The sequence below is a fragment of the Marinobacter sp. F3R08 genome, assembly GCF_018860425.1.
Classification (GTDB): domain Bacteria; phylum Pseudomonadota; class Gammaproteobacteria; order Pseudomonadales; family Oleiphilaceae; genus Marinobacter.
This window is the reverse complement of sequence record NZ_JAHKPI010000014.1, coordinates 518,685-575,696: the sequence shown is the minus strand read 5'-3', so window position 1 is coordinate 575,696 and position 57,012 is coordinate 518,685. Positions and strand designations below refer to the sequence as shown.

56 protein-coding genes (2 of these 56 running past the window's edge) are annotated in these 57,012 nt (G+C 56.7%); 32 read left to right on the top strand and 24 right to left on the bottom strand.

Features of this window, described 5'->3' with window-relative positions:
* Positions 1-78, top strand: partial view of an N-acetylmuramate alpha-1-phosphate uridylyltransferase MurU gene (gene murU / locus KO499_RS05685; protein WP_215982729.1) — the end only. It extends 621 nt beyond the left edge of the window; 78 of the gene's 699 nt are visible here — the last part of the coding sequence; its start codon lies beyond the left edge, outside the window; its stop codon occupies positions 76-78.
* The gene (locus KO499_RS05680; protein ID WP_228339763.1) at positions 65-829 is read left to right on the top strand and encodes a DnaJ domain-containing protein; all 765 of its coding nucleotides are present in this window, start codon (positions 65-67) and stop codon (positions 827-829) included. Before murU ends, KO499_RS05680 begins: the two co-directional genes overlap by 14 nt.
* Here the strand turns inward: KO499_RS05680 and KO499_RS05675 are convergent.
* Positions 826-1,776 (bottom strand): DUF3530 family protein, encoded by a 951-nt coding sequence (locus KO499_RS05675; protein ID WP_215982728.1) that lies wholly within the window; start codon positions 1,774-1,776, stop codon positions 826-828. The two genes, KO499_RS05680 and KO499_RS05675, sit on opposite strands and share 4 nt — an antisense overlap.
* A 117-nt stretch (positions 1,777-1,893) precedes the next feature.
* Here KO499_RS05675 and rpe point away from each other — a divergent pair, with 117 nt between their 5' ends.
* From rpe to KO499_RS05655, 4 genes are all read left to right on the top strand, one after another.
* Positions 1,894-2,580 (top strand): ribulose-phosphate 3-epimerase, encoded by a 687-nt coding sequence (rpe, locus tag KO499_RS05670; protein WP_215982727.1) that lies wholly within the window; start codon positions 1,894-1,896, stop codon positions 2,578-2,580.
* Positions 2,577-3,266 carry a phosphoglycolate phosphatase gene (locus tag KO499_RS05665; protein ID WP_215982726.1) on the top strand — a complete coding sequence of 230 codons (690 nt, stop codon included), beginning with the start codon at positions 2,577-2,579 and terminating at the stop codon, positions 3,264-3,266. The genes rpe and KO499_RS05665 overlap by 4 nt, the downstream gene beginning before the upstream one ends.
* Before the next feature lie 231 nt (positions 3,267-3,497).
* Positions 3,498-4,985: an anthranilate synthase component I gene (gene trpE, locus KO499_RS05660; RefSeq protein WP_215982725.1), complete on the top strand. Its 1,488-nt coding sequence runs from the start codon at positions 3,498-3,500 to the stop codon at positions 4,983-4,985.
* Between the two features lie 113 nt (positions 4,986-5,098).
* Positions 5,099-6,205, top strand: coding sequence for an endonuclease/exonuclease/phosphatase family protein (locus tag KO499_RS05655; protein WP_228339762.1), 1,107 nt, complete (start codon positions 5,099-5,101; stop codon positions 6,203-6,205).
* 58 nt (positions 6,206-6,263) lie between these two features.
* On the opposite strand, the gene KO499_RS05650 is transcribed toward KO499_RS05655, so the two are convergent.
* On the bottom strand, positions 6,264-7,430 hold the full coding sequence (locus KO499_RS05650) for an AI-2E family transporter (RefSeq protein WP_215982724.1): 1,167 nt from the start codon (positions 7,428-7,430) through the stop codon (positions 6,264-6,266).
* Positions 7,431-7,580: 150 nt separating this feature from the next.
* Here KO499_RS05650 and KO499_RS19965 point away from each other — a divergent pair, with 150 nt between their 5' ends.
* From KO499_RS19965 to trpC, 4 genes are all read left to right on the top strand, one after another.
* Positions 7,581-7,730 (top strand): AlpA family phage regulatory protein, encoded by a 150-nt coding sequence (locus KO499_RS19965; RefSeq protein WP_416240383.1) that lies wholly within the window; start codon positions 7,581-7,583, stop codon positions 7,728-7,730.
* Positions 7,731-7,799: 69 nt separating this feature from the next.
* The gene (locus tag KO499_RS05640) at positions 7,800-8,381 is read left to right on the top strand and encodes an aminodeoxychorismate/anthranilate synthase component II (protein ID WP_215982722.1); all 582 of its coding nucleotides are present in this window, start codon (positions 7,800-7,802) and stop codon (positions 8,379-8,381) included.
* A gap of 11 nt (positions 8,382-8,392) precedes the next feature.
* Entirely contained in the window at positions 8,393-9,421 is a 1,029-nt protein-coding gene (trpD, locus tag KO499_RS05635; protein WP_215982721.1) for an anthranilate phosphoribosyltransferase, read from the top strand.
* 171 nt (positions 9,422-9,592) lie between these two features.
* Positions 9,593-10,414, top strand: a complete 822-nt coding sequence (trpC, locus tag KO499_RS05630; protein ID WP_215982720.1) for an indole-3-glycerol phosphate synthase TrpC — start codon at positions 9,593-9,595, stop codon at positions 10,412-10,414.
* Between the two features lie 13 nt (positions 10,415-10,427).
* Here trpC and KO499_RS05625 read toward each other — a convergent pair whose 3' ends face one another.
* The 4 genes from KO499_RS05625 to KO499_RS05610 all read right to left on the bottom strand — a co-directional run bounded on the left by KO499_RS05625 (position 10,428) and on the right by KO499_RS05610 (position 13,664).
* Positions 10,428-11,045, bottom strand: a complete 618-nt coding sequence (locus KO499_RS05625) for a DUF4202 domain-containing protein (protein ID WP_215982719.1) — start codon at positions 11,043-11,045, stop codon at positions 10,428-10,430.
* Positions 11,046-11,081: 36 nt separating this feature from the next.
* Positions 11,082-11,699: a glutathione S-transferase family protein gene (locus KO499_RS05620; RefSeq protein WP_215982718.1), complete on the bottom strand. Its 618-nt coding sequence runs from the start codon at positions 11,697-11,699 to the stop codon at positions 11,082-11,084.
* Between the two features lie 89 nt (positions 11,700-11,788).
* Positions 11,789-12,523 (bottom strand): alpha/beta fold hydrolase, encoded by a 735-nt coding sequence (locus KO499_RS05615; RefSeq protein WP_215982717.1) that lies wholly within the window; start codon positions 12,521-12,523, stop codon positions 11,789-11,791.
* 40 nt (positions 12,524-12,563) lie between these two features.
* Entirely contained in the window at positions 12,564-13,664 is a 1,101-nt protein-coding gene (locus tag KO499_RS05610; protein WP_215982716.1) for a M14 family zinc carboxypeptidase, read from the bottom strand.
* Between the two features lie 283 nt (positions 13,665-13,947).
* Here KO499_RS05610 and KO499_RS05605 point away from each other — a divergent pair, with 283 nt between their 5' ends.
* From KO499_RS05605 to KO499_RS05590, 4 genes are all read left to right on the top strand, one after another.
* Positions 13,948-14,916 carry an ABC transporter substrate-binding protein gene (locus tag KO499_RS05605; RefSeq protein ID WP_215982715.1) on the top strand — a complete coding sequence of 323 codons (969 nt, stop codon included), beginning with the start codon at positions 13,948-13,950 and terminating at the stop codon, positions 14,914-14,916.
* Positions 14,917-15,022: 106 nt separating this feature from the next.
* A complete protein-coding gene (locus tag KO499_RS05600) occupies positions 15,023-16,057 on the top strand; it encodes an ABC transporter permease (RefSeq protein ID WP_215982714.1) in 1,035 nt (344 codons plus the stop codon).
* Positions 16,058-16,068: 11 nt separating this feature from the next.
* Positions 16,069-17,127: a betaine/proline/choline family ABC transporter ATP-binding protein gene (locus KO499_RS05595; protein WP_215982713.1), complete on the top strand. Its 1,059-nt coding sequence runs from the start codon at positions 16,069-16,071 to the stop codon at positions 17,125-17,127.
* A gap of 82 nt (positions 17,128-17,209) precedes the next feature.
* Positions 17,210-18,040, top strand: a complete 831-nt coding sequence (locus tag KO499_RS05590) for a substrate-binding periplasmic protein (RefSeq protein ID WP_215982712.1) — start codon at positions 17,210-17,212, stop codon at positions 18,038-18,040.
* Here the strand turns inward: KO499_RS05590 and KO499_RS05585 are convergent.
* The gene (locus KO499_RS05585; protein WP_228339761.1) at positions 18,016-18,990 is read right to left on the bottom strand and encodes an META domain-containing protein; all 975 of its coding nucleotides are present in this window, start codon (positions 18,988-18,990) and stop codon (positions 18,016-18,018) included. The two genes, KO499_RS05590 and KO499_RS05585, sit on opposite strands and share 25 nt — an antisense overlap.
* Positions 18,991-19,129: 139 nt before the next feature.
* On the opposite strand from KO499_RS05585, the gene KO499_RS05580 reads away from it, so the two are divergent.
* The 6 genes from KO499_RS05580 to modC all read left to right on the top strand — a co-directional run bounded on the left by KO499_RS05580 (position 19,130) and on the right by modC (position 24,446).
* Entirely contained in the window at positions 19,130-19,876 is a 747-nt protein-coding gene (locus KO499_RS05580) for a glutathione S-transferase family protein (RefSeq protein WP_215982711.1), read from the top strand.
* Positions 19,877-19,984: 108 nt separating this feature from the next.
* Positions 19,985-20,971: a sterol desaturase family protein gene (locus KO499_RS05575; RefSeq protein ID WP_215982710.1), complete on the top strand. Its 987-nt coding sequence runs from the start codon at positions 19,985-19,987 to the stop codon at positions 20,969-20,971.
* Positions 20,937-21,899, top strand: a complete 963-nt coding sequence (locus KO499_RS05570) for an alpha/beta hydrolase (protein WP_215982709.1) — start codon at positions 20,937-20,939, stop codon at positions 21,897-21,899. Before KO499_RS05575 ends, KO499_RS05570 begins: the two co-directional genes overlap by 35 nt.
* A 17-nt stretch (positions 21,900-21,916) precedes the next feature.
* Positions 21,917-22,687 carry a molybdate ABC transporter substrate-binding protein gene (gene modA, locus KO499_RS05565; RefSeq protein ID WP_215982708.1) on the top strand — a complete coding sequence of 257 codons (771 nt, stop codon included), beginning with the start codon at positions 21,917-21,919 and terminating at the stop codon, positions 22,685-22,687.
* Entirely contained in the window at positions 22,687-23,367 is a 681-nt protein-coding gene (gene modB, locus KO499_RS05560) for a molybdate ABC transporter permease subunit (protein WP_215982707.1), read from the top strand. Before modA ends, modB begins: the two co-directional genes overlap by 1 nt.
* Entirely contained in the window at positions 23,364-24,446 is a 1,083-nt protein-coding gene (modC, locus tag KO499_RS05555; RefSeq protein WP_215982706.1) for a molybdenum ABC transporter ATP-binding protein, read from the top strand. The genes modB and modC overlap by 4 nt, the downstream gene beginning before the upstream one ends.
* Before the next feature lie 115 nt (positions 24,447-24,561).
* Here the strand turns inward: modC and crp are convergent, their stop codons facing one another.
* Entirely contained in the window at positions 24,562-25,203 is a 642-nt protein-coding gene (gene crp, locus KO499_RS05550) for a cAMP-activated global transcriptional regulator CRP (RefSeq protein WP_215982705.1), read from the bottom strand.
* Positions 25,204-25,468: 265 nt separating this feature from the next.
* Here crp and KO499_RS05545 point away from each other — a divergent pair, with 265 nt between their 5' ends.
* The 3 genes from KO499_RS05545 (at position 25,469) to KO499_RS05535 (ending at position 27,918) form a co-directional block, all read left to right on the top strand.
* On the top strand, positions 25,469-25,888 hold the full coding sequence (locus KO499_RS05545) for an OsmC family protein (protein ID WP_215982704.1): 420 nt from the start codon (positions 25,469-25,471) through the stop codon (positions 25,886-25,888).
* A 251-nt stretch (positions 25,889-26,139) separates the two neighbouring features.
* Complete coding sequence (gene speD, locus KO499_RS05540) at positions 26,140-26,934, top strand: adenosylmethionine decarboxylase (RefSeq protein WP_215982703.1); 795 nt, start codon at positions 26,140-26,142, stop codon at positions 26,932-26,934.
* A gap of 135 nt (positions 26,935-27,069) precedes the next feature.
* Positions 27,070-27,918, top strand: a complete 849-nt coding sequence (locus KO499_RS05535) for a pirin family protein (RefSeq protein WP_215982702.1) — start codon at positions 27,070-27,072, stop codon at positions 27,916-27,918.
* 13 nt (positions 27,919-27,931) lie between these two features.
* Here the strand turns inward: KO499_RS05535 and KO499_RS05530 are convergent, their stop codons facing one another.
* Positions 27,932-28,798, bottom strand: a complete 867-nt coding sequence (locus KO499_RS05530; protein WP_215982701.1) for a phosphoribulokinase — start codon at positions 28,796-28,798, stop codon at positions 27,932-27,934.
* Between the two features lie 18 nt (positions 28,799-28,816).
* Positions 28,817-32,614, bottom strand: a complete 3,798-nt coding sequence (locus tag KO499_RS05525) for a DUF1631 family protein (RefSeq protein ID WP_215982700.1) — start codon at positions 32,612-32,614, stop codon at positions 28,817-28,819.
* A 170-nt stretch (positions 32,615-32,784) separates the two neighbouring features.
* Here KO499_RS05525 and KO499_RS05520 point away from each other — a divergent pair, with 170 nt between their 5' ends.
* Complete coding sequence (locus tag KO499_RS05520) at positions 32,785-33,855, top strand: aminopeptidase (protein WP_215982699.1); 1,071 nt, start codon at positions 32,785-32,787, stop codon at positions 33,853-33,855.
* Here the strand turns inward: KO499_RS05520 and argA are convergent.
* The 7 genes from argA to coaBC all read right to left on the bottom strand — a co-directional run bounded on the left by argA (position 33,829) and on the right by coaBC (position 43,100).
* Positions 33,829-35,136, bottom strand: a complete 1,308-nt coding sequence (gene argA, locus KO499_RS05515; RefSeq protein ID WP_215982698.1) for an amino-acid N-acetyltransferase — start codon at positions 35,134-35,136, stop codon at positions 33,829-33,831. The two genes, KO499_RS05520 and argA, sit on opposite strands and share 27 nt — an antisense overlap.
* 90 nt (positions 35,137-35,226) lie before the next feature.
* Positions 35,227-36,396, bottom strand: a complete 1,170-nt coding sequence (gene argE / locus KO499_RS05510) for an acetylornithine deacetylase (RefSeq protein ID WP_215982697.1) — start codon at positions 36,394-36,396, stop codon at positions 35,227-35,229.
* A 26-nt stretch (positions 36,397-36,422) separates the two neighbouring features.
* A complete protein-coding gene (locus tag KO499_RS05505) occupies positions 36,423-37,673 on the bottom strand; it encodes an acetylornithine deacetylase (RefSeq protein WP_215982696.1) in 1,251 nt (416 codons plus the stop codon).
* 25 nt (positions 37,674-37,698) lie between these two features.
* The gene (argB, locus tag KO499_RS05500; RefSeq protein ID WP_215982695.1) at positions 37,699-38,595 is read right to left on the bottom strand and encodes an acetylglutamate kinase; all 897 of its coding nucleotides are present in this window, start codon (positions 38,593-38,595) and stop codon (positions 37,699-37,701) included.
* Between the two features lie 60 nt (positions 38,596-38,655).
* Positions 38,656-41,298 carry a phosphomannomutase/phosphoglucomutase gene (locus tag KO499_RS19895; RefSeq protein ID WP_323133322.1) on the bottom strand — a complete coding sequence of 881 codons (2,643 nt, stop codon included), beginning with the start codon at positions 41,296-41,298 and terminating at the stop codon, positions 38,656-38,658.
* A gap of 98 nt (positions 41,299-41,396) precedes the next feature.
* Entirely contained in the window at positions 41,397-41,858 is a 462-nt protein-coding gene (gene dut / locus KO499_RS05490; RefSeq protein ID WP_215982694.1) for a dUTP diphosphatase, read from the bottom strand.
* 42 nt (positions 41,859-41,900) lie between these two features.
* Complete coding sequence (gene coaBC / locus KO499_RS05485; protein WP_215982693.1) at positions 41,901-43,100, bottom strand: bifunctional phosphopantothenoylcysteine decarboxylase/phosphopantothenate--cysteine ligase CoaBC; 1,200 nt, start codon at positions 43,098-43,100, stop codon at positions 41,901-41,903.
* Between the two features lie 176 nt (positions 43,101-43,276).
* Between coaBC and radC the strand changes: the two genes are divergently transcribed.
* The 3 genes from radC (at position 43,277) to rpmG (ending at position 44,583) form a co-directional block, all read left to right on the top strand.
* Positions 43,277-43,951, top strand: a complete 675-nt coding sequence (radC, locus tag KO499_RS05480; protein ID WP_215982692.1) for a RadC family protein — start codon at positions 43,277-43,279, stop codon at positions 43,949-43,951.
* A gap of 228 nt (positions 43,952-44,179) precedes the next feature.
* Positions 44,180-44,416, top strand: a complete 237-nt coding sequence (gene rpmB, locus KO499_RS05475) for a 50S ribosomal protein L28 (RefSeq protein ID WP_008173462.1) — start codon at positions 44,180-44,182, stop codon at positions 44,414-44,416.
* 11 nt (positions 44,417-44,427) lie between these two features.
* Positions 44,428-44,583, top strand: coding sequence for a 50S ribosomal protein L33 (rpmG, locus tag KO499_RS05470; protein ID WP_007153739.1), 156 nt, complete (start codon positions 44,428-44,430; stop codon positions 44,581-44,583).
* Positions 44,584-44,648: 65 nt separating this feature from the next.
* On the opposite strand, the gene KO499_RS05465 is transcribed toward rpmG, so the two are convergent.
* The 3 genes from KO499_RS05465 to KO499_RS05455 all read right to left on the bottom strand — a co-directional run bounded on the left by KO499_RS05465 (position 44,649) and on the right by KO499_RS05455 (position 46,958).
* A complete protein-coding gene (locus KO499_RS05465; protein ID WP_215982691.1) occupies positions 44,649-45,509 on the bottom strand; it encodes an endonuclease/exonuclease/phosphatase family protein in 861 nt (286 codons plus the stop codon).
* Between the two features lie 60 nt (positions 45,510-45,569).
* Positions 45,570-46,205 (bottom strand): thiol:disulfide interchange protein DsbA/DsbL, encoded by a 636-nt coding sequence (locus KO499_RS05460; RefSeq protein WP_215982690.1) that lies wholly within the window; start codon positions 46,203-46,205, stop codon positions 45,570-45,572.
* Between the two features lie 144 nt (positions 46,206-46,349).
* On the bottom strand, positions 46,350-46,958 hold the full coding sequence (locus tag KO499_RS05455) for a c-type cytochrome (RefSeq protein WP_215982689.1): 609 nt from the start codon (positions 46,956-46,958) through the stop codon (positions 46,350-46,352).
* 176 nt (positions 46,959-47,134) lie between these two features.
* Here KO499_RS05455 and yihA point away from each other — a divergent pair, with 176 nt between their 5' ends.
* The gene (yihA, locus tag KO499_RS05450) at positions 47,135-47,782 is read left to right on the top strand and encodes a ribosome biogenesis GTP-binding protein YihA/YsxC (protein ID WP_215982688.1); all 648 of its coding nucleotides are present in this window, start codon (positions 47,135-47,137) and stop codon (positions 47,780-47,782) included.
* Positions 47,783-47,969: 187 nt separating this feature from the next.
* On the opposite strand, the gene KO499_RS05445 is transcribed toward yihA, so the two are convergent.
* Positions 47,970-48,650: a TetR/AcrR family transcriptional regulator gene (locus KO499_RS05445; RefSeq protein ID WP_215982687.1), complete on the bottom strand. Its 681-nt coding sequence runs from the start codon at positions 48,648-48,650 to the stop codon at positions 47,970-47,972.
* Between the two features lie 189 nt (positions 48,651-48,839).
* On the opposite strand from KO499_RS05445, the gene KO499_RS05440 reads away from it, so the two are divergent.
* The 4 genes from KO499_RS05440 (at position 48,840) to coaD (ending at position 53,306) form a co-directional block, all read left to right on the top strand.
* A complete protein-coding gene (locus tag KO499_RS05440) occupies positions 48,840-50,285 on the top strand; it encodes a coniferyl aldehyde dehydrogenase (RefSeq protein WP_215982686.1) in 1,446 nt (481 codons plus the stop codon).
* A gap of 141 nt (positions 50,286-50,426) precedes the next feature.
* Positions 50,427-51,065 carry a hypothetical protein gene (locus tag KO499_RS05435; protein ID WP_215982685.1) on the top strand — a complete coding sequence of 213 codons (639 nt, stop codon included), beginning with the start codon at positions 50,427-50,429 and terminating at the stop codon, positions 51,063-51,065.
* 27 nt (positions 51,066-51,092) lie between these two features.
* A complete protein-coding gene (locus KO499_RS05430) occupies positions 51,093-52,685 on the top strand; it encodes a GMC family oxidoreductase (RefSeq protein WP_215982684.1) in 1,593 nt (530 codons plus the stop codon).
* A 144-nt stretch (positions 52,686-52,829) separates the two neighbouring features.
* Positions 52,830-53,306, top strand: a complete 477-nt coding sequence (gene coaD, locus KO499_RS05425; protein WP_215982683.1) for a pantetheine-phosphate adenylyltransferase — start codon at positions 52,830-52,832, stop codon at positions 53,304-53,306.
* Between the two features lie 65 nt (positions 53,307-53,371).
* Here the strand turns inward: coaD and KO499_RS05420 are convergent, their stop codons facing one another.
* The 3 genes in view from KO499_RS05420 to hemB are tightly spaced (at most 51 nt apart) and all read right to left on the bottom strand, a layout consistent with a single transcriptional unit that may run on beyond the window.
* Positions 53,372-54,667: a DUF945 family protein gene (locus KO499_RS05420; protein ID WP_228339760.1), complete on the bottom strand. Its 1,296-nt coding sequence runs from the start codon at positions 54,665-54,667 to the stop codon at positions 53,372-53,374.
* 15 nt (positions 54,668-54,682) lie between these two features.
* On the bottom strand, positions 54,683-56,824 hold the full coding sequence (ppk1, locus tag KO499_RS05415) for a polyphosphate kinase 1 (RefSeq protein ID WP_215982681.1): 2,142 nt from the start codon (positions 56,822-56,824) through the stop codon (positions 54,683-54,685).
* 51 nt (positions 56,825-56,875) lie between these two features.
* Positions 56,876-57,012, bottom strand: the end of a protein-coding gene (gene hemB, locus KO499_RS05410; protein ID WP_215982680.1) for a porphobilinogen synthase. The gene runs 883 nt beyond the window's last position; only the last 137 of its 1,020 coding nucleotides appear in the window; its start codon lies off the right edge, out of view; the stop codon is at positions 56,876-56,878.

Sequence of the window (57,012 nt, the reverse complement as noted above, 5' to 3'; positions counted from 1 at the left end):
GTCGGCACCCCCGAGCGACTGCAGGCGCTGGACCAGAAACTTGCTCACGGGACATCCGGAAGCCATGGCAAGAACTGACAAACAAACGGCACTGCCGGCCCGGATGGACGCAGAACTCTCCAGCCTGATTCGGGAGCTCTCAGCCTGTGCTCATCAGGCCCCCGCCCTGATCGAACGCGCCCATCTGCCCCGTTGGTCCAGACGCCCCCTGTTCTTTTTCCTGGGTTACATTGCCAAAGCCGAAGGACGGGTGACTGAATCGGACATTCGCTATGCGGAGTCCCTGATCAAGGCGTTGAGACTGTCGAAACGTCATCGCCGGAATGCCATCAACTGGTTTCAGCAGGGGAAATCGGCCAGCCAACTGCCTTTCTTCTGCGGACTGACCATGCGCCTGTCCCAGCGCCTGTGGCCGGCCCCGGCCCTGAAAACGGCTATCTGCCTGTGCCATGCCAGTCAACTTAACGGGCCACCGGACAAGCCCAGGCGCTACCGTTGCGAAGACGCCATTGACCAGATTGGCCTGCCCGTGGGCGTTAGCGAAGACATTTTGGACAGCTATGCCAGCAAAGTCTGGCCCAGGCATAACGAGTCCCTCGCCAGACCCACCAGCTATCAACAGGCCTGCGAGTTACTGGGGGTGACCCGACAGGATTCGCTGGAGGTCATTAAACGGGCCTACCGAAAAAAGGTATCCGAGTGCCATCCGGACAAACTGTCTCAACGCCAGGTCAGTGCCCGCGACCAGAGCCTGGCCAAAGATCGCCTGCTGGCGTATCAACAGGCCTGGGAACTGATCAAACGCCACAACACCGCTCGTCATTCCTAGCGCCGGCGCGACTCCAGCCAGGCGGCAATGCGGCTGGCCACCACATCACCCGCAACCCCGGTCGCAGAACTGAACCAGGGCACGGGTTGGCGCTCAAACCCACTTATCCCGGCCCGACGCAACCGCATGCCCATACTCCAGCTGTCTTGACCTGTATCGGAGCCGGAAGGATAAAGTTCAAGCAGTGGCGTGCTTAACGACTCCAGACGCTCCGGAAGATCGGTTCGGTCCGTGGGGTAAAACCACGGAGCCACCCAGATAAGGGCGGAGGCATCCGCCCCTTCAAGCAGCCGGTTGGTCACGTGAATACTGGCTCGCCCCACGCCCACAACAGCAGGTGCCTCATAGCCCCGCTCAACCAGCAAGGCCTGCCCGGCCTGCAGGGTCTGCCCGATTCTGTTCCTGAAGCGGGCCTCGAGGTCATCGGTGTCTCCCGGAGACATAACGTCGATCATCACCGAGTCCGATGTTGACTGTTGTTCCGCATCCGTTGCAGCGGCTGAGCGCATCACTGCAGGTCGCATCAGCACCTGGTGAAGCATTGGTGCCGGCGACTCCAGGCCCAGCGTGAGTACCGCCCATCCCCTGGACGCCAGTCCTGCCGCCAGCGGCCCGGTCACCCCGGAGGCGGCCGTTTCGCCTTCGTCGGCCAGAACCAACACCGCCCCCCGGGCCTGCGGTCCGGCTTGCGGGTAAAACAGCCCCAATACCCGGTCGCCCTCATCAAGCGTTAACCACGCCGCCGCCTCGGGAAAAGTCTGGTTCAGGGAGCCTTCACCGGTGCCCGTCCAGACAAGGGACCGGCTGGGAGGCTCGGCCGCCGGGTCACCGGTGTTGCCAGCGGGCTCCCCCGGTTCCTGAGCGAAACCGGGGGAGGTCAGGATAAACATCAACACAAGGGCGAAAGCCGAATACAGGGCTGCCCGGTAAATCTCGAGTCTCGGCACAGAGATTGATCCTTTGACTGCGAAAAAGCGCAACTTAACTGTTAGACTAGCAGCCACTTTGAATTTGCGGCAGGGACCGCCGACCGCGCCATTATCCATTGTTGTGAGAGAGCCGTCATGAACCCTTACCTGATCGCCCCATCCATACTGTCTGCAGACTTTGCCCGCCTGGGTGAAGAAGTCGACAACGTCCTGGCCGCCGGCGCCGATGTTGTGCACTTCGATGTAATGGACAATCACTATGTGCCCAATCTCACCATAGGCCCCATGGTCTGCGAGGCGCTGCGCAAGCATGGAGTGACCGCACCGATCGATGTGCACCTGATGGTATCGCCGGTCGACGATCTGATTCGCATGTTTATCGAGGCAGGGGCCAGTTACATTACCTTCCATCCGGAAGCGTCCAACCACATTGACCGCTCGCTGCAGCTGATCCGCGATGGTGGCTGCAAGGCTGGCCTGGTGTTCAACCCGGCCACACCGCTGCATTACATGGACCATGTCATGGACAAGCTGGATATGGTTCTGCTGATGTCGGTCAACCCCGGATTCGGAGGACAGAAGTTCATTCCCGGCACCCTCGACAAGCTCCGTGAAGCCCGCAAGCGCATTGATGCAAGCAATTATAATATCCGGCTGGAAATCGACGGGGGCGTGAAAACCGAAAATATCCGGGCAATAGCCGAAGCTGGCGCGGATACGTTCGTGGCGGGCTCGGCCATCTTCAACACTGACGACTACAAAACCACCATTGATGCCATGCGCGAAGAGCTGGCGCAAGCCCGGAAGGTGATCAGCCAATGAGCCTGGCAGGGCTATTCAATCCGCGCTGGCCGGGCGTCGCTCTTTTTGATCTGGACGGCACTCTGGTGGACAGCGCACCGGATCTGGCCGCGGCGGTCGATCAGATGCTTGAGCATCTGGGCCGCTCACCGGCGGGCATTGATCGGGTGCGGGACTGGGTGGGTAACGGAGCCAGTATCCTGGTACGCCGGGCCCTTGCCGGCCAGGTAGACTGGGAGCCCGCCCGACCGAAGGACGAAGCTCTGTTCAAGGATGCCCTGGCGATTTTCTATCATGCCTACGGCACGATCAACGGCCGGCACTCGGTGGTTTATGCCGGCGTCGAAGCCTGCCTGACACAACTGAAGAACCAGGGCTGCCGACTGGGTATTGTTACCAACAAGCCCGAGCAGTTCGTGGCGCCACTACTGGAACAGATGGGACTGGACCACTGGTTTGAACTGACTGTGGGTGGCGACACCCTGGCAGTAAAGAAACCCGACCCGGCTCCCCTGCTGCACGCCATGGAGTTACTTGGCGGAACTCGCGGAACCACGGTTATGGTGGGCGACTCGGCAACGGACATTAACGCGGCCCTGGCAGCAGGCATTCCCTGTGTTGCGGTGCGTTACGGCTACAATTACGGGCCACCAGTCGAAACCCTCGGCGCTGACGCGGTTGTTGATTCGCTCGCCGAGCTTTTGTAATCTCACAAGGAACTGACATTGAGCACTTCTTTACGGGAGATTCCTGCCTTGCAGGGACTGAATCTGACTGCAGCGCGAGGCATCCTGACAACCCGCGCAACACGATGGTGGCGATGGCGCACCGGCTGAGCAGGCCCGGGGCTGAAGGACGCCTGTCCGTAAAGCCCTTAGCACCAGACGAAAGCGAACGCTTTCGCCCAAAACGCAGATCAGATTTCAGGAAACCGTACCATGACACCCGAGCAATTCGCAGAGCTCGCCAACGCTGGCTTTAACCGTATCCCCGTTTATCGCGAGGTTCTCGCCGACCTCGACACGCCTCTGAGCACCTATCTGAAACTCGCCAGCGGGCCCTATTCCTACCTGTTCGAATCTGTCCAGGGCGGCGAGAAATGGGGCCGTTATTCCATTATCGGCCTGCCCAGTCACGAAGTGCTGAAGGTGTTTGACCACCGGGTAGAGATCAGCCGCGGTGGGGAAATTGTCGAAACCGAAGAAGTGGACGATCCTCTGGCATTTGTAGAGGCCTACCAGAAACGCTTCCATGCTCCCGACCTGAGCGAACTGCCCCGTTTTAACGGTGGCCTGGTCGGTTACTTCGGTTACGACACCGTGCGCTACATCGAGAAGCGTCTGCGCAAGAGCTGTCCACCCGATCGCATCGGCACGCCGGACATCCTGCTGATGGTATCCAATGAAATCGTGGTGTTCGATAACCTGCGCGGCAAGCTGCACCTCATTGTGCATGCGGACCCGAACCTTGAGGGCGCCTTCGACCGGGCCCAGGCCCGCATTGACGAACTGGAGAACCGCTTGCACCGGCAAACCGCCGACGCACCGCGTACCCCGGAACATCTGCGGGGCAAGACCGTAGACGAGAGTGACTTTATTTCCGGCTTCACCCAGGACAAGTTCGAGGCGGCCGTCGACAAGATCAAGGGCTACGTGCTGGACGGCGATGTCATGCAGACTGTGATTTCCCAGCGCATGTCGATCCCGTTCGAGGCGCCCCCGTTGAACCTCTACCGATCCCTGCGGGTGCTGAATCCGTCGCCCTACATGTATTTCCTGGATCTTGAAGATTTCCACATTGTTGGTTCTTCCCCGGAGATTCTGGCCAGGGTGGAAGACGAGGAAGTCACCGTTCGCCCCATTGCCGGCACCCGAAAACGCGGCGCCACCGATGCCGAAGACAAGGCTCTGGAGGCCGAGTTGCTGGCTGATCCGAAAGAAATTGCCGAGCATCTGATGCTCATCGATCTCGGTCGGAACGATGCCGGTCGGGTCTCGGAAACCGGCACGGTTCGGCTGACCGACAAGATGATCGTTGAGCGCTACTCTCACGTGATGCACATTGTTTCCAACGTGACCGGTCGCCTGAAAGACAACACCAGCTGCCTGGATGTGCTCCGGGCCACGTTGCCCGCGGGCACTCTCAGTGGTGCGCCCAAGATCCGCGCCATGGAAATTATCGACGAGCTGGAGCCGGTCAAACGAGGCGTTTACGGCGGCGCCGTGGGCTACCTGTCGTTTAACGGCAATATGGATACTGCCATTGCAATCCGAACCGCCGTCATCAAGGACAACACCCTGCATATCCAGGCCGGTGCCGGCGTAGTAGCCGATTCGGTGCCCCGTCTTGAGTGGAAAGAAACCATGAACAAGGGGCGCGCCATTTTCCGCGCAGTGGCAATGACTTACTACGATTTTGATCACTAACCCGGGCAGCAGATAAAGCGTGCTGAGGGTGATACCTGACGGGGTTCGGACAGGCAGCTGATCGTATGAGCCGTTGCGCTTTTTCCTCGCACAGCTAACGAGAGTCCTGAGAAATGATGCTGGCCACGGAAGATGTGATGGTGTGGGTACTGGGAGCGTTGACGATCACTCTGGTGATAGCGACGCTCCTGCCGTTGTTACCTCATCCGCATTGGGCCGTTCGGGGATTTGATTTTCCTCGTCTGCAAATTGCCTGCCTCGCGCTTGTCCTGCTGCTCCTGCAGCTTGCTCTGCTGGAGATGGAGAGTGTCGCCACCTGGCTCATGGTTCTGGCGACCACGGCATCCCTGGCCGGGCAACTCTGGTGGATTGCCCCGTATACCGCCTTATGGCGCCGGCAAGTTAAAACCGCTCAAAAGCGTGACCCCGATTACGCTCTCACCATTCTGACCTCGAACGTCCTGACCCCCAATCGCAATGCTCAGGCCCTTATCCGACTTGTGCAGGAGCATACGCCGGATGTACTCGTTACCCTGGAATCGGATAAATGGTGGGAGGAACAGCTTGCGGTGCTTGAACCTGACATGCCATTCACCATCAAATGCCCATTGGACAACCTCTATGGCATGCATGTTTACTCACGCTTGCCGCTGCATGAAACAACGTGCCGGTTTCTGATCGAGGACGCCGTGCCGTCCATGCATGCATTGGTTGAGTTACCATCAGGTGATCAGGTACGAATACATTTCCTGCACCCGGCGCCGCCCAGCCCGACAGAGAACCCGGAATCCAAGGAGCGAGACGCGGAACTCGTGATAGTCGGCCGGAGCGTCGCCGGCAGCGAGGAGCCTACTGTCGTAACAGGAGACCTGAATGATGTAGCCTGGTCGCCAACCACTCGTCTGTTCCGGAAAGTCAGCGGGTTACTGGACCCACGCATAGGTCGCGGCCTGTACGCGACCTTTCACGCAGACTACTGGTTTTTGCGCTGGCCGCTGGACCACCTTTTCCACAGCAAGCATTTCACCCTCGATCTGATGGCACGACTGCCATCCATCGGTTCCGACCACTTTCCTTTGATCACGCGCATTATGCTGGCTCCAGACCGGGGCCGTGACCAGCAACCCCTGGCTGCCGAAGAAGGTGATCAGGAACAGGCAAAAAACCTGGCACGGGAACAGGGCGCCAGCAAAGATGATGTGCCCGAACCGGGCGAATAGGCAAAGGAACACAAAAAACTTTGCCCAAGCCTTGCCCCTGGGACGTTCGTGTTGCGATTCACTTACCCAACAGCTCACCAACTGGCCGCAGGTTAACGACGTGGTCACAGAGCGTTTTGACAATCATCAGTATCGGAGTTGCCACGATCAGCCCGACCGGGCCCCACATCCAGCCCCAAAACAACAGGCCGATAAATATCGCCACAGGGTTCAGGCTTGAGACATAGCTGGTGAGAAATGGGGTCAGCAGGTTGCCTTGAATGCTGGTAATCAGAAGTGACACTGAGGCAACAATGATGGCCATCTCCATTTCACCAAATTGCAGCAATGCGTCGACGCCGGTGCCTGCAAGAACCAGAAATGGTCCCAGATAGGGCACGGCACTCGCCACGCCCGCAATCACTCCCCAGAATGCCGCCTGCTCCACCCCTAACGCCCAGAACGACAACCACGTCAGCAATCCGACAAACCCTGCACCAACCAGCATGACGAAAAGGAACCTGCGCACCTGCAGGTGAAACTCTTTCATTAGTCTGGCCGCTTTGCGCATACGCCGGAATGACGGCCCCGAAAGCCTGATCATTTTGCTTCGATAGAGCGATCCCGCTGACAGCAGGAAATACGTTAACAGAAGTACGGAGAAGACCTGGGAGATCAATACCAGCAACGTCGGTGAACTCTCAATGATATATTCCTGAACGTCCATTGGCTGTTCTATGATTTGCACCTGCCTTACGCCATTCATCGACGACTCGGCCCCCTCCCTGCCCTGCTCCGCTGTCGCTTTGATCTCTTTCGCAGCCGTCTGGGCCTTTGCCATAAGGCCCTCGTCCTCATCGACAGAACGGGCGTTTTGGTATTGGAGTTCTTCAATGGCACGAGGAATTTTATCAAGCATTTCCATTGCCTCCTGCTTCAGAGGAACGCTTGATGCAACCGAGATACCCAATAGAGCGAACAAAACAAATGCGGCGCCAAGAGATCTGGGCACCCGGAGACGTTGAAGCGCGGATACGATAGGCTCCAGTGTGTAGCTGAACAGTACAGAAACAACCAATGGCAGCAATACGGCCTGGGCCCAGTTGATAAAGTAGAGTGTGGCGATCACGGTTAAAACGACCAGAGCCATGCTGCGAATACTGATCGCCTCGATCAATGCGACCGTAGAGCGGTACCCGTTGAACTCCGGCTCGCGGCCAGTTTCACTCTTTTCTTGCTCTTCCATGGCTTCTGTGGCCCCTCGCTCTCGGAATGATCCGTTGCTGGAGAGAATGGCGCGCCCGGCAAACCGGTGACTTCAATAGCATCGGCACCAACCCCTCAATCTCCTCGCCCAGACTAAGCTGTCCGTATTCAGTGAACAATACTATCTCCAATGACCGATTTTTCAGAATTTCCCCGAGTGATGAGCAAGGTCGCATTACGCCAGTCGGCGATTTATGACAAAATCAACGTCAGTGATTTTCCTGTCCCTATGAAGTTGGGTCTGCGAATGCCGAAATCTGTTCTGGAAGAGATCAAGTGATGAAAAAGGCGGGTATGCAGGCAGCATCAGCGGAAACGTCCTATTCAATTGCAAAAGGTTGGCACTGATATGCTGCTAATGATCGATAACTACGATTCCTTTACCTATAACGTCGTGCAGTATCTGTCAGAGCTGGGCTCGGATGTGAAGGTCTACCGGAACGATGAAATCACCATCGAACAGATTGAGGCACAGAACCCGGAACGCCTTGTGATTTCTCCTGGTCCCTGCACCCCGAACGAGGCGGGCATTTCTACCGAGGTTATCCGACACTTTGCGGGCAAGCTGCCGATTCTGGGCATATGCCTGGGTCATCAGGCTATTGGACAGGTCTACGGCGGTGAGATTATCCGTGCCGGGCGTGTCATGCACGGCAAGGTCTCCCCGGTGTTCCACAGTGATACCGGCGTATTCCGGGGCCTGAGCAACCCACTGCAGGCAACCCGTTATCACAGCCTTGTCATCGACAAAACCACGTTGCCCGACTGCCTTGAAGTAACCGCCTGGACCCGTAACGACGACGGCTCTGTAGAAGAAATCATGGGAGTGCGGCACAAGACCTTGCCCATTGAAGGCGTGCAGTTCCATCCAGAATCTATTATGACGGAACAAGGTCACGAGCTACTGCGCAACTTTCTGAGAACACATTAAGAGGCCGACAAATGGACATGAAAGAAGCTCTCAACCGCATTGCGTCCAACCTGGACCTGTCCCGGGAAGAAATGAAAGACGTAATGGGTATCGTCATGAAAGGCGAAGCCACGGACGCACAGATCGGCGCGTTTCTCATGGGCTTGCGTCTGAAAAGCGAGACCATCGACGAGATTACCGGCGCCACCGAAGTGATGCGTGAGCTGGCCACCAAGGTTACCGTTGATGCCAGTCCTCTGGTAGACATTGTCGGCACCGGCGGAGATGGTGCGAACCTGTTTAACGTGTCGACAGCCGCCTCATTTGTCGTTGCGGCCGCCGGCGGTTTCGTCGCCAAGCATGGCAACCGGGCGGTGTCCTCCAAAAGCGGCAGTGCCGACCTCCTGGAAAAGCTGGGCATCAATCTCAGCATGAAACCCGAGGAAGTGGCTCGCTGTGTGGAAGAGATCGGTGTTGGCTTTATGTTCGCCCCGGCTCACCATGGCGCCATGAAACACGCCATCGGCCCGCGCAAGGAGCTCGGCTGCCGGACCATTTTCAATATCCTCGGCCCGATGACCAACCCGGCTGGCGTCAAGCGTCAGCTGGTAGGCGTATTTAACCGGGAACTGTGCCGCCCGATGGCCGAGGTGCTCCATCGCCTGGGGGCGGAGCACATTATGGTGGTCTGCTCAAAGGACGGCCTGGACGAGATCAGTCTGGCCAGCTCAACCCATGTCGCAGAGCTGAAGGACGGCGAGGTTACCGAATACGACATTGCTCCGGAAGACCTGGGTATCAATAGCCAGTCCCTGGTGGGATTGAGCGTTGAAACCGCTGAGGATTCACTGAAACTCATCCGGGCGGCCTTCGGTCGTGGTCACGATGACATGGCTGAAAAAGCCCGCGATCTCATTGCCCTGAATGCTGGCGCGGCAATCTACGTCGCCGGACTTGCAAGCAACGCCAAAGAAGGCGTTGATATGGCCCTCGACGCCATGGGCTCTGGCCTGGCGGCAGGCAAGATGTCAGAGCTGGCTGATTTTTCTCAGTGCTTTTGAGACTTTCGAACAGAAGGCAATAACCAAGCTCGACGGGACGGTGGCGTGGACCTTTCCGAAACTGTCGTCAGCCAAGGATGGCTGACGCCAAGCCCTACAGGGACGTATTCACGGGCGTGTTTTGGAAAGGTCCACGCCGCCGGCCCCTCCACCCAATTTGTTAGGCCGACAATGACTGACAGACATCTGGATAAAACACCGACGATTCTTCGGAAAATAGTTGATCGTAAGTGGCAAGAAATCGACGAGCGGAAACCCAAGGTTTCGCTCGCTGATCTGAAAGCAAAAGCCGGTGATCAAGCACCTGCTCGCGGTTTTGCCGGGGCCCTGCGGCAACGTATCGAACAGCAAACGCCGGCGGTTATCGCTGAGATCAAGAAAGCCTCACCAAGCAAGGGCATTCTGCGCGACCCGTTCGAGCCGGCGGTCATCGCCGAGAGTTACGAAAACGGCGGCGCAGCCTGCCTGTCCGTGCTCACCGATCGCGACTTCTTCCAGGGCCACGAAGACTACCTGGTCGCTGCCCGCAACGCCTGCAGCCTGCCGGTCATCCGCAAAGACTTCATGGTTGCGCCCTACCAGGTGTATGAAAGTCGCGCTATTGGCGCAGACTGCATTCTGCTGATCGCCGCCTGCCTTACGAAAGACCAGATGCAGGAGCTCGAAGGCATCGCCCATGAAATCGGCCTGGATGTTCTGGTGGAAGTGCACAACGGTGAGGAACTGGACGATGCGTTGACCCTGAAAACACCGTTGGTCGGCATCAACAACCGCAATTTACACAGCTTTGAAGTGTCTCTGGACACTACCTTTGATCTGCACGAGCGGATCTCTCGGGACCGGCTGACGATCACCGAAAGCGGCATCATGACGCGCAACGATGTAGAGGCCATGACCGGGCGCGGAATTTACGGGTTCCTGGTCGGTGAGTCTTTCATGCGCGCCGAGGAGCCAGGTGGGAAGTTGAGGGAGTTATTTTTCCCCAAAGGCTGACTCCCGGCTCCCATCAGGCCCCAGGCTCGGCCAGAGCCTCCTGCAATAGCTCCAACAAGTGTGCCGGCATACCTTCGGCCAGCTTTAATGCCGCCCCGTGTGCCCGGGGCGACATCTTGCCCCAGGTCCGGCGCACAATACGTAACCACTTCTCCCGGTCGTAGTCCGCTTTTTCTTCATAGAAATCCGCAAAATACCGCTCGAGAAAGACCATGCAGGCCACATCTTCCAGCAACTGGGTATCTTCATCCTGCCTCAGTTCCCGCTTGGTCAGGATGGTCTCTACCCGCTCACACTCCGCCGTCGGATAACCACAATCAGCCATGATTTCCGCAGCTCGCCTGCCATGCATCCGGCCACAGGCCTGACGCCACTGGTAATAGGCTTTTCTGCCCTCCGGATAGTCCTTCCTGGGCATGGTCCAGCGCTCTATGTGCTGGGCGCGACAGGCGATCTGCATGCGCTCCGAAGGTTGGGGGTCGAGCTCAAACAGCCAGCGGGTCATGTGCTGACTGTAGGCATACTCCTTGGGCAGAAGTTCCTCGCCAACTTGCTCCTGGTTCGGGTCGGCCTGATTCGCCTTATCGATAGCAGCCAGCGCGCATTGCAGGCCGGAATCCATTGTCGTCATTAACGTCTCTCTTGCAGTGTCGGGGTAGTCCGTGCCTCAGGCCTCGGCCGAAGGACGTGCCTTGATGCGATCATACCAGGCCTGCAGATTGGTGTGCTCAGGCTTTATCCGGATACCAACCACCCGGGCAAATGCCACTGTTGTGAAGGCGTTGATATCAGCAGCCGTGAAGCGGTCACAGCAGATGTATTCCTTACCCTCAAGCTGCTTGTTGAGAAAGTGCATAAACTTTTCCACGCTCTTGCCGCACTCCTCGCCCCACTCCTTGATTGGATTCATCCGATCCTTGAAATAACCGGTGGTATGCTGGAAGCACATCCCCGTCGGCATGAAAAAGAAGAGCTCGATCCAGCGCAGCCACTGTTCAAGCTGAGCTTTCTCCAGCGGCGTATCGCCCAGCAGGCTCGGAGCATCCGGATAGCTTTCTTCAAAGAAACGGCAGATCGCCATGGTTTCGGCAATGCAGGTACCGTCGTCCAGTTCCATCACCGGCACTTTCTTCATCGGATTGCGAGCCACATACTCAGGGGTCAAGTTTTCGCCTTTCTGCAGGTCAATCTCGACAAACTCCGCCTTGTCCAACAGCCCTTTTTCGGCCATGAACATGCGAACACGGCGTGGATTCGGTGCGGTCCTGGTTTCGAAGATTTTCATTATTATCGGCTCCGTTCCTTAAGAATGAGGGGTTGATCGTTCAGCAGAGAAGACTGACCGGAAAGAAGAGTTGCGTCAAGCAACCAACGCTATCGGGGCAACCAGGTGCGGATCTGGCGGATAATCCAGTCCGGATCATCCAGCGGAAGGTCGTGGCCAGCATCCGGGTGCAGCTTCATGGTCCATTGCCAGCGTTCCTCAAGAGCCGCACTGCAGCGCCAGTGAACAATGCGGTCGCCCCGGCTGGCCAGCACCAGAGCATCGGGCAGCGGACGACCATGGCCGGGTTTGTAACGCGCCGCAGCGGTTAACTGGGTTACCGCATTCCGCGGACTGACTGGTCGCTGTCGCTGGATGCTGTACCACTGTTTCGCCAGTGACAGAGGCACCTCACGGTTGGACGTTAGCCTGAGGATATCCCGCTCACGGTCAAATAGCTCCCGTCGGGTCAGCAGGCGTAAAATCCTGGGCCATGCCCCTGGACGCATACGCTGCCAGGGCGGACTGAATCCTGAGCTCGTGTTGATCAGAACCAGATTCTGAATCCGGCCTCCGGGGGCCTGCTGGGCCCAGTCCAGTGCAACCATACCGCCCATGGAAAGCGCAATAATACTGAACGGACCCGGTATATGGCTGACCCGCCCGGAGACCTTCTCCCGAATAGCTGCCACGCTCCCTGGACTGTCCTCCCGGTAGTGCACACCTGTGCCCGGCAGATCGACCATATGGAACTGATGATCCGGAAATGCCTCACGCAGTCGGGACGGAAAGCTTCCCCAGTGTGCATGTTCCCGCGTGAGCCCCCTCAACAGAATCCAGTGCATACGAACGTTCCGGTTGATGAATGCCCAGACCCACTGATCGTTAGTGAGAATCCCGATACCAGTGCATGATGGCCGCTTCCCTCAGCATGGACTCCGCTTCCTGTGCCGGCAACCAGTTTTCATGGCTTGCAGCGGCGTGAACCAGGAAATCCATCCAGGCCAGATGACTGCGCAATACCCGCTTGTGCCGGTGGGGAACCAGGGGATTGAAAAAACCGTCCAGTCTTAACAGCTGTCGCGGGCGCTTGCGGATCCACCGCCAGGATCCCATCTCCAGGGTAAGAGGCAGGAAAACGCCCGGATTTTCACGATTGACCCGTTTATAGAAGTAATCCCATAAATCACCATGCGTGAGATAGTGACGGGACTGGGGTTCAAACCGATAATCGTGGTTGGGGTACGCCTGCTCCCAGATCAGCTTCAGTGCCATAACGGAAGCGATACGCCTCATGGGTCTGCGCCGGTATGCGTAAGGAAACCAGATCTGATCCTGCATGCCGAATCCGGAATGGCAGTCCAGCGCTACACTGAACGGGCGCCCCGGCAGCAGTTCGTCGATCACCGCTTCCAGAGCCTGGTTTTCCGGCTCCATCTCCTGCTCAGAGTCTCCGGTATACCAGGGCAGACGCGGCGACAGCCGTTGGCCGCCAAGCAGAAAAGCGCTGCGGGCCTGAGCGGTAATGGGGGCGTTGCGCATCAGATCCACGCCATTGGGGTTGCTTCGCTGATTCAGGTACATTCCACCCGGATTGAGAATGGGCAGCAGAGTAATCCGCACGGTTTGCAATAATGCCGACAGAGGTTCGTCCCAGGCCATTCTGGCGAGCAGCGATTGTAGCCACGCCATCACCACCTGACTGCCTATACGCTCGAGCCCGTGCACGCCACCAACAATCAATACCGCCGGCACATCCGGGCGGGAAGAACCAATGTCTACACGGTAGACTGGCAGCGACAAATCTCTCATTTCCACCCGCTGAATCACCTTGGTGCTGACTTGCTCCGGGGCCTCAGCGAGCATGCGTTCGAGGGTGACCAGTTCGGGCAGGAACGTTCGCAGCAAACGACGTTGGCGTCCATCCCGGGCCGCTTGCTCACTGGAAATGATGGTATGGGGCGTCAGGTCACGCAATTCGGTCATAGCATTCTCCCTTGAGGGGTGCCGATTCTAACGACGAAATGCTACAACTTGTTGACGATAGCGCCCGGCAACATGTCTTCATGAAAGACGCATTTCAGATACGCCCTTGTAACTCGAGCAAGGATCGTTATCCTATTAAGTAGGTACTAACCGAGCCCCCATTGTTTTGTCATATCACGTTGGTGATCAGAAAATACCCCCTGACCCGATCTTTTCCGATCGAGGCTCCGTACTATCTAAAACACCCGTAAAAAAACACAACACAATTAAAGGAGAAGCGACTATGCGAAAGCTTACGTCTGCTGCACTGCTGTGCGCACTTTCCGTACCCGCCCTGGCCCAGGCTGAATGTGGTGAAGTTTCCATCACCGAAATGAACTGGGCATCAGCCTCGGTCGTTACCAACGTGGCCAAGTTTGTTATGGAGCAGGGCTACGGCTGCCAGGTCGCAGTGGTTCCTTCCGATACAGTGCCTGCGATCACCTCTGTTGCGGAGAATGGCGAGCCTGACATCGTTACCGAGCTCTGGCTCAACTCTACCGGCGAGGTATACAAGCGCCTTGAGGAAGAAGGCAAAGTAGAGCGCCTGGGCAAGGTACTCACGCCCGGTGGCGTTGAAGGTTGGTGGATTCCCACCTACGTCGTTGATAAGCACCCGGAACTGAAAACCATCGAAGGCATCATGGCCAACCCGGAACTGGTTGATGCCCGGTTCAACAACTGTCCCGATGGCTGGGGCTGCCGTATCGTTAACGACAACCTGATCAAGGCACTCGACCTGGAAGCCTCGGGCATTGAGGTATTCAACCACGGCTCCGGTGAAACCCTCGCATCTTCCATGGCATCGGCCGTGCAAAGTGAAGAGCCCTGGTTTGGCTACTACTGGGGCCCGACCGTGCCGCTCGGAAAGTTCGATATGACCCGCATTGATCTCGGCGAGTACAAGGAAGCGGCGCACACGGCGAACCAGAACCGGGACAACCCGGATCCCCAGGTATCCGACTTCCCGGCAGCACCGGTACTGACTTCGGTCACCACCGATTTCCGTGAGAGAGAGCCGGAAGTTGCCGACATGCTTAGCAAGATGACCTTCGAGACCGACACCATGAGTCAGGTTCTGGCCTGGAAGAGCGAAAACAACGCGTCCGCAGAAGAGGCCGCCGTCTACTTCCTGAGCAACAACACCGAAACCTGGAAGGAGTGGCTCAACGACTCCGCACAGAAGAAGCTCGCTTCCATTCTTGGAAACTGAGTCGAGCACCTCAGGTCAGGGCCGCCCTTTGGCCCTGACTTTTCCTCTTACCGATAACCGGATGTCCGTTAACCTGGCGGAGATACGCGCAGGAACCTGACAAACCATGGCTACCTACGATTTTGTTTTTTCATCCTTGGGCCTCGACGACTGGTGTGCCGAGGGCAAGAGCAACGCACCGATGTCCATGGCGCAGTTGTTGTCCAAATCCAAAGGTGAGGAAACCACCGATGTATCAATCTGGGAACTTCCGTTCCCGTCCATGGACGCGCTGAACAAAGCTTGTCCAGCCTTTCCGCAATCCAGAGAATTGACCAAGGGCCTCGAGGAAGGGTTCCTGGCTGTGAAGGACGGTCTGAGCGTGGTGCTCGACCCTGTCACACAACCTCTGAGCTGGGCTTTGGATGGCGCCCTTTATGCAATGCTCAGTGCCCCCTGGTGGATCATTATTCCGATCCTCATGGCGGTTGTGTTTCTCGTGAGCAAATCCTGGAAACTGGTGGCTTTCGTTGCGCTCAGCTTTAGTGGCCTGGCGTTTATTGATTACTACGAATACGCCATGCAGACGCTTGCGATCATTTTTGTTTGTGCCTTCCTGTGCGTGCTATTGGGCGTTCCGATCGGCATTGCCATGTCTCGAAGTGACAACTTGCAACGGGGGATGATACCGATCCTCGACATGCTCCAGACGTTGCCGCCCTTTGTGTATCTGATACCGCTGATCTTCCTGTTCAGTGTCACCGAATCCAAACTGTACGGCATTGCCATCATTCTGTACGCCATTGTGCCCGTTGTTCGACTGACCAACCTGGGTATCCGGCTGGTCGATAAAGACGTGATCGAAGCCGCAGATGCCTTCGGTATGACGGCCAGGCAAAAACTCTACAAGGTCCAGATTCCCCTGGCGTTGCCCAATATCATGGCGGGCGTTAACCAGACCATCATGATGAGTCTGGCCATGGTCGTGATTGCCTCGCTCGTGTCCGCCCCCGGGCTGGGGGTTCTGGTATTGCGCGGCATACGCAATCTTGAGCTGGGCGTCGGCCTGGTGTCCGGACTGGGCATTGTCATTCTCGCGGTCATTCTGGACCGGGTAACGAAAGCGTCACTGGCGCGCATCAATGCTGCGCAGAAGCAGTGAGGACCACAATCATGACAAAAAACGTCAAGATTTCGATAAAGAATCTGTACAAGATTTTCGGCCCAACCCCGGATGTCGGTCTCGAGTATGTCCGCAGGGGCATGGATAAAGCCGAGCTGCTGGAAAAACAGAACCATGTCCTGGGGCTCCGGGACATCAATGTTGACATGCAGGACGGCGAAATCACCGTCATCATGGGACTGTCCGGTTCCGGCAAATCGACGCTCATACGACACCTGAACCGTCTGATCGAGCCTACCGACGGCGAGATCCGTATCGATGGCGAAGACATCATGGGCTACAACGAGCAACAACTCAGAACACTCCGTCGTGAGCGGATGTCGATGGTGTTCCAGAAGTTTGCCTTGCTGCCCCACAAGACGGTGCTTGAAAACGCCGGCATGGCCAAGAACATCCGTGGCTACACCACATCAGATTTCGAGGCCGATGCCCGAAAATGGCTGGCACGGGTAGGACTGGAGGGTAATGAAAATCAGTATCCCCATGAATTGTCCGGTGGCATGCAACAGCGTGTGGGCATAGCCCGCGCCCTGGTCTCGGATGCACCGATCATGTTGATGGACGAGGCTTTCTCGGCACTGGATCCATTGATCCGTTCCGATATGCAGGACCTGCTGCTGGAACTGCAGGAAGAGCTTCAGAAAACCATTGTGTTCATCACCCACGACCTGGATGAAGCTCTGAAACTTGCGGATCATCTGGTCATTCTGAAAGACGGTGAAGTCGTTCAGCAGGGAGACCCTCAGGAGATTCTGCTCAATCCCGGCGATCCGTATATTGTCGACTTCATCAGCGACATCAATCGGGCACGGGTTCTCAGGGTTCGCTCCGTCATGGCTCAGCGGGACAACGGTGACACGAGCTTTGCAGGCGACATCTCCGAAAATGACAATCTGGAGTCGGTGTTGCTGAAGTCAGAGGGCGACATGACGTTACGTTTCCGCGTTGTGAGAGACGGTGAACACATTGGCACACTGCAGATGACGGACCTGGCCCGGGCACTTGTGCCGACTGCGGCCTCCACTGAAAGGAACAAAAACGCGGCCTAATGGCCGCCTGTCCATGACAATACCCGACACCAGGGTCTATGCTTGAGATAGAGCCGACTTCTCGGCATACCGGTCTATCAGCATGGCAAAAGCCCTGGTTCTTTCTGCTGTCCTTTTTCTTGCCGCCTGCCCGCAAGCAGAAGACCCTCGAACAGCCGTTCCAGAAACCGCAGTCAAGGCAACCAGGGGCGCTGAGGTGCCGACACCGACCCGCAAGAGCATTGTCCTCGCCGCAGACCCCTGGTGCCCTCACAATTGCGTGGCCGGCTCCGAACAAGAAGGTTACATGATCGACATCGCCAGGGAAGCATTCGCTCTGGCCGGTATCGAAACAGAGTACGTCAACATGAGCTGGGCACGAGCAGTTCAGCAGGCCCGGGACGGATACGTTGATGCCATTGTCGGAGCACTACCCGGCAATTCACCAGAGTTCATCTTTCCGGAACACGCCATCGGGTACTCTATCATTGCACTTTACGCCCAGCCGGACAGCAACTGGCACTACCAGGGAATTGATTCACTGAACCAGCTCACTTTGCTGGCGATCAACGGTTACGCCTACTCACCTGAGCTCGACGATTATATTACTCGTCACCGGAGCGATCCTGAACGGGTGTGGATTCTGTCCGGTCTCGCGCCTCTGAGCCGGGCTATCGAATTACTGCATCAAAGGCGTGCCGATGTTTTCCCGGAAGACCGCTTTGTCATGGAGCGGCAATTAACACTCGACCCGAGCCAGAACCTGAAAATGGTCGCGGTGATACACGAGTCCCCGCTGAAAATCGCTTTTTCATCGGCGGCCAGCGATTCGCCCGAACTGGCAGCGTATCTGTCTGACGGAATCAAAGCCCTGCAAAACACAGGACGAATCACAGAAATACTGGCGAGTTACGGACTGTCGTGGTCAGACTGAAACGCTCGCATCCTGCTGCCGTCCGGTGTCGACAGAAGCAACTGGCCCTGTTGCCCGATACGGGCTGACGTCACCTCGTCCAAGAGCGCAAGAAAACGTTCTTCCTGATGCATCAGCGCGGGCGCGCAGGCCATCCGGGTTGTTGCCAATGGGCCGATGTCGATGCCCTCTCCGCCGAGCTTATAAGTGCCGCTGTATCGATTACAGGTAGCCCTGCCGGCAATCCGGTTACCCTCAAGAAACTCGATGGTAATCCGCGAACTGTCAATGATGCCCTTGTCCGCAACATCTTCAACAACCCACTCAGCTCCTCGCAAGAGACGCTGACGGTCGCCCCCACACCCGGTGAACTCATCATTGCCGACCACCAGGCGCGCCTGAGCCGGGTATTGAACCCCGGACATACTGTCTTCGCACAGCTCGTGAGTCACCGTGAGCGTCATGGGCTGATCATCCAGCGTTGCCATGAATTCCCTGCCATTCCCGTTTGCTGTTGCCAGTTCAACCGGAACACGGCGGGTTCTCTCCGCTTCAAAGAGACGCGTAAGCAACAGCTCGTCCCCCTCAACCGTCGCGTGCCAGAAGGGCTCGTTGCCCTGTGCCTCGAACGGCATGCCCGGATCGCCAGGTTGCAGACATTCCGGGTAGTTCTGACCCTGTAGTGTCAGAGTTGCCTTTTCACCCTTGATCCAGAAACGGGTCTGATCATCGCCAGGGGCCACATACAAAGCCCCCGAGGCGCTGACTTCGGGCCTGAGCAAGACCTGTCGATCCAGATAATCCACACTGATCAGATCGCTGTCCTCATGGCCGGATACGGCTATATCAAGCTGTCCGCAAGCATAGCTGGCGGAAACCGGCGGGCTGGTTTCCGGTAGTGAGGTGCAGGCGGAGACGGCCAGACCTGCCGCAGTGACGACGGACAACACAGAAACTCGTCGTGAGTACATGATCAGTTCCCTTATAGGTATGATTTCACGCGACAGTTTAAAACCCAACGACTGGCGAGGCCACCGTGAAAACTCGACGAGGCTTCTTATACCAGCTCACCGGCAGTATGCTGGTACGCTGACCCTAGGAGAAACCCCCATGGCACTGAAACTCTACCAATTTGCCATTTCCCATTACTGCGAGAAAGTCCGCTGGGCCCTGGATTACAAAGGGCTGAATTATGAAACGGTCAACCTGCTACCCGGACAGCATGTGAAAGCCATCCGGAAACTGACCGGCAAAGCATCGTCGGTGCCGGTGCTGGACCATGATGGTTACGTGGTTCAGGGCTCTGGCGCGATCCTGGATTACCTGGACCAGAGCTTTCCGGAGCATACTCTGACACCGGCAGACCCGGAAATCCGCGAGCAGGCGCTGGCATGGGAGCGCCGGCTGGACGAGGAGGCCGGCCCTGCCGTTCGCTGCTACTCTTACCACCACTTCCTGCAACGTCCCAAGATCGTGGTGCCCATGCTGGCGGCAGGCACGCCTTTCTATAACCGGATACTCCTCAGCCTGGCTTTTAGCCGAGTTGATGAGCTGATGCGTCAGTGGATGAAGATCAACGAAAAAACCGCCGAAAAATCCCGGCAGCAAATGGAGGCATTGCTCACCGAACTGACAGCGGTCTATGCCCAGCGCCCTTTCCTGGTCGACGATCAGTTTACGCGCGCTGACCTGACCGCCGCCGCCCTGTTTGCCCCTCTGTTCCAGCCAGAGCAATACCCGGTGCCCTGGCCAAAGCCTGCGCGAATTCCTCAGGACATCAAAACCTGGCTGACTCAATGGGAGCCACAGCTCGGGGCGCTCGAGAAAGTCTACCGCGAAAACCGCCAGCCGGTCTGAATCCGGCACTGGCGGAATTGGTCAGCCAATCTGACGTGAACCGACATTCCGATCGTCCTGTTCCGTGCCAGAATCTGCACGTAGGATCAGGAAACCGACAGGAATCTAATGGTGTTAAGCGATATGATACTGGCCGTGCTGGAAGACAGCGGTCTGCTTCCCCTCTGGCAGCTGGCGTCTCCCTGGCTGGCACTGGATGAGCGGCAGCTCATCTTTCTGGTCGCCACCCCGGTCTTCGTGATCGTCACCCTGTGGGAGTACCGGAAGATCCGTCACGATTCCCGGTTGATGGATACCCGCGAAGCGGTCAGGAACTTTGCACTTGGCGCCGGCTACCAGGTGACTGAACTCCTCTTCGCCGGTCTCATTGCCTTTCCTGTTTTTGCGCTCTGCTATCACTACCGTGTCTTTGATTTTGAGCTGAACGGGCTCACAATCCTGCTGACCTTTCTCGGTGTGGATTTCTGCTTCTACTGGATGCACCGGGCCAGCCATAAGGTACGATGGTTCTGGGCAGCTCATGTGGTGCATCACTCCTCGGAGCGGATGAACTTCTCTACCGCCATGCGCCAGAATGCGACCAATATTTTCAACGGTATGTGGGTGTTCTATCTGCCTCTGGCGCTGTTGGGACTCAATCCCGTGTGGATCGGGGTGGCCTATGCCCTGTCACTGGTGTACCAGTTTTTCATTCACACCACCCTGGTTGGAAAACTGCCCGGCTGGTTCGAACTGATCTTCAACACCCCGAGTCATCACCGGGTTCACCATGGCCGAAACCCCGGTTACATCGACCGAAATTACGGTGGCACCCTGATTCTGTGGGACCGCCTGTTCGGCACATTTGTCGACGAAGACGCGCAACATCCCCCCCAATACGGCATCACCCGGCCAGTTCACTCCAACAACCTGATTGTCCTCTGGACCCACGAATACGTGGACCTGTTCCGCGACATGGCCCAGCCCGGCAGATTATTGTCTCGCCTCACTCACCTATGGAAACCGCCGGAGTGGCAACGCCCGGCCAGCGCTGAAAACAATAAGGAAACGGGCCACGACAATGAACGAACATCCCCTGACACTGACCGCCGATGATGGCCACACCATATCCGGAAACGTCTTCAGCCCGGCAAATCCTGTCGGGATCCTTGTAATCAGTCACGGTATGGCAGAACACGGCGACCGATACAGACCGCTGGCCCGCTGGCTGAACGAAAACAGCATCACTGTTGTCACTTACCATCACCGAGGCCATGGCCCAGGCTGTCCTCCCGGGCAGCGGGGGCACTATGCCGACCAACATGGCTGGGCCAGTGTGGTTGCCGATTTGCACCAGGTGATTCAGTACGCACGTTCACTGTCTCCCGGACTACCGGTCAATCTGTTGGGCCACAGCATGGGGTCGTTTATTGCCCAGGCCTATGTTCAGACCCATGGTGCCAGCCTGGATACCCTGATTCTCAGCGCGACCAACCGTATTGCCCGGGGGCAACTCCTGGCCTCCCGGGCACTGATCGGCCTGATACGCCTGTTTCGCGGCAAGCGATACCGGAGCCGACTTGTTACCCGAATGACCTTTGAACAATTCAACCGCAAATTTCGTCCTAACCGCACAGACTCAGACTGGTTAAGCCGCGATCAGAAACAGGTGGACCAATACATCGCGGACCCACTCTGCGGGTCCATTTGCTCTGTCGGGCTCTGGTGGGATTTCATCGGAGGCATTCTGGATATTTCACCGCCAGCCTGGCGTAAAGACTTGCCCGTGCATCTGTTCTCCGGAAGCGCTGATGCCGTGGGAGAAATGGGCAGCGGCGCCCGCAAACATTTCCAATCAATCCGTGAGGCCGGGCTGGAGAAAGTCACTCTGCGATTGTTCAATGGCGGCCGACATGAGATGCTCAACGAAACCAACCGGGAAGAAGTCTGGAACTATCTCCTGAGTCTGTGCCTGACATCAGATTCGCAGGTAAAGCCAGGGTACCCGGACAGGTCACCATGCACTGATGTCACTATCGATTGAATTTATAAGGATGCTGAATGGGTTACCTTCCAGCCCGTCACCTGCTCCGGGCTCTGGCGGTGCTTTTCACATTTGTTGGCGTAAGCGTGGCCAACGCGGACGAAGTCAGTATAGGCATTGCAGCCAACTTTACCGACGCGGCACGAGAACTGGCCCGGGAGTTTGAAGCCGAGACCGGGCACACCGTGTCCGCCAGCTTTGGCTCCACCGGCAAGCTCTACGCCCAGATCATGAATGGCGCGCCATTCGACGTCTTCATGGCAGCGGATGTACGCAGGCCGGCGTTGATCGAACAACATCAGGCCGGCGTTCCCGGCTCCCGGTTTATCTACGCCAGGGGTAAACTGGCACTCTGGAGCCCGGCGCCGAACGCATTCGACGATGCCGAGGAATTTCTGAAACAACAGCCTTTCGCCAGGCTCGCCATTGCCAACCCCAAGACCGCACCCTATGGACTTGCCGCGCAGCAAGTCCTGGAACGACTGGGCTATTGGCCGGCGCTCCAGGGAAAACTGGTGCGTGGTGATTCGATAGCACAGGCTTTCCAGTTTGTGGCCACCCGCAACGCCGAGGCCGGTTTTTTGGCCCTGTCTCAGGTAAAAGCCTGGCCGGGAGAGAAAGGCACCCTGTGGCATGTTCCCCAATCTTATTATCAGCCCATTGATCAGCAGGTCATCCTGCTGAATCGCGGTACCGGGAACAAGGCGGCGCTGGCCTGGCTCGATTTCCTCAAATCGGACACCGCCATAGCCATCATTAGGGATTATGGTTACGACACTGACAACTGATGCTTGAAACCTACTGGGATCCGATCTGGCTGACACTCAGGCTGGCTGCAACAACAACCCTGCTGCTTCTCTTCATTGGTACCCCGATCGCCTGGTGGTTGGCGCGCACCAGTCACTGGCTGCGCCAGCCAATTGCCGCAGTCATTGCCCTGCCTCTGGTGCTACCACCCACGGTGCTCGGGTTCTACCTGCTGCTGGTCATGGGCCCGGAAGGCTGGGTTGGCCAGATAACCCAGTCTCTGGGGATCGGACTACTGCCCTTTACCTTTGAGGGCCTGGTCGTGGCATCGGTGATCTATTCCCTGCCCTTTACGGTTCAACCTCTGCAAAACGCCTTCGAAGCCATTGGTAACGGCTTTATGGAGGCCGCCGCTACGCTTCGCGCCGCGCCCTTGGATCGTTTCCTGTTTGTTGCGATGCCCATGGCACGCAACGGCTTTCTGACGGCGTCAGTACTTACTTTCGCTCACACCATCGGTGAGTTTGGGGTAATCCTGATGATCGGCGGCAACATCCCCGGCGAAACAAAAGTCTTATCAGTGGCCATTTACGATCATGTCGAAGCCCTGGAGTACACCCAGGCCCACTGGCTCTCTGCCGGCATGGTGGTGTTCTCCTTCGTGGTTCTGGTTACACTCTATGCGCTGAATGGCAAAGCCCGTCTGGGAGCCATCCGGTGACCGACAGCCGTGCTATCTGCGCCCGCTTCCAGTGCGCGTTTCCCGATTTCAGTCTCGACGTTGACCTGACTCTGCCCGGCACCGGCATCACAGCCCTGTTCGGTCATTCCGGCTGCGGCAAATCCACGCTACTCAGGTGCATCGCTGGCCTGCAAAGCGCTCCTGGAACGATGACGGTTCTTGGCGAGCCCTGGCAGACTGAAACGTTCATCCTGCCAACCCACAAACGGTCCCTGGCCTATGTGTTTCAGGAAACCCACCTGTTCCCACATCTGAACGTACGAAAGAACCTGGAATTCGGGTACCACCGCATTTCGGCCGGTGACCGACAGATTCAATTCGACGATGCCGTGCGCTGGCTGGGTCTGGAGTCACACCTGGGCCGTATGCCTGCGGGCCTCTCCGGTGGCGAACGTCAACGGGTTGCCATCGCCCGGGCTCTGCTGACCAGTCCACGCTTGCTCCTGATGGATGAACCTTTATCGGCTCTGGATCTGAACAGCAAACGGGAAATCCTTCCCTATCTCGAACGACTGCGCGACACGCTGGCCATTCCGATCATTTACGTATCCCATTCAACGGCCGAAGTTGCACGACTGGCGGATCATATTGTGATGCTGGAGGACGGGCGCGTGGTCGCGCAGGGGCCATTGCGCGAAACCCTGGCCGGCACCGACAATCCGTTCCGCATTCAGGACGACGCCGGCGCCTTGCTGGAAGGCCGGATTATCGATCTTGACGAGCACTGGCATCTGGCGCTGTTCCGGTTCGATGGCGGCCAGCTCTGGCTCCGAAACGATCACCAGCTGAAATCGGGAGACCGGGCTCGGGTAAGGGTGCTGGCCCGGGACGTCAGTCTGGCGCTGACCGAAAATTCCAACCAGAGTATCCAGAACCTGTTGCCAGCCGTCATTGATCAGATTGACCCGGATGTGGCGCCAGGCATCAGCCTGGTGAGGCTCATGGCAGGGCCGACGCCACTCCTGTCAAGGCTGACCAGTCGAGCCGTCGCCCAGCTTGGACTGGAGCCTGGAATCAAAGTCTGGATGCAGATAAAATCCGTCGCCCTGATTGCATGACACCATCAGCCCTGCAATCTCCCGAGCAGGGTACCCGGCGTTATCAACGCACATGTCTTAAACAAAAAGGCCGCTGTTGAAAGCGGCCTTTTGGAACAAGAGTACTCAGCAGGACCTAACGGGTTCCGTAGACCACCATGGTCTTGCCTTTGACCCGGACTAACCCCTGATCTTCCAGCGTTTTCAGTACCCGTCCGACCATCTCCCGGGAGCAGCCGACGATACGACCGATTTCCTGGCGAGTGATCTTGATCTGCATGCCATCTGGATGAGTCATTGCATCCGGTTCCTTACACAGATCCAGCAAGGTACGGGCAACACGCCCCGTCACATCCAGAAACGCAAGGTCACCCACCTTCCGGGTGGTCTGGCGCAGCCTGGAAGCCATCTGTTCGCCAATAAAGTACAGAACCCTCGGGTCCTGCTGGGCAATTTCACGGAATTTGGTGTAACTGATTTCCGCTACTTCGCACTCAGTTTTGGCCTTCACCCAGGCACTGCGGGAATCCATATTGTCGAACAGCCCCATTTCACCGAAGAAGTCACCGGCGTTCAGGTAGGCCATGATCATCTCTCGACCGTCGTCGTCCTCAATGATGACGGTTACAGAGCCTTTAACGATGTAGAACAGAGAGTCGCTCTTGTCACCGGCATAGATGATCGTACTCTTGGCGGGGTAACGGCGGCGATGACACTGCGAAAGGAAATAGTCGAGATGTTTGGTTCTCTGCTCAACCGGTTTGACGATAGTGGCCATAATGCGAGTCGTGCCTCCTCAGATACTGGCGTGTTCCAATGTTTGTTATGCACCCTGCTTTCCATGCGGATTCGTGCTTTTTTCCTGCAGAACTCTGCAACTTATAGCAAGAAGGTCTGTTACGGGCAACCGGAAAGAGTATACAACATGTATCTGTGATCAGCCTGCCTGATGCCGTCGGTTGTGCTAGCATCCGCACCTGATATCGTCTTTATCAGGGCGGCAGTTGTCTATGGCCCTGCGCAATCACAAGGGAGAAGCCCCAATGAAAGCAATCGTAGACTGGACCGGCAATGCCAGTTTCAAAGTCACCAGTGGCAGCGGACACAGCGTCCAGCTCGATGGACCACCCGACCATGGTGGCGAGAATCTGGGCCCCCGGCCGATGGAGATGCTGCTTATGGGACTCGGGGGCTGCTCTTCCTTCGATGTCATGAGCATCCTGAAAAAAAGCCGGCAGGACGTGACCGCGTGCCATGCCGAGCTTGAAGCAGAGCGGGCTGATGCCGTACCGGCCGTATTCACCCGAATCCATCTGCATTTCGTAGTCACCGGGAACCAGCTCAAAGAAAGTCTGGTTAAACGAGCCGTGAGTCTATCGGCAGAGAAATACTGTTCCGCGTCAATCATGCTGGAACAGGCCGGTGTGGAAATCAGCCACAGCTATGAGCTTCAAGAGGCATAGGGACAAGCTTGCCAGGGGCGACCGGAGCCTTTCCGACGCCCAATCCGCGAGGTCCCACGCAGGGGAAATCACGGATGCTAAAATGTCAGTGCAAATACTATCCAACGTCACTTGCGGTGTGCATAATACGCACCCTCTCCGCCGGTCTGCGCAAAAGGTGAACAACCCGGTCAGTAGTCGGTGGCGGCCTTGGCAGAGCGCATAAACGCGACTCTGCAGTCATTCATCTCCAAGATCCGGAGGGGCTGAGCATGGAATCAAAACTCCAGCTGCATGGTTTCAACAACCTGACCAAATCCCTGAGCTTTAACATCTACGACATCTGTTATGCGCAGACCGAAGAACAACGCGAGGCCTACATCGATTACATCGATGAGATGTACAACGCCGAGCGGCTGACCCAGATCCTGACGGACGTCGTCAAGATCATCGGTGCCAACGTTCTGAACATCGCTCGGCAGGATTACGAGCCCCATGGCGCCTCCGTCACCATGCTGATTGCCGAGCATGAGCTCACCAACGGAGAAGAACCCGACAACGAAGAATCGCCGGGTCCGTTGCCAGATACCATCGTCGCGCACCTGGACAAGAGCCACGTAACTGTACACACCTATCCGGAGAGCCACCCACACGACGGCGTGAGCACATTCCGGGCCGACATCGATGTATCAACCTGTGGACTGATCTCTCCACTGAAAGTGTTGAACTACCTGATCCACAGCTTTGATTCCGATGTGGTGACCGTGGATTACCGGGTGCGCGGATTTACCCGGGACGTGGACGGAACCAAGCACTACATTGATCACGACATCAATTCGATTCAGAACTATCTGACCGAAGACACCCAGAACGCCTATCAGATGATCGATGTCAACGTGTATCAGGAAAATCTGTTCCACACCAAGATGATGCTGAAGAACTTCAAACTCGACAACTATGTGTTCGGAGTGAACGCCAGTGACCTGGATCCCACAGAAGCACAATCCATTGAAGATCGCTTGCGCCGGGAGATGCTGGAAATTTTCTACTCCCGCAACGTAGAGTAATGGCACCCGGAGGCACCTGAAACAGAGTGCCTCCGGTTCATCAGTTTTTTTGATGCCCCTCCGCAGATTTCTGCGTTTTATTCTCTCCTCTCATCCCGCTTAAATAGAGTCAGGACCAATCGAGAGGAGGACATCATGACCCTGCGTTCCCTGCAACACATCATTCCCACCCTGGAAACCTCTGACGGTGCCGGCGTGCGTATCAAGCGTTCCATCGGACAGCGACAGAGTATTCGCCTGGACCCGTTCCTGATGCTGGACGAATTCGGTTCGGCCGAGGCCGCCGACTACATCGCTGGTTTTCCGGCACACCCGCATAGGGGTTTCGAAACCCTGACCTACATGATCGATGGCCACATGCTGCATGAGGATCATCTGGGCAACCGGGGCGATCTGCGTAACGGCGGGGTACAGTGGATGACCGCCGGGCGCGGCATCATTCACTCAGAGATGCCCCAGCAGGAAAAAGGGATGATGCGGGGCTTCCAGCTATGGCTCAATCTGCCCGCGGCAGAAAAGATGGGTGAAGCGGGTTATCAGGACATCCAGCCTGAAGAAATCCCGGAGATTGCCGTCGAGGGCAGCAAAATCAAGCTGATCGCCGGGACGGTCGTCGTGGACGGCCAGTCCCATGAAGGACCCATGCCAGACCGAAGCACTCAACCGGTCTACGCAGATATCCATCTGAAGCCGTTCAGCAGGCTCGCGCTGCCTGTGCCCGAGGGCCATAACGCCATGCTCTATCTGTACGAGGGCAGCGCCCGACTTGGCGACACTGAACTACAGCTCAGCGCCGCTAACATTCTGGCCAATGACGGCGACCAGATTAGTGTGAACTCCGGCAAGGCCGGTGCGCGCCTGCTGTTGATTGCCGGCAGGCCTATCGGGGAACCGATTGTCCAGTACGGTCCGTTTGTGATGAACAGCCGGGAAGAAATCGAACAGACTCTACAGGACTACCGTGACGGCCGACTGACCGCCTGAAATCTGAAACCGGTCAGGCGAATGGCTTTCTCGCAATCAGCCGCTGCACCATGGGTCTGACGATCAGATCCATGGCCAGCGGCATTTTTGTACCGGGTATCACCAGAGTGTCATGCCGTGACAAGCTGCTTCCGGAAATCACCTGCAGAAGGTAAGGAAAGTCGACTTCCGAGGAATCCCTGAACCGGATAACCAGCATGCTCTCATCTTCGGTGGGCACATCCCGGACAACAAAGGGATTGGAGGTATCGACCAGCGGAATCCGCTGAAAATTGATGTGGGTGTGGGAAAACTGGGGCACGATATCGTGAACGTAGTCGTCCATGCGGTTGATGATGGTTTCAACCACCGCGTCCTGGCTGTACCCCCGTTTGTGGGTGTCCCGATGGATCTTCTGGATCCACTCGAGGTTCACAATCGGCACCACCCCGATGAGCAGATCAACATATTGGGCAAGGTTGCAGGTTTCGCTGATGACACCCCCATGCAAGCCCTCATAGAAGAGCAAATCCGTATCGGCAGGCAAGGCTCCCCAGGGCGTGAAAGTTCCCGGCTTGTGCCCGGCTTCCACCAGCTTACGATCCTCATCGTGAACATATTGCCGGTACCGGCCGTTACCCGTGTGCCCGTAATCGTAGAAAAGCGCTTCCAGCTTGTCGATGTGATTGGCGGCCAAGGCAAAGTGGTTACGCTCACCGAACTGGCCTTTGGCGGCCAGTCGTGCCATCTGTTCCCGGTTGTATCGATGAAAACTGTCACCACTGACTACCGCGGCATTCAGCCCTTCACTGGCGAACATCCGACTAAAGATCTGGCCGGTGGTAGTGGTCCCTGCGCCGGATGAACCGGTAACCGCGATAATCGGATGGCGTTGTGACATGTCAGAAGAGTGCCGGAATCAAATGAGGCTGTCGAGCAAACGGGGTTTTTCGACAACGAAGCCCTGGCCGTAGTCAACACCCAGTTGCCGGAGCATATCCAGAACATCCCGGGATTCCACCTGGGACGCAATGACTTCCCGATTCATGTAATGAGCCATATCCACCATGGACCGAACCATCGCACGATCTGTCTCGCTGGTCGTTAACTGGCCGATAAAGGTACCGTCAATCTTGATCAGATCCACCGGCAACGAGCGCATAAACTCAAATGAACTGGGACCGCTGCCAAAATTGCCCAGACAGAAACGGCAGCCAAGCTCTTTCATCTCGACAATAAAATCCGCTACCGACTGAACGTCGTTGATCGCTGAGGCTTCAGTAATCTCAAACCACAATCTCTCGATAGGCGCATCCTTCTCACTGAGCTTCTCGTAAATGAACTCCAGCAGCGATTCGTCGTTCATAGAGTAGCCGGACAGGTTGATACACACACCACCGAAGTGCCTTGGGTCTGGCGCCTGCTCCCTGAGCCAGTCCAGCATATGGCCTACGACCCAGCGATCCACCGCCTGCATGCGATCATAACGTTCTGCCATGCGGACAAAATCAAGACCGGTAATGAGGTTGCCGTCGTCATCGTACATGCTGATCAGCACCTCATATTGCGCCGCCATGGAGGCCTTCGCGTGCAGAGGTATGATCTTCTGACAGCGCAGTAACATGCGCTCTTCATTCAGATCGCTGAGGCTGGCAACCTTGGCCGCAATCTGCTCCTGCCGGGCCTGATCTTCGGAACCCAGAGCATACTCAGAAACCCTCCCATGCCCCAGTTTCCTGGACGCAGACAGCGCCTGTTCAGAGGCCCGCAACCAACGTTCTGCACTGGCCAGTGCCGGCAATGTGGGGACAATACCGGCACTGGCAGACAGCTTGTAGTCCCGGCCACCAAAGCTGAACTCGGCGGCTTCCACAGCTCTGACAAGACCTTTTGCCGTATCACTGGCACATTCGGAGGGCACCAGCATGGCAAACTCGTTACCCGCCAGTCTGGCCACCGGCATGCCATCAACAACTTGATTGCGGAGAATATCTGCAACCTGCCTGAGCGTCTCATCGCCGGCCTGGTAGCCAGCGGTATCGTTCAACAGCCGGAATCGACGAAGATCCAGGCGTACCAGGGAGCGTTCATCTTCACGACGGGCCAGCTGCTGATCCAGCATACGCTCGAACTCCCGACGCCCGAGAAGGCCTGTCAGTTCATCATGAGTAGAAGCCCAGGATAGCTGGTCGTAGACCTTGCGAACCATCCTATCAATACTCTCATCCACCAGAGGTCGTTCATACTGACTGTCGGGAACGATAATGCCTTTACGCATCTGCCGTGCAAGACCCTCCAGCTCCAGCTCCACCACCCGCATGCCCTGATGATTCACGAAAACAAAACGGCTGAATCCACGAGCCACCCAGACCAGACGGATGTATTGAGGCTCGTCCGGTTTGTCCTGATCACGAAGCCAATCACCGGTGCGCAGTTTCTGGGCCCGGTTGATCCATCGCTGCAAACTCTTTTGTTCCCGGGAAGACCGTTCCTTCGCATCCGGTTTCGCTGGCTTTTCGAGCGGCACTTCAACCAGCTCGGGGTTGTTCTCCGGGCTGCGAATCAGAAATTGCTTGAGCTCATCCCGGATCTGCGAAGAAGGGAGATGATTGCTGGAGATGGAAGAGAGGCCATCCTGAATGACCCGCAGCAGTTCCGGCAGATTGACAGAACCGTTGGGCTCGTCCGCGAAAGACAGCAAGGAATCAATCACTGCCAGATAGTCCTGCCAGAGCTGACTGTCCGGGCCCTGCCGGATCCAGGTTAACGAGAGCAGGTCCCGCCAGCCGCCATCCAGCAAGCTCAGTACCGCCTTTGGCACTCTGCGCCCACCAAGTTTTTGATCCAGCACTCCTGCTACGGCCTTTTTCGATTCAGCAACCTTCTGTGCGCCTTCCGCAGCGGCCGTGACACGTTCAACGTTCCTGCGGTATACGAGATTCTGGCGATCAATCAGGGTATCCAGCTCATCAACCGCCCGCTCAAACACCCCGGTGTCCTGCTCAAAATCCGTGGTAATCCGTTGGACCAGCTCATCAACCCGACGCTGAACCACCGGATTGACACGCCCGCCTTTGACTCCCAATTGCGCCAGGCGGTTCATAACACCCCGAACCGGGCTGTCCTGATCGTCAAAGAATGCAGGATCTCTCATGACGACTTTTAAAACCGGTACTTCCAATTGCCGCATACACTGCTGTGCGTACTCGCTGAGTTTCGGGCTTTCGACCACCGACTTGAAAAACCGGTCAACCACATCAACAGTTTCCTGCTGGACTTCATCCAGTCGGTTATCACCGCTTGCTTTGACTTGCTCTACCACCCGTTCCTTCAGAGGGGCCAGCTCGTCCTCAGGCTCTACAGGCTGCGTCTGCAACTGCTGCAATTCTCGCTGAAGCTCTCCGGACGACAGGGGTCTGGCATTGGGCTGAAACGGCAGAGGTTCCGGATCCCCCCTCGCCACACGACTGGCACTAAGTGTGTTAAGCAGATTGCGGACCGTTGCGAACGCTGTCTGTGCCGCCTGGGCATAGCTCCGGAATTCGCCACCCAACATTCCGGGTTTCCGACCTGGCCGGGCCTGACTTTCACCCTCGTCACTCGCCTCTGGTTCCGGCTTCGGCTGTGGCTGTGGCTGTGGCTGTGGCTGTGGCTGTGGCGCCGGAGTTTTCTCGGCAACCGGCTCTGGCTGAACCGGCGTCTTATTTTCCTCCGATTTCGCCCCGGCCTGTTCGCTCAGATATTTACTGAGATCCAGATCCGGCAAAACACCATGTCGAATCAGGATGTCGTTGAGCTCTTTATAAAGCGGACCTAACTGCTGTAACACCGTCTGCTCGAAGACCCGGAGGCAAACCTTTTCCACCTCCCTGGACGCTTTAACCTGGCTGAGACCGTTATGAAAGGCCTCACAAACCAGGGATGGCCCAAGGGGATTGTGGTGCCCCGTGGCATTGGCGATGCCAAGTTCATCCAACCGAAGTTTAAGCTGCAGCAAGTCTCCCCGATACTGGGTATCTGCCTTGGTCACCATCACCCGGATGGTCAGCCAATCCTCAAACTCACCCTTGTCGACCACCGACAGCTCAGCCCCGGGAAACCCCTTGGGGGCCGGTTTCAATGGCGATTCAAGACTTTGTGCCATCTGATGCCAGAGGCCCCGCTGCCGGGCCTGGATCTGACCCGAGCCATCCATATAGTCATTGGCCTGCTGGTCATTCGATGCGTTTTTGGCCGCCAGTTTCAAACTTTCAATCATCTTTGCCAGGCAGCTATCCATCAATGGCTCGATGAACTGAATTACCGCTTTGGCCGACTGGTGAAGGACAAACTGGACCCTGTCGCTCGGAGCACGAAGGGAAGAGCGCTCCTGCCTGCGTGAGCTGCCGCATTGCTGCAGGATGGCATCAACCGCGGCCGGATTCGGCCGGCTGAAATTGACCCCCATAGCGCCATCAATTCGCCGGACAATGTTGACATGAAGTTCATGGCGGCGAGCGCCATCCAGCCCACGAAAACGGACCACCACCTCCGGCGGCGTGCCGGACGCAAAAGCCCTGTCCAGTTTCTTCGAGGTTTCACTTGAATAACGAATGAACAGACCTTCCGCACAGAAATCAGAAATCTGACACGGGCAGGCGTCGCCGTTTCCCAGATCAATCTGGGCGGCTAGCTTGATGGGTTGTCGGGGGCTGCTACGACGTTCTCTCGGATCCATGAATACCTGATATCTTCCAAAGCAGAAACGGCCATCAAACATACGGCCCGCTACTGACTTACGTCCCTGAAACGATGACGGATGCCACCAACTGCTACTATCGAGACCATGATTGTACTATAGCGGCCTGGCCTCCGCAGGCAAACCAATCCACCAAAACATCGCGGCTCATGAAACAGCTTAGTCAGATCTATCCATTTTTGCTACTGATAACAATGCTCAACGGCTGTTCAAGCCTAGGTTACTACTCGCAGGCTGTCAGTGGTCATCTGTCATTGATGATGTCAGGACAACCGGTGGAGAAAGTCCTTGCAGACGACACAACGCCGCCAGCGTTACGAGCAAAACTCGAGTTGGCACAACAGGCCAGGACATTCGCCGATCAACGATTGGCACTTCCTGTGGGGGAGGCTTTTACAGACTACATCCAACTCGATCGATCGTGGGTGGTCGTGAACCTGGTGGCTGTGCCTGAATTCTCACTGGAACCTCACCGCTGGTGTTACCCGATTCTTGGCTGTCAGGCTTACCGGGGATACTTCCGCCTGGAGGATGCACGCACCGAGGAAACCCGGTTTCGAGACAGAGGCTTCGATACGCTCATTGGTGGCGTGACGGCCTATTCCACACTGGGCTGGTTTGATGATCCATTGCACACCGGATTTATCCGACTGACGGACAACCGCATGGTCGCGCTGATTTTCCATGAGCTGGCCCATCGGGTGGTCTATATTGCGAATGACACCGCATTCAATGAAAGCTTTGCCACCGCAGTGGAGCTGGAAGGGCTCAGACTCTGGCTCTTGGAGCAGGGTAAACCCGGACAATTCGAGGAGGCGCTGGGCCGTCTTTCTCGCCGAAACCAGACCCTTGCCCTGGTCGAGGACTTCAGCTCACAACTGGAGACTCTATACTCTCGCCAGAACAGCTTGCCAGACCCACAACTGCGTAACCACAAGGCCGCCCTCTTCGAAAGCCTGGCGGCGGCCTATCAGGAACTGACCAAAGAATGGCCCGAGCCCGGACCTTTCGGCCCGGCACCCGTGAGCCTGAACAATGCCAATCTGGCACTGTTTCGCCAGTACAATCAATACGTTCCAGCGTTCCAGCAAATGCTTCGGGACGAAGAGTACAGCTTTCCAGGCTTTTATCAGGCGGTAGAGACACTGTCAGAAAAGCCCGCACATCAGAGGGCTGAAGATCTGACCGCCCTGTCAGAGCGTTTTGAAGAACACCTTTGAGTTCCGCTGGGCATTATAGGAAGCCAATTTTGGCCCCGGCAGGGCCTGCACGGTCGAAGGCTGAAAGCCCCGTTCCCGGAACCAGTGCTCGGTCTGGGTCGTAAGCACGAACAGCTTTTGAATACCCTGCCCCCGAGCCAGTTTTTCCACCATCGCCAGAATCTCATCACCCCGTCCAGCCCGGCGATAATTCGGATCCACCGCAAAACAGGACAACTCGCCGGCACGCTCTTCGGGGTAACTGTAGAGGGCCGCGCATCCCACAATCGTGCCGTCCCGTTCAGCCACGACAAACCGGTCAATCTCGGTTTCCAGCATCTCACGGGAACGGCGAACCAGAATGCCCTGCTCCTCCAGAGGCTGAATCAGCTCCAGAATTCCTCCGGTGTCCTCCACCCTGGCCTGACGGAACCGCTCGTAATGGTCACCGCTGACCAGTGTTCCGGATCCATCCCGGGTAAAGAGCTCTTCCAACAATGCTCCATCGTCGACATAACTGATAATGTGGGCACGACGTACGCCCTTCACACAGGCATCACAGGCGGCCCGAAGCAGATCGGCATCGTGTCCGCTGACCTCACCGGCGGCAAGACGGTCGGAGGCCTGACGCGCTGACAGCTCCCGAATCAAACCTCCATCCTTTTTCAGCAAGCCAGAATCATCAATGAACACGATCAGTTTTTCAGCCTGCAGCGCTGCTGCGACCTGACTACCCACATCTTCATAGGAAAGATTGAAGGCATCCCCGGTGGGCGAGTAACCCATCGGCGGCAAGAGCACGATATGACCAAGCTCCAGCAATTTCTCGATACCGGCCACATCCACCCGACGTACCTTCCCGGTGTGACCGAAATCGATCCCGTCGAGCACACCCACAGGCTTGGCAGCAACATAGTTGCCACTGGTCACCCGAATACGGGCATTGTGCATGGGCGAGTTAACAAGTCCCATGGAAAGCTGACTTTCGAGATAGGCTCGCAAACCTCCAATCGCTTCCATTACCATCGCGAGGTGCTCTTCCGGCGTAATCCGCAAACCTTTTGCAAACGACGACTCGACACTGGCGGCATCCAGCCGTGCCTGGATCTGCGTGCGGGCCCCAAACGCTACAACCAGCCGCACACCGAGGCTGCTCAGCAGCGCGATGTCATGAATGATATTGATGAAATTCCCATGCTCGATGGCATCCCCCGGGATGGTCAGCACCACCGTTCGACCACGATGGGCGTTAATGTAGGGGGAAGAGTGGCGAAATCCATGCAGCCAGTCGTTTGATTTCAATTCACATACTCCAAGCTTTTTTCTTTACACTGCCTGCAATTCAGTCTGATTGAAGACTGTCGGGAGCCCCTATTTGACCCGGACTCCGGCCTAAAGGCAAAACCGTCGGATCAGCCCTCGCAAAATCTCCACCGTTGGCTCCAGCTGAGACAGTTCTATGAATTCATCCGGCTGGTGCGCCTGATCAATGGACCCCGGCCCCATAACCAGAGTTTCCATGCCAAGCTTCTGCAGCCAGGGCGCTTCCGTGGCGAAAGCAACGGCGTGGGCGGTATGTCCGGTGAGCTTCTCACAGGCTTCGACCAGAGCGGCATCGGCCGGTGTCTCAAACGGCGGCACCCCATCAAAGAGGGGTTCGAATTCCAGGGCAAGCTCCCGGCGCTTTGCAATCGGCTGGATCTTGCTCAGGATGGTCTGGCGCAGCGTGTCCATGTCCATGCCCGGCAGTGGACGCAGATCGAAGTGCAACTCGCACTGTGCGCAGATACGGTTGGGACTGTCTCCGCCGTGAATACAGCCAAGATTCAGGGTCGGAAACTGTACCTCAAAGTTCGGGTTACGGTACTTCTCCTGCCAGGCTGATCGAAGCATCAGCAGCTCGCTCAGCGCTTCGTGCATTCCTTCCATGGCATTGCGGCCCAGGGCCGGATTCGAAGAATGCCCCGACTGGCCTTCAAACTTCAGGCGCTCCATCATAATGCCCTTGTGCATCCGCACCGGCTTCAGGCTGGTTGGCTCGCCAATGACCGCATAACGTCCCCTGGGCTTGCCGGCTTCTGCCAGTGCCCGGGCGCCATCCATGGAACTCTCTTCATCGGCCGTGGCCAGAATAATCAGAGGCTCTTTCAGATCTTCCCCGACAAACGCCCTGGCCGCTTCGATGGCCAGAGGAAAAAAGCCTTTCATGTCGCAGGTACCCAGGCCATACCAACGATTGTCCCGTTCGGTCAGGGTAAAGGGGTCGCTCTGCCAGCGCTTGTCATCAAAGGGCACCGTATCGGTATGGCCAGACAGTACAAGACCTCCCGGACCTCTGCCCAGTGTTCCGATCAGGTTGAACTTGCCGGGCATTCCTGGCACTTCCAATATTTCCACAGCAAACCCGAGCGCCTCGAGCCACTCCGCCAAGGTTCGCACTACTGGCTCGTTACTGTGATCCCAGCTCGCAGACGCGCTACTGATGGAAGGCAGCGATATCAAACGGGCAAGCATGTCACGAATACCCGGCACCGCCACGGTTTTACTATCAGACTGCGGCATAAGTTCCTCTCAGATCCCGGCTGGAATCATTGTGGACGGCCACGACGCCAAATTTCAAAGCCGGTAATGGCACGGATCAACATAGGATAGGCCACTTCACCACCGGCAACGACACGAGCCACTTCCAGCTCCCGTTCGCTGACGCTCACCAGACGGCCTTCAACAACGTTATCGTTTGAAAGCGTTACCCGTACCTGCCGATCAATCCACTGGTCGGCGCTCTCAAGATCCGCCGGATACCAACGTTCGGTCTCCGGATCCTCCCTTGGCACGACAGGTTCAACCGCCACGTCCGGAGCTTCCTGAATGACAGGCTCGGCCTTGGTCAGATACACGTCTGGCACACCGGCACCGTTGTAACGAACCTGCAAGCTCAATCCCTCATCGTCATTCTCCGGCGCTCTGACGGGAATTCCGAACCAGGGCTGATCGGGCTGCAGGCTCACGGCAAGCTCGCCACCCTCCAGTAACCACTGCCGGTAAAGTGCCCTCAGCTGTTCACTGGCTACCAGACCCCGGGCTTCAAGACCAGCGGTGAGCGCGCCCATCGCACGGCCAGCCCACTCACCGGTTTCGATACCGGCCTCACGTGCACAATAGGCGGCAACGCGACGCATCAGGCCACCATCGCGAAGGGTAAGATTCAATGGCTTTGTGCCACTGGCAACGGACACCTCTGAATCCTGTATCCGGATTCGGGCTTCTGGCCAGTTCAGCTCAAGACTGCCTGTGCTGACGGTATTCAGCTCAGCATGGAGGGCTCCCGGTGTCTGACGCACGAAGCCATCGCCAGAGAGCCCGGTGATCCCCATCCGAACCAGATCTCCGGTACTCAGTTGCTGACGGGGGTCCGGAGCACAGGAAAGCGCAAACAACGCCCGATCCCCTTCGCTGTTGACGCCTTCTGCGGTAACCCAGTTCCGAAGCATGGTCGGTTCCAGAGTCAGACCGAGGCCATCCAGGCGCAGGGTCCATTGTGCCGGCATACTGGCCGGATCGAAAAGAACGGACAACACGCTGACAGGAGAACCGGTATCCAGCTCCACGCGGGCAGCATCAAGAGGCTGGGTAAGCTCGAAGTCCTGCCAACTGGCACCCTTGAGAACCAACCGCCCTTCAATACCGGAACTGATGCTGCCACGATGCAGCACACCATAGGATTCAAGCGCCTGTCTGGCTTCAGCCAAGCGCTGGTCTGCCAACCACCAGACACCAGCCTTGAATGCAATAAAGCCGATTAAAATCAGTATTATCAGCGTCGCAAGCAAGCGCTTCATCCGGGAGACTCCTTGTCGGGTGCCGTCAGTTACGGGAAATCAGGGTGCCGACACCCTCATCAGTGAAGATCTCCAGCAGACACGCGTGAGCCACTCTGCCATCAATAATATGGGATGTGCGAACGCCATTTTCCACGGCGTTCAGGGCACAGCGGATCTTCGGTAACATACCGCCATGAATGGTCCCGTCTTCGATCAGATCATTGACCTGCCTGGCAGTGAGTCCGGTAAGCACTTTGTCTTCCTTGCTCTTTAGCCCGGCAACGTTAGTCAGCAGAATCAGTTTCTCGGCTTTCATGGCCTCGGCCACCTTGCCCGCCACCAAATCCGCGTTGATGTTGTAGGAGGCACCGTCAGGGCCCACGCCGATCGGGGCGATCACGGGAATCAGATTACTGCGGGTGAGCATGTCAATCACGTCCACATTCACACTCGCGACTTCGCCAACATGGCCGATATCGAGGATTTCCGGCCGCTCCAGCTCGGGAGAACGGTTGACCACCTCCAGTTTACGGGCCCGGATCAGATTGGCGTCTTTCCCGGTGAGCCCTACCGCCATGCCCCCGTGGGAATTGATCAGGGACACGATTTCCTTGTTCACCTGACCACCGAGCACCATTTCTACCACGTCCATGGTTTCGGAGTCGGTGACACGCATACCATTCACGAACCGGGACTGGATGTTCAGTCGCGCCAGCAAATCGCCAATCTGAGGTCCACCGCCGTGCACAACAATCGGGTTGATGCCCACCAGTTTCATCAGCACTACATCACGGGCAAAACTGCTTTTCAGGTCTTCATTTTCCATGGCGTTACCGCCATATTTAATGACCACTGTCTTGCCTGTAAATCTCTGAATATAGGGCAGCCCCCGGCTCAGTACCGAAGCCACCTGCATTGCTGTTTCACGATCCAGCGCCATGTTTTCGCCTTGTCCATCCTGAGTTAATACGTTTCTGCAAATCGCCGATGGACCAACAGGTCAGAACTCCGCCGCCAGATCCGGCGCAGCCTTTCGAAGTTGATCCCGGAATACAGCCTTAATACGCTCCAATGCTTCCTCGGTCTCCGCCTCGAAACGCAAAACCAGCACCGGGGTCGTGTTTGAAGCTCGGCACAATCCCCAACCATCCGCGTAGTCCACACGGATTCCATCAATCGTGCTGATGTTGCCGTCATAGAAGTCTCCGGCTTCACCAAGGCGGGTGATGATGTCGAACTTGGAGCTTTCAGTCACTTCGACATTCAGCTCTGGTGTACTGACATCTTCCGGGAAATCCTCGAAGACTTCATCACTGTGACGATCCTCTATACCCAGAATTTCCAGCAACCGGGCAGCAGAATACAGTCCGTCATCAAAGCCGTACCAACGCTCGCCAAAGAAGATATGACCGCTCATTTCGCCCGCCAGGAGGGCGCCGGTTTCCTTCATTTTGGCTTTCATCAGGGAGTGGCCGGTTTTCCACATGATTGGCCTGCCACCGGCTTCTGATATCACACCGGCCAGCCTGCGGCTGCACTTCACATCGAAGAGAACATCGGCGCCGGGATTCCGGGAGACCACATCCCGGGCAAATAGCATCATCAGGCGATCAGGCCAGATGATCTTGCCTGAGTTTGTCACCACGCCAAGCCGATCACCATCACCATCAAAGGCCAACCCGATGTCGGCTCCTTCCGATTCCACCCGGGCAATCAGATCTGCAAGATTCGCTGGCTTGCCGGGATCTGGATGGTGATTGGGAAAATCACCATCCACCTCGCAGTACAGCGGGATCACTTCACAGCCGAGCTCCTCGACGAGCATAGGCGCAAGTTCACCGGCAATGCCATTGCCGGCATCGACCACGACCTTGAGCGGTGCAGCTACCGCTATATCACCAACAATCCGGTCCAAATAGGCTCGGCGGACATCCTCGGAACGCTGGGCACCCTGACCACTGGACAAATCGCCGGTCTGAATACGCTGATACAGTTTCTGGATACCCTCTCCCCAGAGAGTTTCCCCGTTCAACATGACTTTAAGACCGTTGTAGTTGGCCGGGTTATGACTTCCCGTCACCATAACTCCAGAGCCGGTCTGGAGTTCATGGGTAGCAAAATAGAGTACCGGCGTGGGCACAGCACCAACATGAATCACATCACATCCGGCAGCCATCACACCCCGTGCCAGCGAGTCTGCCAGTTCCGGACTGGAGTGGCGGCCGTCATAACCGATACAGATGCTGTCGACACCGCGCACCAGTGCTTCAGAACCAATCGCGCGGCCGATGACTTCCACTCCTTCGGCGGTCAGCGTCTCACCCACAATCCCCCGGATGTCATAAGCCCGGAAGATACCCTGGTCAAGCGCCACCTGTGACAGAGCCACGCCGTCAGCACTGCCGGTGTCATCCGAGCCAAACACTGCTTCGTCGACACCGCCAAATCCAAGAACATCATCATCGCCATCAAGCATGTCGATGTCGAGCATGTCCTTGTCCTGAAACAGTGGCTCTTCACTGACCTGAACAGCACTGGAACCGGCCTTTCCTGAACTGGCCTTACGGGGTTTCGCAGTTTCTCCCGCCTTCGCGACGCGTTTATCAACAACCTGAGACAGGCGGTATAGCACCTCCCCGGTTGACGCTACCATATCCCAGCGAAAAGCCGGCAGTTTCGCCCTTTCTCCGCCAAACACCTTGTGAGCCCACTTGATCATGGCAGCGACATCCTGCCGCAGACCTTTCTGGGCGCCGCCCAGAAGAACCCACACGATAATGGCCGCGACCAGCGCAGGAACTCCGACCAGAAGGGCGATCATTACCGTATTCACCGTCGCGACAGGCGATCTCGCAGGCGTGTAGGTCACCGTCCAGTCAGGGTTCGTCAGCCTTCGGGACTCAGAATGCCCCGAGCCATTGCCATTGCTGACTACCGTTCGTGATGAACCGGACACGGTCTGTACCAGTGCAAGCTGACCTCCGAGACTGGCATTGACTACTTGCAGCAAGGGTTGAATCTGAGCGGAGTCAAAAATGATCAACAGGCTTCCAATGACCGCATTGCCAGTAGGGTTGCGTACCGGGGTCGCCAACTGGATAAACCAGCGTTTATCCCGTGGAAAAGCGTCAGGAAAAAGTCGTTGGCCGGTTTCTGCACGCCGGGCCAGTTCAAGCCCTGAGAAGCCCAGCAGGCCATCTCCACTCGCAGTTCGAGGAATGTCCCGGTAGGGAAACAGATGGACCGCCTCAATGCCAGGCAGTGCACCCGCCAGTTGCCTCTCGGTTACCGGAATTTCATTCCTGCTGTTAAGGGCCTGAATGACGTGCGGCTGGGTGGCCAGCCCCTTGACGCTAGTCTGGACCTGATCGAAATACTGATTCAGTCGCAATGCCGCAGCATCAGCTTCCATGGTTGCCACGGAGCCGAAACGCTCCTCTGCCGAAGGCTGGACTACCAGAAAATGAAGTAATGCAACGGTAATCGCGCCCGCCAGGACCACGACGATTGATTGGTTCACCGCCACGGAATTGAGCCGTTTCAACTTTGGTCCCGAGGCACCGGCCTTTTTCTTCTTTTCCACCTTCTTTGCCGGTTTTTCATCAACGGACGCGTCGGCATCTTTCTTTTTACTCAGCTTCATAGTCCATCCTGCAGTTTTAATTTTATCGTCCTGGACACGCAATTATCCGCAAAGTATAGACGCCGGCACGACGTTCTGCGTGGCCGGCAGCCTCCCGATCACCGGGTTCCAGTGGAACCGAAACCACCGGCACCACGGTCGCTGGCGTCAAACTCCGAAACCACTTCAAAATCGGCCTGAACCACCGGCACCAACACCAGTTGAGCCATGCGTTCACCTACATCGACCGTAAAGCTGGTACTACCCCGGTTCCAGCAGGACACCATCAGCTCGCCCTGATAATCGGAATCGATCAATCCCACCAGATTGCCAAGCACAATCCCGTGTTTGTGGCCGAGGCCACTCCGGGGCAGAATCATCGCTGCCAGAGACGGATCTGCAATATGGATCGACAACCCGGTCCGGATCAATTTCGTATCGCCTGGCTCCAGAGTCAGCGGCTCGTCAAGACACGCGCGAAGATCAAGGCCGGCAGACCCTTCGGTGGCATATGCGGGAAAGGGAATCTGGTTGCCGATACGGTCATCCAGAATACGTACCTGAAGATTTTTCCTGCTCATTGAGGATCCTGTCGGTTTAATGACCTGGTGCACCGCGCTGAGTCAGCGGGCAGCCCGGTCGAGATGTTCGCTTATCATTGCCACGAGTTGTCGGGCAATGTTCGTTTTGCTGTCCGGCCCCATCGACGCCTGGCCGTCCGGCCAGAACACGATGACCGCGTTATCGTCACTGTTGAAACCCAGCCCCGGGACCGACACATCATTGGCTACAATCATGTTCAGCTTCTTACGCTGCATTTTACCGACCGCATAACTGGCCACATCGGTGGTTTCTGCGGCGAACCCCACAGTAAACGGTGCATCTGTGCGCCCTGCTATGGTCGCCAGGGTATCCGGATTACGTACCAGTGGAAGCGCCATCGCATCACTGGACTTTTTGATCTTGTCTCCGGCGCAGGTTTCAGGGCGATAATCCGCAACTGCGGCTGTCGCAATAAAGAGGTCGCAGCCTTCATCGACGGCAGCCGAGGCTGCCTGCAACATGTCTTCCGCTGTTGTCACCGGGCGCACATCAACACCGGCAGGGGGCGCCAGCATCACGGGACCACTGACAAGCGTGACCCGGGCACCTGCCTTGCGGGCCGCACTGGCCAGCGCATAGCCCATTTTCCCCGAGCTGTGATTGCTGATATAGCGAACCGGATCAATTGGTTCACGGGTCGGGCCAGCAGTAATGACCACGTTTTTACCGGCGAGCGCCTGTGACTCATTGGTATTGAGCATCCCGAGGATCGCCTCGGGCTCCAGCATCCGCCCAGGACCGGTATCACCACAAGCCTGTGCACCCTGGTCGGGGCCCCACAACTCAATCTGGGGATCCGCTTCAAGAAGCCGGATGTTTCGTTGGGTCCGCCCGTTGCTCCACATTGCCTGATTCATCGCCGGCACGACCGCTATGGGCGCTTCGGTTGCACAGCAGACGGTAGCCAGCAGATCATCTGCCATGCCCTGAGCCAGCCGCGCAATGAAATCCGCCGATGCCGGCGCAATGACCACTTGATCGGCCCATTTTGCCAACTCGATATGTCCCATGCCTGCTTCTGCCTCGGGATCCAGCAAGGATGTCCGGACCGGCTCACCGCTAAGGGCCTGAAACGTCAGCGGCGTCACGAAAGCTTCGGCACCCCGGGTCATGACCACCCGCACCTCAAGGCCTGCCTTCTTCATCTGGCGTACCAGTTCAGCGCTCTTATAGGCGGCAATACCACCGGTCACACCCAGAAGGATTCGTCTGACGGCCATAGGGGCTCCGTTTCCACATAAAATGAAAGGCTTATAAGATAGCATGCTCAGGCCGGAGCGACAGCCTGCCAGCCCCGGCATACGTTTACCGATTGTTACTTTTTGAAGTAACCTTTGTAACTCTGAGATGCCCGTTACGGCGCAGGAAGCGCCAGGACCAATGCAAGGAAGCCAAGATGACAGACTTCGCCTGGCCTGCGGACGAACGTCCGCGGGAGCGCCTGCTAGCCCATGGTGCACAAACCCTTTCCGATGCCGAGCTGCTCGCAATTTTTCTCCGCACCGGAACCACTGGCATGCCAGTGATGGCACTTGCCCGCCACCTGATTGACGAATTTTCCGGCCTGCGGGGACTGTTGACCGCTTCGCAACGCCAGTTCTGTGGCATCAAAGGCCTGGGCACAGCAAAGTATGCCCAGGTACAGGCGGCCATGGAAATGGCTCGCCGGGTCATGGATGAGCCACTGCGCCAGGGAGATCCTCTGCGCTCTCCGGAAGATACTCGCCGCTTCCTCACCAGCCGCCTGGGCACCTATCCCCATGAAGTGTTTGCCGGCCTTTTCCTGGACAATCGCCATCGGGTCATTCAATACCGCGAATTGTTCCGGGGTACCATCGACGGCGCCGCAGTGTATCCACGAGAAGTGGTGCGGCAGGCGCTGGAGGACAATGCGGCGGCGGTGATTTTTGCACACAACCACCCTTCGGGCGTGGCCGAGCCGAGCCAGGCCGACATTTCACTGACCCGTCGCCTCAAGGACGCGCTGGGGATGGTGGATATCAGGGTTCTTGACCATATGGTTGTGGGCCATGGTGAGGTAATATCACTCGCTGAACGGGGTCTGATGTAAAATCTGGTTTAACGCTGTGCACGTCAATGCCGGAAAATTGGCCAAATTCCCAACAATTTTTTGCGTTGGGGGGTGAGTTCTGGTATAAAAGCGTCCCTTTCTGGCGGCGTCTGGCGAGCAGCGTTCAGTTTAGAGGCGCGAATGGGAGCGTAACGGCTCCTTAGCAACCAGAGACGCATTAAAAACGAATTCGTATTATTGAGACCATTGCTCAGGTCGGAGGCAAGTATGTCCAGAGTTTGTCAGGTTACCGGTAAGCGTCCGGTATCCGGTAACAACGTTTCCCACGCGATGAACCACACTCGTCGTCGTTTTCTGCCGAATCTGCAGAACCACCGTTTCTGGGTTGAGTCCGAGAAGCGTTTCGTGAAGCTGCGCGTATCCACCAAGGGTATGCGCATCATCGATAAAAAAGGCATTGACGCTGTGCTGGCCGATCTTCGTGCCCGCGGCGAGAAATTCTAAGGAGCCGCATCATGCGCGAGAAAATCAAGCTGGTTTCATCAGCAGGCACTGGTCACTTCTACACGACCAACAAGAACAAGCGTAACACCCCGGAAAAGATCGAGATCAAAAAATACGATCCGGTTGTCCGTAAGCACGTTGCGTACAAAGAAGCCAAGATCAAGTAATTCCTGATCTGGCCTTCACAAAAAAGCCCGGCCTATGTGCCGGGCTTTTTTGTGACTTCTTACTCTCAGAACTTCTCCAGGTAACCCTCAGGTAACGCCACATCCATCGCAATGGGCAGGTGATCCGACATCGGATAACTCACCACCTCCGAGCGTCTGATTACCAGCGACGGACTCACCAGGATATGATCCAGCGCCTTCTCCGGACGCCAGCTCGGAAAGCTGTGGGCGGTATCAGGCAACGGCACCAGATCCGTCTCCCGCAACGGGGTCTTGGTCAGCAGCTGCTCGGCATGGGCATTCATGTCCCCCATCAAAACCACATGCCGATAATCGGCAATCAGTTCCCGAACGTAGCCCAATTGACGCTGCTGAGCCGCCTTGCTAAGAGACAGATGCATCAACACCAGCACCAGAGGATCCTGCTCGGTTCCATAGCGGGCAATGATAGCGCCTCGCCCCGGAATCAGTCCGGGCAACTTGTGCTCGGTAACATCCAGCGGTCGGTACCGACTTAACAGGCCATTGCTATGCTGGGCGAACTGACCGAGGTTCCGGTTCAGCTGTTGATACCAATAGGGAATACCCGCCGCTTCAGCCAGGTATTGCACCTGATTGATGTAGCCGCTGCGCAGACTGCCCCCATCGCACTCCTGCAACGCCACCACGTCATAACTGCGCAGCAGGGACGCAATCCGGTCCAGGTTCTCGATACGGTTACGGTGAGGCAGCACATGCTGCCAGCTTCGGGTGAGGTAATGGCGGTAGGATGAGGTATTGATACCCACCTGTATATTGAAGGTAAGCAGGCGCACGTGCCGTTGCGGCTCAAAGTCCGGCACATGCTCGGTTCCGGAACAGGCACCCCTTGGCCCGCCAGCCGGCTTCAGGATGCCATTCAACTGCTTTCGGATACGCTTATACATAATGGCGGCCTCAACCGGCCGGCTGCTCGCTATGCTCGGGCCACATTCCGCATTTCCGCGTTATTCCGCCTCACCATGCTCCCTGGAAACAAGATAGTCCACTACCTCCAGAACTGCCTCATGGCTACCCGCCATAGAGGCACTGACGGTGTATTTACCATTAACCAGCATGGTCGGTGTTCCGGTAATCCGGGCGCCCCGGATTTTCGACTGGGCTTTCTGCATACGGGCATTTACACCGAAGCTTTTGTAAGTACTGATAAATTCATCAGGATCCACACCGTAATCCGCCACAAAATCAGCCAGGGCTTCCGGTGTATTCAGAGGACGGCGTTCGCCAGCAAGAGCATCGAACAGGGCATCGTGGACCTTATCCAGCTCGCCCATGGCCTCGAGGGCATAGAACGCATAGGCGTGAGGCTCCCAGTTTCTTCCCAGCGCCGCCGGTATCTTTACGAAATTGACGTAATCCGGCGCATTGGCCGCCCAGTCCTCAATCAGCGGCTTGAAGTTGTAGCAGTGAGGGCAGCCATACCAGAACACTTCTGCCACCTCGACGCCGGACTCACTGTCAGTGTGTACCGGATTGTCCAGGCGCTTGTAATGGGTACCTTCTTGCCATTCTGCGGCATTGGCCAGGCCAGCAACAGACAGCGCCAACAACAGCAGGAAAGTTGTTCTGAAGGATCGAAACATGAAAAATCTCCGGTTATCTGAATTTCGTGATTGAGGGATTATGACCCAGCGCAGCTGAAAAGTTCCACTGACCGGCAGTTACAGAAACGAAAGGCAACAAAAAACCCCGCACAAGGCGGGGTTTACAGGAACATACCGGCGGCGTCAGTTCAGGCCGGAAATGTAACTGGAGACCGCTTCAATTTCGGCATCCGTCAGCTTGGATGCCACATCCATCATAATGGCCGCGTTGGAACCATTATTGCGCTGGCCATCACGGAAGGCTTTCAGCTGTTTCACCAGGTAGTCGGCATTCTGACCGCCGAGGGCCGGATAGCCGGCAGGCTCGTTGCCAGCACCTGTCGGGTTGTGGCAGCCGGCACAGGCTGGAACGCCGGTCGCCATATTGCCGCCACGATACAAAGCAGAGCCCTGATCGACCAGATCCGGATTGGCCTGACTGACGACCATGTCCTTACCGGCAAAATAAGCGGCCAGATCCTGCAGATCCTGATCCGACATGTTGTCCAGAATACCGGTCATTTCAGCAATGTTTCGCTCTTTACTTTGTATCGCCGTCAGCTGGCGATAAAGGTACTTTTCTCCCAAACCTGACAGTTTCGGATAAGAACCCATAATCGGCTTGGCGCCATTCTGGCCATGACAACCAGCACATACCGCTGCGTTCTGTTCGCCTGCTTGAGGATCTCCAGCCCCGTGCGCCATCGCTGTGAGGCCAACACCGAGAACTACTCCTGCGATCAGTTTTTTCATGCTCGCTCCGCTTCTCTCATCTTTTAAAGGTATTCTTCGCTTTGCAGCCGGCAGGCGCTGACCAGTCAGGCTCAAAACCGGGGCTGGTAGCGGTCGCGCGCAGCGCGCCGCCCGGAATTGGTGTAGCATTATACATTAATCCCCGATAACTGAAATCCAAAGGAAAGCCAACCGCTGTGGACCCTGATCTGACTCAAAAAAGCCTCTCGTTTAACAGCGCCCGTTTTCTTATCAGCGCTTCCCGTCTGGACGAGTGTCCGCCTGACATTGGCGCGGAAGTCGCCTTTGCCGGTCGCTCAAACGCCGGTAAATCCAGTGCGCTGAACGCCATCACTGTTAATGGAAAACTGGCCCGAACCAGCAAGACTCCGGGCCGCACCCGGCTGATCAACTTTTTCTCCCTCAATCGGGAACAGTGCCGACTGGTGGATCTCCCCGGATATGGCTATGCCAAAGTATCCAGGGATATGAAAGATGACTGGCAAAAGCACCTGGGCCACTACCTGAATGACCGACGCTGCCTTCGCGGCCTGGTTCTGGTGATGGACATACGCCACCCGCTGACCGATTTCGACCAAATGATGGTGGAATGGTGCGAGCATAACAACCTGCCCCTGATGATTCTGGCCACCAAAGCTGACAAGCTGAAGTTTGGCCAGGCCAAAACTGCCATGTTGGGCATTGCCAAAAAACTGGAAGCATACAGCTGCGTGGAACATCTGATCATGTTCTCTGCAACATCAAAGCGAGGTGTTGACGAATGCCGGGAGGCACTGATCGACTGGCTGGAAGGAGATGCCGGGGAAACCGACGCTGCCACCTGAGCAAAGTTGAAAAAAGCCGGCCTACCAGAAAGCAGGCCGGTTAAACGTCAGGGTTTGCGACGTGCTAAAACCTGAGATCGCACTCAGAAGACGCAAGGAAAATCCGAATTCCTAACGTCACTCTTAGTGACTCTTATGTTCGACTAAAGTTCCAGGTCAGATCACTTTCTGATCATTTTTTCGGGTTTTACTTACACACCTCAGAATCCTGATCGCACTTGCCGTGAAGAGCCGGGCGATATTTTTCCCTCAGCGCCATCACCCGTTCACGATAAGCCGGAGTCAGATAGGGAACTTCCAGGGTCAGTACCTGATAGATACCCTGCTTCAGCTCTGTAAGCGTAAGACAGGCGGACGCCTCGGCGGCATGGGCCGTTTTCAGGAATGCCATCCAGTTAGTAATCACCAACCACACATTCAGGGACATGGCGGACCGCAGACCTTCTTCCTGAGGTTCAATGATTCCCGCCTCTGCCAACTTCTCGAAGATGCGACTGATTGCCGCCAGACAGCGATTGGTAAATTCGCGATAGTCTTGCCGCAGTCTCGGGTCACTGTCCAGAAGGTATTCCAGATCACGATGGAAAAACCGGTAACTCCAGAGACCGTCAAACACTGATTCCAGATAAAAGGCCATGTCATCGAGAGTCATGGCGCGGTCTTCCGGAATGTCCAGATAGAAATCCACCAGCTTCTCATATTCCAGGAAGATCTCGTAGATGATGTCCGACTTGTTGCGGAAGTGGTAATAGAGGTTACCCGGTGAAATGGCCAGGTGCGCCGCAATATGATTGGTGGTGACGTTGCGCTCGCCCCGTTCGTTGAACAACTCCAGGCTGGAGAGCAGTATTTTGTCTCTTGTCTTCATAAACCTTCGGCGTTTGTTGTACAGCTCACAGATGGCAAGATGAGCCCGCCATCTCCGCTTGACTCACTAGAGTATATACTCTAATAATACCTCCACACGCAAGTTGAGCACTTTTTCACCGGTCGTTCGCTTTCCAAAAATAACAGCCAGTTAACAGATTTTGATCGGAGCCAAAGAGGAGAGAGCATCATGGGAGCCACTGTCGTTCAGCTCACCGAGAGCAAGAAACTGATTCAGCACACTCACCGCGTGCTTGAAGATCAGAAAAAGGCGTTCCGCAACAATCCCATGCCTTCTCTGGCCGAGCGGCAGGAAAACCTGAAACGCCTGAAGCGGGCACTACTGAGTAACCAGGATCGGCTCGTGGACGCCATCGACCGCGATTTCAGCTGCCGGTCGAAAGACGAATCCCTGATTGCCGAGATCATGCCGTCGATCCAGGGCATCAACTACACGCTGAAAAATCTCAGCGACTGGATGAAGCCCTCGAAGCGGCATGTATCCATGCTGTTCCAGCCAGCCAGCAACAAGGTGCATTATCAGCCCAAGGGCGTTATCGGCGTGATTGTCCCCTGGAACTACCCGCTGTATCTTGCCGTCGGCCCGCTTGTGGCATCTCTGGCTGCGGGTAACCGGACCATGATCAAGATGTCGGAGTTCACCCCCCACACCTCCGCCCTGTTCAAAGAACTGATTGAGGCGAGCTTTCCTGAAGACCTGGTATCGGTCATCAATGGTGAGGCCGACGTTGCTGCAGACTTCTCCGCGCGCCCATTTGATCACCTGCTGTTCACCGGCTCCACTTCCGTGGGCAAGCTGGTCATGAAGGCTGCAGCAGAGAACCTGACGCCGGTCACCCTGGAACTGGGAGGTAAATCCCCCGCCGTGGTTTCTCCGGATGTCCCGATGGAAGACGCAGCCCAGCGGATTGCGTTCGGCAAAGCCTTTAATGCAGGACAGACGTGCGTTGCGCCAGATTACGTACTGTGCCCCGCCGACCGGGTGCAATCGTTCGTTGACGAATTCCGCGCCCGTTTTTCCGAAATGTATCCCAGCTTGCGGGACAACGACGATTTCACCGCCATCATCAATGAGCGTCAGTACAATCGCCTGCAGGGTTACCTTCAGGACGCCCGGGAGAAAGGCGCTGAGCTGGTGGAGATCAATCCGGCCCGGGAGAACCTGAAGGACGGCACCCGCAAGATCCCGCTGACGCTGGTTCTGAAAACCACGCCGGAAATGGCGGTGATGCAGGAAGAAATCTTTGGTCCCATTCTGCCCGTCGTCAGTTACGGCAGCCTGGATGAGGCTATCCACTATATTAACGATCGCCCCCGTCCGCTGGCCCTGTATTTCTTCGGGTACGACAAGACCCAACAGCAGCGAGTGGTGCATAACACCCATTCCGGCGGTATGTGCATCAACGATTCGCTGATGCACGTGGCTCAGGACGATCTGCCGTTTGGTGGCATCGGCGATTCCGGCATGGGTCACTATCACGGTCGCGAAGGCTTCCTCACCTTCTCCCATCACCGGGCCATTTTTACCAAGCAGAAATTCAACAGCGGCAAATTTGTCTATGCGCCCCACGGGTCGGCGGCCCACAAAATGGTTTATAAGTTCTTTATCCGCTAAAACCCGGATCTGAGAATCTGTCGAGAGCTGGAATTGCCGCAAAAAGTCGCCGTGCCCCCTGCTGGGTCCGGCGGGCAACGCCAGCCCTTGATGAGAGGGCGAATTCAGCGCCTTCAATAAAACAATAACGAGAACCCACCTATGCACAGCCATACCCATCCCTCATCGGGACGGTCGCAACTTACCGACCTCGATCGCCGAAGTTTTCTCAAAACCGGGCTGGGCGGCGCCCTGATTCTGGGAACCGTTAGTATTACCTCGGGGCTCAGCGGTTGCGCCACGCAGCCAGCAGGCCGACTCAGTGACGATGGCCTCCGGATGAAGACCAGCTACCAATTCCGGTTTCTGACCGGGGATGACATCGCGCTGTTCGAAGCCCTGCTACCAGCTATCATTGGCCCCGCTTTGCCGGAAGAGCACCAGACCCGGAGCAGAGCGGTTGTCGGGACGATCGAGCGAATAGATGCCGGTATCCACAAATTTGGGCCGGCCAATCAGAGGGAATTGCGACGGCTGTTTGATCTGCTGACATTCGGATTCACCCGGATAACGGTTGCACGGGTCTGGTCGCGTTGGCCGAATGCAACAACGGCAGAAGCCGATGCGTTTCTGGAACGCTGGCGTACCAGCCGGATCGGCTTGTTCAACAATGGCTACATTGCGCTGACCAAGATCAGCAATGTGGCGTTCTATGGCTATCGTGATCACTGGCATCTGTCCGGCTATCCCGGACCGCCGCAATATGCGGTAGACGCATTGCCTCAATTCCAAAACGCCTGAATGCCAGCTGATACGACGGAGCCAAACATGTCATTGACCGACCGTATTGCCCAGGGCCTGAAATCAGGCTGGAACGTCACCGATGGCGCCAGCCTGGCCGAAAACCAGAGCGCGGAAGCCGACGTTGTGATTATCGGAACCGGTGCAGGTGGTGGCACCACTGCGGAGATTCTGGCCCGGAGCGGACTATCTGTAATCCTCGTCGAGGAGGGACGACTGCACTATCAGAAAGACTTCAAGATGGACGAGCAGTCCGCCTATGCCAACCTCTATCAGGAAGGCATGGGCCGGGTAACCCGGGACGGTGCAATTGCCATTTTACAGGGCCGCTGTGTAGGCGGTTCGACTACCGTAAACTGGACCAGCAGCTTCCGCACACCGGCACCCACGCTCAACTATTGGGCCGAGACGTTTGGGCTGGAAGAACTCCGGCCGGACGCCATGGCACCGTGGTTTGACGGCCGGGAAGAACGACACTCCATGGCACCCTGGCAAGTGCCCCCCAATATCAACAACGACGTCCTGCGCCAGGGCTGTGAGAAACTCGGCTATAGCTGGCAGATCATTCCACGTAACGTCAAAGGCTGCTGGAACCTGGGCTATTGCGGCGTCGGTTGTCCGACCAATGCCAAACAGGGCGCCCTGATGACCACGATCCCCGGGGCCCTCGATAACAACGCCCGGTTATTCCACAGCCTGCGTGCCGATCGGCTGGTCATGAAACAGGATCAGATCGACCACCTGGAGGCCTCAGCATTCGCCTCCGATGGCATCACCCCGACCGGGATCAGGGTGACCCTTAAAGCCCGACACTTCGTGGTCGCCGCCAGCGCCATTGGCAGTCCCGCCCTGCTGCTGCGATCCGACATTCCTGACCCGAATCATTGTCTCGGCAAACGGTCTTTCATACACCCGGTCAACGCCACCGTTGCCCAGATGCCCCAACGGGTCGACCCTTACTACGGCGCACCTCAATCCATTTACTCCGACGAATTCAACTTCCGCAACGGTATTGACGGCCCTGCCGGCTACAAACTTGAAGTACCGCCCCTGCACCCGGGAATGTCCAGTGGCGTGATCCCCGGCCACGGTGAATCCCAGATCAACAACATGACCGGCCTCCCCCATATGCAGTCTGTCATCGCGCTGCTCCGGGACGGCTTTCACCCGGAAAGCCCCGGCGGCACGGTCTCCCTGCGCGATGACGGCAGTCCCGTACTGGACTACCCGGTCACCGATTACCTCTGGTCCGGCGTTCGGGACGCCTTTCACACCATGGCCGAAATCCAGTTTGCTGCCGGTGCCGAAAAAGTACGCCCGATGCACCTCGATGCCGCTTGGTACACCAGTTGGGCCAAAGCCAAAGTCGCCATCAACCAGCTTCCTATGGCCCCCCATCGTGTCCGCCTGTTCACCGCTCACCAGATGGGAGGTTGCGCCATGGGCTCAGATCCGGAAACCTCAGTCGTCAACGGGTTTGGAGAACACCATCAGATCGGCAATCTCAGCGTCCACGACGCTTCGATTTTCCCAACCAGTATCGGTGCAAATCCACAGCTCTCGGTCTATGCCCTGGCAGCACGGAACAGTACCAGGCTGGCTCAACGGTTGACCGGTTAGAGCACTGATAGACGCATGAACCTGTATTGACTGGCCACTCGGGGCGGATCGTCTGCGCACCGACAAGGTGCCCTAGGTGGCCCACACCTACAGATGGCAAAAAAATGCTGCTATCCTAGCTTCTTATAAAGAAAGGAGCTGTGCATGCCTAAAGTGATCTACCCTGGCACCTTCGATCCCATCACTAACGGTCACACCGATCTGATCGAACGAGCCGGTCGCATGTTTGACGAAGTCGTCGTCGCCGTCGCCTACAACCCCAAGAAACAGCCGCTTCTGGATCTGGAAGAGCGCTGTGAACTGGTCCGCCAGGCAACCACGCACGTCCCCAACGTCACCGTCACCGGCTTCAGCAACCTGTTAGCCGATTTCGTCCGTGAGCAGGGCGCCACAGTGATCCTTCGCGGTCTCCGAGCAGTCTCTGATTTTGAGTACGAATTTCAGTTAGCGGATATGAATCGCCGGCTTGCGCCGGAAGTGGAAAGCGTGTTCCTGACACCCGCCAACCACCTTTCCTACATCTCCTCGACCCTGATCCGGGAAATAGCATCTCTGGGCGGCGATGTATCGGAGTTTGTCGATCCTGCAGTAGAAGCGGCACTGCAAAAGAAGTTCCGTTAAACCCGATAGCACAAAAAAAGCCCCGGAAACGGGGCTTTTTTTTACCGGGCATCCTGATGTTCGGCTCAGAGAAACGGTGGCAGAGGAAACTCCATACCGTTCACGTCCAGCATGAGATCTTTCATGCTCGCATCAAGAGTCAACCTACCCCCGTCCTGTACCAGAAACCCCTGCTTGATCAGGGGCGCCAGTTGCATCCGGAAATCCGGATACGCATCCGCGAGGGCCAGTGGCAGACCGAGATCTACTTCTCCGGTCATTTGCTGCATTACCATCAGCATCTCGTCCTTCTGGTTTTCTGTAAGCTCTGGATGGGATATCCGGGCGCTGCCCTCGACCACACCTTCCGGTGTCGTCACAAGCAACTCCGGGAAGCCTAAAGAGAATCCTGCAGCAGCCAGATCCCGGAAGGAGGTTTCCGCCTGAAGCATGGCAGCCATCTGCTGCTCAAACTGCTCCGGACCACCTGATGTCGGGTTGATCGCCAGTTCCTGCAGGGAAGACAGGCTCTCCGTCAAGCTACTCCAGGCCGCCACGTTCAGTCCTGACAACGCGAAGACCAGTCGATGTGGACCATAACTCTCATCAAGCGTTGATACGCCGGCAACCTCGGCAACCATCCGTGAATCTAACCGCTCGCCATCATTGATCGACTCGCTGCTGTTGCTAACCGAGATTGTCTGGAGCGTGAACGGCGCTTCCTGAGCCGGAGCCACCGCAATCGATTCCACCAGAATCTCACCAGAGCCTGTCCACACCTGACTGGCCAAATGACTCATTGTTTGCTCCAGCCGGATGTCATTGATCCGAATATCCAGGTCCGGCCCCGTCAGGGTCACGGCGGGCCATACCACCAAAGCATCAGCCTGCGCCCCGGTGTCACTGATCTCAATTCTTGCCAGGCCGCCACTTGAAGCCAGCGTCTCTCCTGTATCAACATCAGTGACCTTCATTTCGGGCGCTTCAAGTTCAAGAACTGCAGTGCCCCAGACCCGGGTTTCCAGGGTTAGCCTTGGTTCCTCGCCGGAAAACCAGTCGGCATTTTCGGCAGACCAGCCTCCCTCAGGTTGAAACTCCATCAGGCTGCCAGTAACACCATGAGTCACATTGACCTGATAATCCAGATGCCGTTGTTCTCCGGTGTCAGGATTTCTCAGGCTAATCGAACCATTGAACCGGGCACCCAGAATATCCCGCTGGTAACTCTTTGTTTCCACGTGCAGGAACGGTTGTGTGCTGTTCACTTCCGCGGTTACCTGCTGCCACTGGTGTTCGGTAACGTAGCCTACGCCCCAGGGCAGCCCACCGGCCACAGCCAATACGCCGACGCCGGCGATCATCCATTTGGTCTTCAAATACATTCTCCAGTTCAGAAATCAGGTCTTTCCGGTGAGCCGTTCTAGCAAAACCAGCTGGGAAGCCAGGCGCTCTTCGCCCTCTGCGGGTTGATTCTGGATATAGCTACCGTCAGGTTGCAGCACCCAGGACTGACAGTTATCCGCCAGATAGGCATCCAGATCGTCTCGCACCCGCTCAACCAGCTCAGGGTCATCCAGAGGAAAGGCCGTTTCGACACGACTGAGCAAATTGCGCTCCATACCATCAGCACTTGAGCAATAGACATCCGGGCGGCCGTTATTACCGAAGTAATACACCCTGGTATGTTCCAGGAAACGCCCGATAATGGATCTCACCCGAATATTATCAGAGAGGCCCGGTACTTCCGGTCGCAGGCAGCAAATACCGCGAATAATCAGATCAATCTTCACACCAGCCTGAGAAGCCCGGTAAAGCGCCTTGATTAGCTGGATCTCCGTCAACGCGTTAAACTTGAAGATAATCCGGCCTTTCTCTCCAAAGCGTTCTTCACGCTCAATCAGGTTCAGCAGACGCGGGTGTAATGTAAATGGCGAGTGAAAAAGTTTCTTTATTTTCAGAGCCTTACCCATTCCTGTCAGCTGCTGAAATAACTTGTTGACGTCATCACTGATGGACTCGTCACACGTCATAAAGCTGTAATCGGTATACAGTCGAGCGTTGCCTGCGTGGTAGTTACCGGTCCCGAGGTGGACATAACGGCGCAAACGCCCTTCTTCCCGCCGGACAATCAGAATCATTTTTGCATGAGTCTTATAGCCAACCACCCCATAGACCACGATGACGCCCGCCTCCTGAAGCCGGCTGGCCAACTCCAGGTTCTCAGCCTCACTGAATCGGGCCCGCAATTCGATGACCGCAGTCACTTCTTTGCCCCGACGGGCAGCATCAGCCAGGGCCTCAACAATTTCCGAGTCTGCGCCGGTGCGGTAAAGAGTCTGTCGAATTGCCAGAACCTGAGGGTCCTTCGCAGCCTGACGAAGCAGATCAACCACCGGACTGAAATTCTCGTACGGGTGCAATAGCAGAATGGGCCGCTTGCGAATCGCATCAAACATCGATTCCTTGCTGCGGATCAACTTCGGTATCGACGGGGAAAATCCGGAATAGGTCAGATCCGGCCGATCCACCAATCCTCCGACCGCCATAAGCCGGGTCAGATTTACCGGACCATGAACCTGGTACAGATCCCGGTCTGTCAGACCAAACTCCTTGAGCAGGAAATGAACCAGCTCTTCCGGGCAGTTATCAGCAACCTCAAGGCGAACGCCATCACCAAACCGGCGACTCAGCAGCTCACCGCGCAGAGCCGAAGCCAGGTCTTCAAGGTCATCCTCCAGCTCAAGGTCGGCATTACGGGTCAGCCGGAACTGGTAGCAGCCTTTCACTTCCATACCGGGGAACAGCTCATCGGCATGGGCGTGGATCATAGAGGACAGGAACACCAGGTTTTCGCCACCCTGGCAGACATCATCTGGCAGGCGGACCAGACGAGGAAGAGAACGGGGTGCCGGCACAATCGCCATGCCGGTTTCCCGGCCGAAGGCATCCTTGCCGTCCAGTTCCACGATGAAGTTCAGGCTTTTATTGACCAAACGCGGGAACGGGTGCGACGGGTCCAGGCCGATGGGACTCACCACCGGCAGGATTTCCTCTTCAAAGTAAGTGCGTACCCACTCAGCCTGCTCTGGCGTCCATTCCCGACGCCGGACAAAATGGATATTCTCCTGCTCCATTTCGGGAATCAGCAGATTGTTGAGTATGTCGTATTGCTCACGAATATACTCGTGAGCCACCCGGCTGATTTCTGCCAGCGCCTGCTCAGGCATCATGCCATCGGCACCAACCGTCTCTCGGCCGTATTTCATCTGCTGCCGCAGCCCGGCGACACGGATCTCGAAAAACTCATCCATGTTGCTGCTGAAGATACAGCAGAAAATGAGACGATTGATCAACGGGTGGGTCTTATCGACCGCCTGCTTGAGTACCCGGTAATTAAACTGGAGCTGGCTCAGTTCCCGGTTAAAGTAGTTCTCGCTGGCATCCAGGTTGATCTCTTCGCCAACCGGAGGCACATCCACCGGCGCCGGTACACTCCGCTTATCTCCTGCAGCCTGATTCTTCGCAGTATCCGTTCTCATGATTCCTCGATTCCACTGTGTTCGCCTTGGCTGGCGAAAGGCTTGCTTGAATCAGCCGCTCCGGCCATCCCGTATCAGTCGGGCCGCCCGCACGGCAAAATAGGTCAATATGCCGTCGGCACCAGCACGCCGCATGGCCATCAGGCTTTCCATCATCACCGCATCGCCATCCAGCCAGCCATTCTCTG

What these genes read in the sequence shown, in the direction of transcription:
- KO499_RS19965 (WP_416240383.1), top strand. Translation starts at nt 7,581, where the DNA reads ATGACCGATTTTTCAGAATTTCCCCGAGTGATGAGCAAGGTCGCATTA.
- trpD (WP_215982721.1), top strand. Translation starts at nt 8,393, where the DNA reads ATGGACATGAAAGAAGCTCTCAACCGCATTGCGTCCAACCTGGACCTG.
- KO499_RS05585 (WP_228339761.1), bottom strand. Translation starts at nt 18,990, where the DNA reads ATGTACTCACGACGAGTTTCTGTGTTGTCCGTCGTCACTGCGGCAGGT.
- crp (WP_215982705.1), bottom strand. Translation starts at nt 25,203, where the DNA reads ATGGCCACTATCGTCAAACCGGTTGAGCAGAGAACCAAACATCTCGAC.
- trpE (WP_215982725.1), top strand. Translation starts at nt 3,498, where the DNA reads ATGACACCCGAGCAATTCGCAGAGCTCGCCAACGCTGGCTTTAACCGT.
- KO499_RS05610 (WP_215982716.1), bottom strand. Translation starts at nt 13,664, where the DNA reads ATGACCGAATTGCGTGACCTGACGCCCCATACCATCATTTCCAGTGAG.
- KO499_RS05620 (WP_215982718.1), bottom strand. Translation starts at nt 11,699, where the DNA reads ATGAAAATCTTCGAAACCAGGACCGCACCGAATCCACGCCGTGTTCGC.
- KO499_RS05580 (WP_215982711.1), top strand. Translation starts at nt 19,130, where the DNA reads ATGGCACTGAAACTCTACCAATTTGCCATTTCCCATTACTGCGAGAAA.
- KO499_RS05505 (WP_215982696.1), bottom strand. Translation starts at nt 37,673, where the DNA reads ATGAAGCGCTTGCTTGCGACGCTGATAATACTGATTTTAATCGGCTTT.
- KO499_RS05680 (WP_228339763.1), top strand. Translation starts at nt 65, where the DNA reads ATGGCAAGAACTGACAAACAAACGGCACTGCCGGCCCGGATGGACGCA.
- argE (WP_215982697.1), bottom strand. Translation starts at nt 36,396, where the DNA reads ATGCCGCAGTCTGATAGTAAAACCGTGGCGGTGCCGGGTATTCGTGAC.
- KO499_RS05650 (WP_215982724.1), bottom strand. Translation starts at nt 7,430, where the DNA reads ATGGAAGAGCAAGAAAAGAGTGAAACTGGCCGCGAGCCGGAGTTCAAC.
- KO499_RS05525 (WP_215982700.1), bottom strand. Translation starts at nt 32,614, where the DNA reads ATGGATCCGAGAGAACGTCGTAGCAGCCCCCGACAACCCATCAAGCTA.
- KO499_RS05420 (WP_228339760.1), bottom strand. Translation starts at nt 54,667, where the DNA reads ATGTATTTGAAGACCAAATGGATGATCGCCGGCGTCGGCGTATTGGCT.
- KO499_RS05605 (WP_215982715.1), top strand. Translation starts at nt 13,948, where the DNA reads ATGCGAAAGCTTACGTCTGCTGCACTGCTGTGCGCACTTTCCGTACCC.
- KO499_RS05445 (WP_215982687.1), bottom strand. Translation starts at nt 48,650, where the DNA reads ATGAAGACAAGAGACAAAATACTGCTCTCCAGCCTGGAGTTGTTCAAC.
- KO499_RS05430 (WP_215982684.1), top strand. Translation starts at nt 51,093, where the DNA reads ATGTCATTGACCGACCGTATTGCCCAGGGCCTGAAATCAGGCTGGAAC.
- KO499_RS05535 (WP_215982702.1), top strand. Translation starts at nt 27,070, where the DNA reads ATGACCCTGCGTTCCCTGCAACACATCATTCCCACCCTGGAAACCTCT.
- KO499_RS05440 (WP_215982686.1), top strand. Translation starts at nt 48,840, where the DNA reads ATGGGAGCCACTGTCGTTCAGCTCACCGAGAGCAAGAAACTGATTCAG.
- KO499_RS05570 (WP_215982709.1), top strand. Translation starts at nt 20,937, where the DNA reads ATGAACGAACATCCCCTGACACTGACCGCCGATGATGGCCACACCATA.
- ppk1 (WP_215982681.1), bottom strand. Translation starts at nt 56,824, where the DNA reads ATGAGAACGGATACTGCGAAGAATCAGGCTGCAGGAGATAAGCGGAGT.
- KO499_RS05600 (WP_215982714.1), top strand. Translation starts at nt 15,023, where the DNA reads ATGGCTACCTACGATTTTGTTTTTTCATCCTTGGGCCTCGACGACTGG.
- KO499_RS05465 (WP_215982691.1), bottom strand. Translation starts at nt 45,509, where the DNA reads ATGTATAAGCGTATCCGAAAGCAGTTGAATGGCATCCTGAAGCCGGCT.
- rpmG (WP_007153739.1), top strand. Translation starts at nt 44,428, where the DNA reads ATGCGCGAGAAAATCAAGCTGGTTTCATCAGCAGGCACTGGTCACTTC.
- KO499_RS05665 (WP_215982726.1), top strand. Translation starts at nt 2,577, where the DNA reads ATGAGCCTGGCAGGGCTATTCAATCCGCGCTGGCCGGGCGTCGCTCTT.
- KO499_RS05455 (WP_215982689.1), bottom strand. Translation starts at nt 46,958, where the DNA reads ATGAAAAAACTGATCGCAGGAGTAGTTCTCGGTGTTGGCCTCACAGCG.
- radC (WP_215982692.1), top strand. Translation starts at nt 43,277, where the DNA reads ATGACAGACTTCGCCTGGCCTGCGGACGAACGTCCGCGGGAGCGCCTG.
- KO499_RS05615 (WP_215982717.1), bottom strand. Translation starts at nt 12,523, where the DNA reads ATGCACTGGATTCTGTTGAGGGGGCTCACGCGGGAACATGCACACTGG.
- KO499_RS05595 (WP_215982713.1), top strand. Translation starts at nt 16,069, where the DNA reads ATGACAAAAAACGTCAAGATTTCGATAAAGAATCTGTACAAGATTTTC.
- rpe (WP_215982727.1), top strand. Translation starts at nt 1,894, where the DNA reads ATGAACCCTTACCTGATCGCCCCATCCATACTGTCTGCAGACTTTGCC.
- KO499_RS05460 (WP_215982690.1), bottom strand. Translation starts at nt 46,205, where the DNA reads ATGTTTCGATCCTTCAGAACAACTTTCCTGCTGTTGTTGGCGCTGTCT.
- modB (WP_215982707.1), top strand. Translation starts at nt 22,687, where the DNA reads ATGCTTGAAACCTACTGGGATCCGATCTGGCTGACACTCAGGCTGGCT.
- modA (WP_215982708.1), top strand. Translation starts at nt 21,917, where the DNA reads ATGGGTTACCTTCCAGCCCGTCACCTGCTCCGGGCTCTGGCGGTGCTT.
- coaD (WP_215982683.1), top strand. Translation starts at nt 52,830, where the DNA reads ATGCCTAAAGTGATCTACCCTGGCACCTTCGATCCCATCACTAACGGT.
- KO499_RS05640 (WP_215982722.1), top strand. Translation starts at nt 7,800, where the DNA reads ATGCTGCTAATGATCGATAACTACGATTCCTTTACCTATAACGTCGTG.
- dut (WP_215982694.1), bottom strand. Translation starts at nt 41,858, where the DNA reads ATGAGCAGGAAAAATCTTCAGGTACGTATTCTGGATGACCGTATCGGC.
- coaBC (WP_215982693.1), bottom strand. Translation starts at nt 43,100, where the DNA reads ATGGCCGTCAGACGAATCCTTCTGGGTGTGACCGGTGGTATTGCCGCC.
- KO499_RS05435 (WP_215982685.1), top strand. Translation starts at nt 50,427, where the DNA reads ATGCACAGCCATACCCATCCCTCATCGGGACGGTCGCAACTTACCGAC.
- KO499_RS05590 (WP_215982712.1), top strand. Translation starts at nt 17,210, where the DNA reads ATGGCAAAAGCCCTGGTTCTTTCTGCTGTCCTTTTTCTTGCCGCCTGC.
- KO499_RS05575 (WP_215982710.1), top strand. Translation starts at nt 19,985, where the DNA reads ATGGTGTTAAGCGATATGATACTGGCCGTGCTGGAAGACAGCGGTCTG.
- KO499_RS05545 (WP_215982704.1), top strand. Translation starts at nt 25,469, where the DNA reads ATGAAAGCAATCGTAGACTGGACCGGCAATGCCAGTTTCAAAGTCACC.
- KO499_RS05625 (WP_215982719.1), bottom strand. Translation starts at nt 11,045, where the DNA reads ATGACGACAATGGATTCCGGCCTGCAATGCGCGCTGGCTGCTATCGAT.
- KO499_RS19895 (WP_323133322.1), bottom strand. Translation starts at nt 41,298, where the DNA reads ATGAAGCTGAGTAAAAAGAAAGATGCCGACGCGTCCGTTGATGAAAAA.
- speD (WP_215982703.1), top strand. Translation starts at nt 26,140, where the DNA reads ATGGAATCAAAACTCCAGCTGCATGGTTTCAACAACCTGACCAAATCC.
- argB (WP_215982695.1), bottom strand. Translation starts at nt 38,595, where the DNA reads ATGGCGCTGGATCGTGAAACAGCAATGCAGGTGGCTTCGGTACTGAGC.
- KO499_RS05530 (WP_215982701.1), bottom strand. Translation starts at nt 28,798, where the DNA reads ATGTCACAACGCCATCCGATTATCGCGGTTACCGGTTCATCCGGCGCA.
- KO499_RS05655 (WP_228339762.1), top strand. Translation starts at nt 5,099, where the DNA reads ATGATGCTGGCCACGGAAGATGTGATGGTGTGGGTACTGGGAGCGTTG.
- KO499_RS05520 (WP_215982699.1), top strand. Translation starts at nt 32,785, where the DNA reads ATGAAACAGCTTAGTCAGATCTATCCATTTTTGCTACTGATAACAATG.
- trpC (WP_215982720.1), top strand. Translation starts at nt 9,593, where the DNA reads ATGACTGACAGACATCTGGATAAAACACCGACGATTCTTCGGAAAATA.
- rpmB (WP_008173462.1), top strand. Translation starts at nt 44,180, where the DNA reads ATGTCCAGAGTTTGTCAGGTTACCGGTAAGCGTCCGGTATCCGGTAAC.